Source organism: Blastococcus sp. Marseille-P5729, assembly GCF_900292035.1.
Taxonomy (GTDB): domain Bacteria; phylum Actinomycetota; class Actinomycetes; order Mycobacteriales; family Antricoccaceae; genus Cumulibacter.
Genome location: NZ_OMPO01000003.1, coordinates 226,050 through 281,636, shown reverse-complemented (window position 1 = coordinate 281,636; position 55,587 = coordinate 226,050). Strand labels below are relative to the sequence as shown.

At 68.6% G+C, this 55,587-nt stretch carries 57 protein-coding genes (2 of these 57 running past the window's edge); 32 read left to right on the top strand and 25 right to left on the bottom strand.

Annotated features, from left to right (window positions below; genetic code table 11):
• The 3 genes in view from DAA40_RS14230 to DAA40_RS14220 are tightly spaced (each overlapping or abutting the next) and all read left to right on the top strand, a layout consistent with a single transcriptional unit that may run on beyond the window.
• Positions 1–128 carry the 3' end of a dynamin family protein gene (locus tag DAA40_RS14230; protein ID WP_106850394.1) on the top strand. The gene continues 1,384 nt to the left of window position 1, outside the view, so 128 of the gene's 1,512 nt are visible here — the last part of the coding sequence; its start codon lies off the left edge, out of view; the stop codon is at positions 126–128.
• Entirely contained in the window at positions 125–664 is a 540-nt protein-coding gene (gene grpE / locus DAA40_RS14225; RefSeq protein WP_106850393.1) for a nucleotide exchange factor GrpE, read from the top strand. The genes DAA40_RS14230 and grpE overlap by 4 nt, the downstream gene beginning before the upstream one ends.
• The gene (locus DAA40_RS14220) at positions 664–3,048 is read left to right on the top strand and encodes a dynamin family protein (RefSeq protein ID WP_106850392.1); all 2,385 of its coding nucleotides are present in this window, start codon (positions 664–666) and stop codon (positions 3,046–3,048) included. The genes grpE and DAA40_RS14220 overlap by 1 nt, the downstream gene beginning before the upstream one ends.
• 300 nt (positions 3,049–3,348) lie before the next feature.
• Here DAA40_RS14220 and DAA40_RS14215 read toward each other — a convergent pair whose 3' ends face one another.
• On the bottom strand, positions 3,349–3,792 hold the full coding sequence (locus tag DAA40_RS14215) for a hypothetical protein (protein WP_106850391.1): 444 nt from the start codon (positions 3,790–3,792) through the stop codon (positions 3,349–3,351).
• Positions 3,793–4,056: 264 nt separating this feature from the next.
• Between DAA40_RS14215 and DAA40_RS14210 the strand changes: the two genes are divergently transcribed.
• Positions 4,057–5,889, top strand: a complete 1,833-nt coding sequence (locus DAA40_RS14210; protein ID WP_106850390.1) for a phosphoenolpyruvate carboxykinase (GTP) — start codon at positions 4,057–4,059, stop codon at positions 5,887–5,889.
• 103 nt (positions 5,890–5,992) lie between these two features.
• Here DAA40_RS14210 and DAA40_RS14205 read toward each other — a convergent pair whose 3' ends face one another.
• On the bottom strand, positions 5,993–6,907 hold the full coding sequence (locus tag DAA40_RS14205; protein ID WP_106850389.1) for a proteasome assembly chaperone family protein: 915 nt from the start codon (positions 6,905–6,907) through the stop codon (positions 5,993–5,995).
• Positions 6,908–7,034: 127 nt separating this feature from the next.
• Between DAA40_RS14205 and DAA40_RS14200 the strand changes: the two genes are divergently transcribed.
• Genes DAA40_RS14200 through DAA40_RS14190 form a run of 3 tightly spaced genes read left to right on the top strand, consistent with a single transcriptional unit; the run spans position 7,035 to position 8,778 of the window.
• Entirely contained in the window at positions 7,035–7,367 is a 333-nt protein-coding gene (locus DAA40_RS14200; RefSeq protein WP_106850388.1) for a PadR family transcriptional regulator, read from the top strand.
• A complete protein-coding gene (locus DAA40_RS14195; protein ID WP_106850387.1) occupies positions 7,364–8,188 on the top strand; it encodes an ATP-binding cassette domain-containing protein in 825 nt (274 codons plus the stop codon). Before DAA40_RS14200 ends, DAA40_RS14195 begins: the two co-directional genes overlap by 4 nt.
• Positions 8,185–8,778, top strand: a complete 594-nt coding sequence (locus DAA40_RS14190; protein WP_106850386.1) for a hypothetical protein — start codon at positions 8,185–8,187, stop codon at positions 8,776–8,778. Before DAA40_RS14195 ends, DAA40_RS14190 begins: the two co-directional genes overlap by 4 nt.
• A gap of 82 nt (positions 8,779–8,860) precedes the next feature.
• Here DAA40_RS14190 and DAA40_RS14185 read toward each other — a convergent pair whose 3' ends face one another.
• Positions 8,861–9,766 carry a hypothetical protein gene (locus tag DAA40_RS14185; protein ID WP_106850385.1) on the bottom strand — a complete coding sequence of 302 codons (906 nt, stop codon included), beginning with the start codon at positions 9,764–9,766 and terminating at the stop codon, positions 8,861–8,863.
• 158 nt (positions 9,767–9,924) lie between these two features.
• Between DAA40_RS14185 and DAA40_RS14180 the strand changes: the two genes are divergently transcribed.
• Both DAA40_RS14180 and DAA40_RS14175 read left to right on the top strand, forming a co-directional pair.
• Positions 9,925–11,169: an MFS transporter gene (locus DAA40_RS14180; RefSeq protein ID WP_106850384.1), complete on the top strand. Its 1,245-nt coding sequence runs from the start codon at positions 9,925–9,927 to the stop codon at positions 11,167–11,169.
• 20 nt (positions 11,170–11,189) lie between these two features.
• Entirely contained in the window at positions 11,190–11,495 is a 306-nt protein-coding gene (locus tag DAA40_RS14175) for a thiamine-binding protein (protein ID WP_106850383.1), read from the top strand.
• On the opposite strand, the gene DAA40_RS14170 is transcribed toward DAA40_RS14175, so the two are convergent.
• Entirely contained in the window at positions 11,472–12,689 is a 1,218-nt protein-coding gene (locus DAA40_RS14170; protein WP_106850382.1) for an MFS transporter, read from the bottom strand. The two genes, DAA40_RS14175 and DAA40_RS14170, sit on opposite strands and share 24 nt — an antisense overlap.
• Before the next feature lie 267 nt (positions 12,690–12,956).
• Between DAA40_RS14170 and DAA40_RS14165 the strand changes: the two genes are divergently transcribed.
• A complete protein-coding gene (locus tag DAA40_RS14165; protein ID WP_106850381.1) occupies positions 12,957–13,928 on the top strand; it encodes an asparaginase in 972 nt (323 codons plus the stop codon).
• Positions 13,929–13,967: 39 nt separating this feature from the next.
• On the opposite strand, the gene DAA40_RS14160 is transcribed toward DAA40_RS14165, so the two are convergent.
• Positions 13,968–15,278 carry an acetyl-CoA hydrolase/transferase family protein gene (locus tag DAA40_RS14160; RefSeq protein WP_158716456.1) on the bottom strand — a complete coding sequence of 437 codons (1,311 nt, stop codon included), beginning with the start codon at positions 15,276–15,278 and terminating at the stop codon, positions 13,968–13,970.
• A gap of 100 nt (positions 15,279–15,378) precedes the next feature.
• Here DAA40_RS14160 and DAA40_RS14155 point away from each other — a divergent pair, with 100 nt between their 5' ends.
• From DAA40_RS14155 to DAA40_RS14100, 13 genes are all read left to right on the top strand, one after another.
• Positions 15,379–17,685 carry a xanthine dehydrogenase family protein molybdopterin-binding subunit gene (locus DAA40_RS14155; protein ID WP_106850379.1) on the top strand — a complete coding sequence of 769 codons (2,307 nt, stop codon included), beginning with the start codon at positions 15,379–15,381 and terminating at the stop codon, positions 17,683–17,685.
• A gap of 67 nt (positions 17,686–17,752) precedes the next feature.
• Positions 17,753–18,505 carry a siderophore-interacting protein gene (locus tag DAA40_RS14150; protein WP_158716455.1) on the top strand — a complete coding sequence of 251 codons (753 nt, stop codon included), beginning with the start codon at positions 17,753–17,755 and terminating at the stop codon, positions 18,503–18,505.
• A gap of 204 nt (positions 18,506–18,709) precedes the next feature.
• Complete coding sequence (locus DAA40_RS14145; RefSeq protein WP_106850377.1) at positions 18,710–19,108, top strand: DUF3224 domain-containing protein; 399 nt, start codon at positions 18,710–18,712, stop codon at positions 19,106–19,108.
• A gap of 31 nt (positions 19,109–19,139) precedes the next feature.
• Positions 19,140–20,483, top strand: a complete 1,344-nt coding sequence (gene mgtE, locus DAA40_RS14140) for a magnesium transporter (RefSeq protein WP_106850376.1) — start codon at positions 19,140–19,142, stop codon at positions 20,481–20,483.
• A 102-nt stretch (positions 20,484–20,585) separates the two neighbouring features.
• Positions 20,586–22,226 (top strand): phosphoglucomutase (alpha-D-glucose-1,6-bisphosphate-dependent), encoded by a 1,641-nt coding sequence (gene pgm / locus DAA40_RS14135; protein WP_106850375.1) that lies wholly within the window; start codon positions 20,586–20,588, stop codon positions 22,224–22,226.
• Positions 22,227–22,334: 108 nt separating this feature from the next.
• Positions 22,335–24,554 carry an MMPL family transporter gene (locus DAA40_RS14130; protein ID WP_106850374.1) on the top strand — a complete coding sequence of 740 codons (2,220 nt, stop codon included), beginning with the start codon at positions 22,335–22,337 and terminating at the stop codon, positions 24,552–24,554.
• Between the two features lie 216 nt (positions 24,555–24,770).
• A complete protein-coding gene (locus DAA40_RS14125; RefSeq protein WP_106850373.1) occupies positions 24,771–25,742 on the top strand; it encodes a phosphotriesterase in 972 nt (323 codons plus the stop codon).
• Positions 25,743–25,777: 35 nt separating this feature from the next.
• Positions 25,778–26,920 carry an NDMA-dependent alcohol dehydrogenase gene (locus DAA40_RS14120; RefSeq protein ID WP_106850372.1) on the top strand — a complete coding sequence of 381 codons (1,143 nt, stop codon included), beginning with the start codon at positions 25,778–25,780 and terminating at the stop codon, positions 26,918–26,920.
• Positions 26,921–27,046: 126 nt separating this feature from the next.
• The gene (locus DAA40_RS14115) at positions 27,047–28,186 is read left to right on the top strand and encodes an NDMA-dependent alcohol dehydrogenase (RefSeq protein WP_106850371.1); all 1,140 of its coding nucleotides are present in this window, start codon (positions 27,047–27,049) and stop codon (positions 28,184–28,186) included.
• Positions 28,187–28,460: 274 nt separating this feature from the next.
• Entirely contained in the window at positions 28,461–28,625 is a 165-nt protein-coding gene (locus DAA40_RS16270) for a hypothetical protein (protein ID WP_158716454.1), read from the top strand.
• A gap of 40 nt (positions 28,626–28,665) precedes the next feature.
• Positions 28,666–29,856: a zinc-dependent alcohol dehydrogenase gene (locus tag DAA40_RS14110; protein ID WP_106850370.1), complete on the top strand. Its 1,191-nt coding sequence runs from the start codon at positions 28,666–28,668 to the stop codon at positions 29,854–29,856.
• A gap of 9 nt (positions 29,857–29,865) precedes the next feature.
• Positions 29,866–30,924: an NAD-dependent epimerase/dehydratase family protein gene (locus DAA40_RS14105; RefSeq protein ID WP_106850592.1), complete on the top strand. Its 1,059-nt coding sequence runs from the start codon at positions 29,866–29,868 to the stop codon at positions 30,922–30,924.
• A 60-nt stretch (positions 30,925–30,984) separates the two neighbouring features.
• On the top strand, positions 30,985–31,791 hold the full coding sequence (locus DAA40_RS14100; RefSeq protein ID WP_106850369.1) for an arylamine N-acetyltransferase: 807 nt from the start codon (positions 30,985–30,987) through the stop codon (positions 31,789–31,791).
• Positions 31,792–31,832: 41 nt separating this feature from the next.
• Here DAA40_RS14100 and DAA40_RS14095 read toward each other — a convergent pair whose 3' ends face one another.
• The 10 genes from DAA40_RS14095 to DAA40_RS16265 all read right to left on the bottom strand — a co-directional run bounded on the left by DAA40_RS14095 (position 31,833) and on the right by DAA40_RS16265 (position 39,966).
• A complete protein-coding gene (locus tag DAA40_RS14095) occupies positions 31,833–32,381 on the bottom strand; it encodes a hypothetical protein (RefSeq protein ID WP_106850368.1) in 549 nt (182 codons plus the stop codon).
• Positions 32,382–32,512: 131 nt separating this feature from the next.
• On the bottom strand, positions 32,513–32,884 hold the full coding sequence (gene mnhG, locus DAA40_RS14090; protein ID WP_106850367.1) for a monovalent cation/H(+) antiporter subunit G: 372 nt from the start codon (positions 32,882–32,884) through the stop codon (positions 32,513–32,515).
• Positions 32,881–33,153 carry a monovalent cation/H+ antiporter complex subunit F gene (locus DAA40_RS14085; RefSeq protein ID WP_106850366.1) on the bottom strand — a complete coding sequence of 91 codons (273 nt, stop codon included), beginning with the start codon at positions 33,151–33,153 and terminating at the stop codon, positions 32,881–32,883. The genes mnhG and DAA40_RS14085 overlap by 4 nt, the downstream gene beginning before the upstream one ends.
• Positions 33,150–33,716, bottom strand: a complete 567-nt coding sequence (locus tag DAA40_RS14080) for a Na+/H+ antiporter subunit E (protein ID WP_106850365.1) — start codon at positions 33,714–33,716, stop codon at positions 33,150–33,152. The genes DAA40_RS14085 and DAA40_RS14080 overlap by 4 nt, the downstream gene beginning before the upstream one ends.
• Before the next feature lie 4 nt (positions 33,717–33,720).
• Positions 33,721–35,325, bottom strand: coding sequence for a Na+/H+ antiporter subunit D (locus tag DAA40_RS14075; protein ID WP_106850364.1), 1,605 nt, complete (start codon positions 35,323–35,325; stop codon positions 33,721–33,723).
• A complete protein-coding gene (locus DAA40_RS14070) occupies positions 35,322–35,939 on the bottom strand; it encodes a Na(+)/H(+) antiporter subunit C (RefSeq protein ID WP_199849804.1) in 618 nt (205 codons plus the stop codon). Before DAA40_RS14070 ends, DAA40_RS14075 begins: the two co-directional genes overlap by 4 nt.
• Positions 35,936–38,746 carry a Na+/H+ antiporter subunit A gene (locus DAA40_RS14065; protein ID WP_106850590.1) on the bottom strand — a complete coding sequence of 937 codons (2,811 nt, stop codon included), beginning with the start codon at positions 38,744–38,746 and terminating at the stop codon, positions 35,936–35,938. The genes DAA40_RS14070 and DAA40_RS14065 overlap by 4 nt, the downstream gene beginning before the upstream one ends.
• A 105-nt stretch (positions 38,747–38,851) precedes the next feature.
• Positions 38,852–39,313 carry a low molecular weight protein-tyrosine-phosphatase gene (locus DAA40_RS14060; RefSeq protein ID WP_106850363.1) on the bottom strand — a complete coding sequence of 154 codons (462 nt, stop codon included), beginning with the start codon at positions 39,311–39,313 and terminating at the stop codon, positions 38,852–38,854.
• Positions 39,314–39,342: 29 nt separating this feature from the next.
• Positions 39,343–39,786 carry a universal stress protein gene (locus DAA40_RS14055; protein WP_106850362.1) on the bottom strand — a complete coding sequence of 148 codons (444 nt, stop codon included), beginning with the start codon at positions 39,784–39,786 and terminating at the stop codon, positions 39,343–39,345.
• A 33-nt stretch (positions 39,787–39,819) separates the two neighbouring features.
• Positions 39,820–39,966 carry a hypothetical protein gene (locus DAA40_RS16265; protein ID WP_158716453.1) on the bottom strand — a complete coding sequence of 49 codons (147 nt, stop codon included), beginning with the start codon at positions 39,964–39,966 and terminating at the stop codon, positions 39,820–39,822.
• 95 nt (positions 39,967–40,061) lie between these two features.
• Between DAA40_RS16265 and DAA40_RS14050 the strand changes: the two genes are divergently transcribed.
• From DAA40_RS14050 to DAA40_RS14025, 6 genes are all read left to right on the top strand, one after another.
• Entirely contained in the window at positions 40,062–41,456 is a 1,395-nt protein-coding gene (locus tag DAA40_RS14050; RefSeq protein ID WP_106850361.1) for a threonine/serine exporter ThrE family protein, read from the top strand.
• 37 nt (positions 41,457–41,493) lie between these two features.
• Entirely contained in the window at positions 41,494–42,768 is a 1,275-nt protein-coding gene (ilvA, locus tag DAA40_RS14045) for a threonine ammonia-lyase IlvA (RefSeq protein WP_106850360.1), read from the top strand.
• A 34-nt stretch (positions 42,769–42,802) separates the two neighbouring features.
• Positions 42,803–43,084 carry a GNAT family N-acetyltransferase gene (locus tag DAA40_RS14040; protein WP_106850359.1) on the top strand — a complete coding sequence of 94 codons (282 nt, stop codon included), beginning with the start codon at positions 42,803–42,805 and terminating at the stop codon, positions 43,082–43,084.
• Positions 43,085–43,106: 22 nt separating this feature from the next.
• Complete coding sequence (locus DAA40_RS14035) at positions 43,107–43,388, top strand: GNAT family N-acetyltransferase (RefSeq protein ID WP_106850358.1); 282 nt, start codon at positions 43,107–43,109, stop codon at positions 43,386–43,388.
• 190 nt (positions 43,389–43,578) lie between these two features.
• Entirely contained in the window at positions 43,579–44,610 is a 1,032-nt protein-coding gene (mtnA, locus tag DAA40_RS14030; RefSeq protein ID WP_106850357.1) for an S-methyl-5-thioribose-1-phosphate isomerase, read from the top strand.
• A complete protein-coding gene (locus DAA40_RS14025; protein WP_106850356.1) occupies positions 44,610–45,251 on the top strand; it encodes a class II aldolase/adducin family protein in 642 nt (213 codons plus the stop codon). The genes mtnA and DAA40_RS14025 overlap by 1 nt, the downstream gene beginning before the upstream one ends.
• A 42-nt stretch (positions 45,252–45,293) precedes the next feature.
• On the opposite strand, the gene DAA40_RS14020 is transcribed toward DAA40_RS14025, so the two are convergent.
• The gene (locus DAA40_RS14020) at positions 45,294–47,102 is read right to left on the bottom strand and encodes a penicillin-binding transpeptidase domain-containing protein (protein WP_199849802.1); all 1,809 of its coding nucleotides are present in this window, start codon (positions 47,100–47,102) and stop codon (positions 45,294–45,296) included.
• Positions 47,103–47,310: 208 nt separating this feature from the next.
• Here DAA40_RS14020 and DAA40_RS14015 point away from each other — a divergent pair, with 208 nt between their 5' ends.
• The gene (locus DAA40_RS14015) at positions 47,311–48,114 is read left to right on the top strand and encodes a GAF and ANTAR domain-containing protein (RefSeq protein ID WP_199849801.1); all 804 of its coding nucleotides are present in this window, start codon (positions 47,311–47,313) and stop codon (positions 48,112–48,114) included.
• Positions 48,115–48,149: 35 nt separating this feature from the next.
• On the opposite strand, the gene DAA40_RS14010 is transcribed toward DAA40_RS14015, so the two are convergent.
• The 8 genes from DAA40_RS14010 to DAA40_RS13975 form a co-directional block, all read right to left on the bottom strand.
• Positions 48,150–48,977, bottom strand: coding sequence for a sigma-70 family RNA polymerase sigma factor (locus DAA40_RS14010; RefSeq protein ID WP_158716452.1), 828 nt, complete (start codon positions 48,975–48,977; stop codon positions 48,150–48,152).
• Between the two features lie 103 nt (positions 48,978–49,080).
• Positions 49,081–49,836 (bottom strand): fructosamine kinase family protein, encoded by a 756-nt coding sequence (locus DAA40_RS14005; protein WP_106850353.1) that lies wholly within the window; start codon positions 49,834–49,836, stop codon positions 49,081–49,083.
• A gap of 80 nt (positions 49,837–49,916) precedes the next feature.
• Entirely contained in the window at positions 49,917–51,311 is a 1,395-nt protein-coding gene (gene dnaB / locus DAA40_RS14000) for a replicative DNA helicase (RefSeq protein ID WP_106850352.1), read from the bottom strand.
• A gap of 562 nt (positions 51,312–51,873) precedes the next feature.
• Positions 51,874–52,332, bottom strand: coding sequence for a 50S ribosomal protein L9 (gene rplI, locus DAA40_RS13995; RefSeq protein WP_234356392.1), 459 nt, complete (start codon positions 52,330–52,332; stop codon positions 51,874–51,876).
• Between the two features lie 14 nt (positions 52,333–52,346).
• The gene (gene rpsR / locus DAA40_RS13990) at positions 52,347–52,583 is read right to left on the bottom strand and encodes a 30S ribosomal protein S18 (protein ID WP_106850351.1); all 237 of its coding nucleotides are present in this window, start codon (positions 52,581–52,583) and stop codon (positions 52,347–52,349) included.
• 51 nt (positions 52,584–52,634) lie between these two features.
• A complete protein-coding gene (locus tag DAA40_RS13985) occupies positions 52,635–53,129 on the bottom strand; it encodes a single-stranded DNA-binding protein (RefSeq protein WP_106850350.1) in 495 nt (164 codons plus the stop codon).
• A gap of 126 nt (positions 53,130–53,255) precedes the next feature.
• A complete protein-coding gene (rpsF, locus tag DAA40_RS13980) occupies positions 53,256–53,546 on the bottom strand; it encodes a 30S ribosomal protein S6 (protein WP_106850349.1) in 291 nt (96 codons plus the stop codon).
• Between the two features lie 200 nt (positions 53,547–53,746).
• A complete protein-coding gene (locus DAA40_RS13975) occupies positions 53,747–54,499 on the bottom strand; it encodes an enoyl-CoA hydratase-related protein (protein WP_199849800.1) in 753 nt (250 codons plus the stop codon).
• Between the two features lie 199 nt (positions 54,500–54,698).
• Here DAA40_RS13975 and DAA40_RS13970 point away from each other — a divergent pair, with 199 nt between their 5' ends.
• Both DAA40_RS13970 and DAA40_RS13965 read left to right on the top strand, forming a co-directional pair.
• Complete coding sequence (locus tag DAA40_RS13970) at positions 54,699–54,884, top strand: Rv0909 family putative TA system antitoxin (protein ID WP_106850347.1); 186 nt, start codon at positions 54,699–54,701, stop codon at positions 54,882–54,884.
• An 86-nt stretch (positions 54,885–54,970) separates the two neighbouring features.
• Positions 54,971–55,201: a hypothetical protein gene (locus tag DAA40_RS13965; RefSeq protein WP_106850346.1), complete on the top strand. Its 231-nt coding sequence runs from the start codon at positions 54,971–54,973 to the stop codon at positions 55,199–55,201.
• Between the two features lie 108 nt (positions 55,202–55,309).
• On the opposite strand, the gene DAA40_RS13960 is transcribed toward DAA40_RS13965, so the two are convergent.
• On the bottom strand, positions 55,310–55,587 hold the 3' end of the coding sequence (locus DAA40_RS13960; protein WP_234356391.1) for an LLM class flavin-dependent oxidoreductase. The gene runs 499 nt beyond the window's last position; only the last 278 of its 777 coding nucleotides appear in the window; the start codon falls outside the window, past its right edge; it ends in the stop codon at positions 55,310–55,312.

The following is a 55,587-nucleotide window of genomic DNA, read 5'->3' as shown; positions in this document are numbered from 1 at the left end:
GGTGGCGCAGCTTCGCCACCTTCGGCTCCACGCCGGCCCAAAGCCGGATCGGACACACGATTCACCGTTCGTACTTCATGCTCTGGCAGCAGCTGCGAGCTCTCGACACGGGAGGAGCACCCTCATGACCAGCCGCGACGACCAGCAGAGCACCGTCGGCGCCGAGGCGGACGACGCGCTCGATCACGCCTTGCGGGAGCGTCCCGTCGACGAGGAGACCGACTACGAGTACGACGACGCGGCGGACGACGGCTCTGACCAGATCCACCCGGTCAGTGACCAACAGGCAACGGACGGCGACGACGGCGAGGACTACGTCCTGTATTCCGAGGTCCGCCCGCACCTCGAGGCACTGGTGGCGCTGCAGAACGAGCGCGACAAGATGATCGACCTGTTGCTGTACGCGCGCGATCGGGTGTCCTCTCCGGCGGTCGCCTCGCGCATGGATGACAACCTGGCCCAGCTCGGCATCCAGGTGATCGTGCCGCAGGTCGGCGACCGCTTCGACGCGCAGCGGCACGAGGCCTCCGCGACCGTCTTCACCGAGGACGCCGACCAGCACGGCACCATCGCCGAGATCGAGCTGGCCGGGTACAGCGATGGCGACCGGATGGTGCGCCACCCGATTGTGACCGTCTACACCACGGACCGCGGCGGGTCCTGATGACGCAACCTCAGCAGCGCGGCGGTGCCCCGGCCAAGCGCATCACGCTATCCCAGCTGGCCCGGCAGACCGCCGATCGCGGTCTGGCGGGGCTCGACAAGCACGACCCGGAGATGGCCTCGCGGTTGTCCCGGATGCGCGCCACTCGGCCCGACAAGCCGACCGTGGTCGTGGTGGGCGAGGCCAAGCGCGGCAAGTCGAGCCTGACCAATGCCCTCATCAACGTGTCAGGCCTGTCCCCGGTAGATGCCCGCGTCGCGACCAGCACCTACATCATGTTCCGGCGCGGACCCAAGACCGCCGCACGAGCTCTGCTGCCCGGTCAGCAGGAGCCGGTCGACGTCCCACTCGACTCGATGCGGGACTGGGCCACGGACCTCGGCAATCGCGGGCAGTACGCCCCACCTCGGCTGATCGAGGTCGAGTGCGACTCGCCGTTGCTGGGCAAGCTGAACATCGTCGATACTCCTGGGGTCGGCGGCCTGGATGCCACCCACGCGGAGATCGCGCTACGGGCGGTCGGCCGCGCCACGGCGCTGCTGTTCGTGTGTGACGCCTCGGCGCCGTTCACCAAGCCCGAGCTGGACTTCCTCGACAAGGCATCGAAGAACATCGATCTCGTCATCTTCGCGGTGACCAAGACCGATGCCTATCGCGGCTGGCGGCAGATCGTCGAGGACAACCGCAAGCTGCTACGAGAGCACGCGCCGCGATTCGCCGACAGCGTCATGCTCCCGGTCTCGGCCAAGCTCTTCGAGCAGGCCGCACTGATGGGGCCCAGCGACCTCGGACAGGCGCTACGCAAGGAATCGAATGTCACCCAGCTGCAGATTGCGCTCCAGCAGCAGGTGGCGGTCAAGGCCTCGGCGCTGCACGAGGCGAACCTGCTGCGCACCATGCGCTCGCAGCTCGAAGGGCTGCTGACCAGCCTCGAGGACAGCCGGCGCGCCTGCCAGCCGGACCTCGAGTACGCCAATCGTCTCAAGGAGAACCGCGACCGACTGCTGCAGGCGCGCAAGGCCGACTCCCGCGCGTGGCAGCTGCGGCTGCGTTCGCTGTTGTCACGAGCCCGCCTCGACACGATGGCCGACATCCAGTCCGAGAACCGGAAGTTCCTCGCCTACTGGCGGCGGCAGATCGAGGAGGTGGACAAGGGTCATCTCGCGCACATCGGGCCGCAGCTCGACATGGCGCTGAAGGCCTCGTCGATGCAGATCTTCGACCGGCAGCAGGCGCGCATGCGCGGCGTCTCGCGGTCGGTGCTGCAGTCGATGTTCGCGCAGAACGAGCTGGCCGAGGTGTACGCCGCGCTCCAGCGGCCCCGGCAGGTGGCGAGCGCCGCCGGGCCCGCGAAGCGGCAGTCCTCCGCCGACGAGAAGGTGCTGACGAACATCAGCATGATGTCGGGCATCTCGATCACCAGCATCACCGGCTCGACGCTGACCTACGCGACCGGCGCGGCCATCGTCGCGTGGCCGATCGCGGTCGCGGTGGGGCTGAGCGTGGCGGGCTGGATCGTCTGGGCACGCCGCACCGCCTCGGACCGCAACCAGCTCAAGGTCTGGCTGAACGAGACCCTCGGCGAGACGCGTGCTCGTCTCGAGGCCGACGCATCCGCGTACTTCATCGAAGCCGAGCACGAGCTGACTCTCGCGCTGGACCGTGCGCTGGTGCGCCGGATCGAGACCCTCGACGGGCATATCAAGCAGATCGACCAATCACTGAAGGTCGATCGCGGCGAGCGCGAGCGTCGGGCCGCCGAGATCACCAAGCAGATCGCCGCCGTCCGGGACGTCGTCGGCACCATCGACCAGTTGCTGCCGCGGCTGCGCAACGCCGTCGTCCAGCGCCGCGACCCGAACCGCCCCCCGGCGCCGCCGCGCCCCGAGGGAGCGCCCCAGGACCAGGCAGCCCGGCCGGCCGAGTCCCGGCCGTTGCCCCCGGTCCCGCAGCAGGTCCCGGCCCGGCAACCCGCACCGCCGGCCGATCAGGCGCCCCCGCCGGCGGCCCGGCAACCCGCACCGTCGGCCGATCAGGCGCCCCCGCCAGCGGCCCGGCAGCCGGCACCGTCCGCCGATCAGGCAGCCCCGGCGAAGCCGGCCCGCGCCCCGCAGTCGGTCGCCGAGATGGCCCGGGCGGCGTCTGCCCGCCTGGCGGCCAGGCGAGCCGCCGAGCGCGACCCCGGCTCCGGCACACCCGCCACGGACCCGCCACCTGATCCCGAGCCGGGCCCAGCACCTGGCGCTCCGGCCGTGCCGGCGACGCCCGCTGGGCCATCGGCGCCGCGGAGCTCCCCGCCCACCTCTGCCCAGTTCGGGGCGGGGCCCGCGACGAGTATGCCGGTGCAGTTCGGGAAATTTCCCGATGATCCGCCGTCCGAGTAGCTAGCCGCGGGTCACTCGGGGATGCATGTGCTCATGAGCACACCGCACCCCGGCCCGGGCGTGAGGACCCGCCGCGCGTCATCGGGCGCTATGTCCGCGACGGGGCGCTGACGCCGCTCGCACCGGCCCGGCGGTGTGAGCGGTCGTGATTCGAGCCGGAGACGGCTAGTTGTGGCGTGGCCCGGTCGCTTCAGCCGCTCGTCGATCAGCAGCGATCGATACACGCTTGTCGATGAGCGCCGCAGGCGCGCAGAGACGACGCAGGACGGAAGTGTCGGCAGGCCACGGTCGGCCGGTCCACTAGAAGTCGTCGACGGGGTTTCGCTTGGCGGAGTCCTCGAGCAGGTTGAAGCCCAGCCACCCCGCCGATGCCAGCAGCGCGGCGATCAGCAGCACCGAGCCGAGCGCGCTGTCGACGTACAGCGCCGTGAGCGCCAGCGGAAGGTTCAGCAGGGCCGCAAGCCAGGGCGCCGACAGGCTGCCCAGGTGCCCGATGACGGTCATCGCGATGGCGAGCAGCGCGACGAAGAACGGCACCCAGAACAGGTAGTAGGTGTTGACGATGAAGTGCGAGCGCGCGGAGATGGCCAGGAGCGCGAACACCACCGCGGACAGCGCCTGAGTAGCGCCGACCGTGTAGAGCGCGCGCTGGGTGGCGATTCCGTGCTGGTCGCTGCTGGGCAGCGCAGGCCAGTGCGGGTGGGGTACGCCAAGACGTCGGCTGAGCGGACGCATCGAAACCATGGGGTGACCTTCGAGCCGGGGAAGAGCAAGGATCGGTGCGTTGAGCCTACGACGGCTGTCCCAATAATCACAATCGTTTCACAAGCACCAATAGTCACAATCGCAACACGGCGGGGTCCTTCCGTAACCCGCGCATCACGGCGGCGTGCCTCGTGTTACCACGATGTGAGCACTTTCGCGGTCCTTGTGGATATCCATCACATGCCCCAGGGCATATGGTGGATAGACCAGGTGTCACTCAAGTAGATCGCAAGGAGCACCCCCGTGACTTCGACAGAGTTCCCCGCCCTCCAGGACGCCCCGACCAAGCACAAGGAACTCCTTGCCTGGGTCGCCGAGGTCGCCGAGATCACCCAGCCGAAGGACATCCGCTGGGTCGATGGCTCCGACGCGGAGTGGAAGCAGATGACCGACGAGCTCGTCGAGGCAGGCACCATCGTCCAGCTGAACGAAGAGAAGCGCCCAAACTCGTTCTGGGCGATGTCCGACCCGAGCGATGTTGCACGCGTCGAGGACCAGACCTTCATCTGCTCCGAGAAGGAGGAGGATGCCGGCCCGACCAACAACTGGATGGACCCGGCCAAGATGAAGGAGACCATGACCGGTCTCTACACCGGCTCGATGAAGGGCCGCACGATGTACGTCGTGCCCTTCTGCATGGGCCCGATCGACGCCGACGACCCGAAGTTCGGGGTCGAGGTCACCGACTCCGAGTACGTCGTCATCTCCATGCGCATCATGTGCCGCACCGGCCAGAACGTGCTGGATGCCATGGGCGAGGACAAGCCGTTCGTCAAGTGCCTGCACTCCGTCGGCGCGCCCCTTGAGGAGGGCGAGCAGGACGTCCCGTGGCCCTGCAACACCACCAAGTACATCAGCCACTTCCCGGAGACCCGCGAGATCTGGTCCTACGGCTCGGGGTACGGCGGAAACGCACTGCTGGGCAAGAAGTGCTACGCGCTGCGCATCGGCTCGGTCCTCGGCCGGGACGAAGGCTGGATGGCCGAGCACATGCTGATCCTCAAGCTGACCTCCCCCGAGGGCAAGGTGCACTACATCACCGGCGCCTTCCCGTCCGCCTGCGGCAAGACCAACCTGGCGATGCTCGAGCCGACCGTCGAGGGCTGGAAGGTCGAGACCCTGGGCGATGACATCGCCTGGCTGCGCTTCGGCAAGGACGGCCGCCTCTATGCGATCAACCCGGAGTTCGGGTTCTTCGGCGTCGCCCCCGGCACCTCGTACCAGACCAACCCCAACGCGATGCGCACAATGGACGCCGGCAACTCCCTGTTCACCAACGTGGCACGCACCGACGACGGTGACGTGTGGTGGGAGGGCATGACCGAGGAGAAGCCCGCACACCTGATCGACTGGCACGGCAACGACTGGACGCCGGAGTCCGACCAGCTCTCCTCGCACCCGAACAGCCGCTTCTGCACCCCGATCGAGCAGTGCCCCGTGCTCGCTGAGGAGTACAACAGCGAGCCCAACGGCGTGCCCATCTCGGCGATCATCTTCGGTGGACGCCGCAAGACCACGATCCCGCTGGTGACCGAGTCCCGCGACTGGCAGCACGGCGTGTTCATGGGCGCGACCACCTCGTCGGAGACCACCGCCGCCGCGACCGGCGCCGTGGGCGTCGTCCGCCGCGATCCGATGGCGATGCTGCCGTTCATCGGCTACAACGCCGGTGACTACATCAACCACTGGATCGAGATGGGCAAGAAGTCCGACGCGGAGAAGATGCCGCGGATCTTCTACGTCAACTGGTTCCGCCGCGACGACGACGGCTCGTTCCTGTGGCCGGGCTTCGGCGACAACAGCCGCGTGCTCAAGTGGATCATCGAGCGTCTTGAGGGCAAGGCTGACGCCGTCGACACCGCGATCGGCCTCGTGCCGGCCCAGGGCGCGCTCGACACCGAGGGCCTGAACATCAGCGACGAGCAGCTCGCCAAGGCGTCGGCGGTCAACGTCGACGAGTGGAAGCAGGAGCTCCCGCTGATCGAGGAGTGGTTCCAGACGCTCGGCGATCGCCTGCCGTCGTCGATGAACGATGAGCTGAACACGCTCAAGACCAATCTGGAGAACGCAGAATAGCCTCTGGCACCTGGTTAGCCAGAAAACATTGGCGCCAATGACCCCGTCACCCGGGGGCATTGGCGCCAATGTCCCTTTTCAGCCGATGTATCGCGGGACGCGACTACTGCTCGTCGTCCCCCAGCCCGCGGAGGAAGGCCTCTGCCTCGGCGCCGATCTCGTCCGCGGTGGGCAACTCGGCCTCGGCGGCGGCCGTCAGGCCGCGGCGCTGCACCTGGCCGTACTGCGCGTCGTACTGCTGCTCGAGCGCGGCGACGACCTGAGCGACATCCTCTCGGTCGGCCAGCTCGGAGCGCAGCGACTCGGCGGCCTTCGCCGCGCCCATCTCGAGCTCGGCCCGCTCCAGCCGCAGCCCGGTGCTGGCCGCGATGCGCTCCAGCGCCACGAGTGAGGCGCCGGGCTGGGCGAGCTGCGCGAGGTAGTGCGGCACGTGGACGGCGTACCCCACGACATTGCGTCCGGCCTCCCCGAACCGCAGCTCGAGCAGCGCCTCGATGCTTCCGGGCACGAGCAGCTTGCCGAAGGGGCTCGCCGACTCACCCACCAGCGCCGGGTTGGTGCCGTGCACCGTGACGCCGATCGGCCGGGTGTGCGGCACGCCCATGGGCACGCCGTGCGCCAGCACCGTCAGGTCGACGCCGAGGGCGACGACGATCTCGCGGACCGCGTCGACGACACGCTCCCACTGATAGTCCGGCTCGACGCCGGTCAGCATCAGGAACGGGGTGCCGTCGAGATCGAGGACGCGGTGCAGCTCGATCGTCGGGACGTCGTACGACGTGTAGCGGTCGGACTCGAAGCCCATCATCGGGCGGCGGCTGCGATAGTCGACCAGCTGGTCGGCATCGAAGGTGGCGATCAGCTGGTGCTCGTGATGGGCGAGGATGTGCGCGGCCAGCAGCGCCTGCGTGTGGCCGGCGTCGACGAACCCGCCGAGCGAGACGAGCATGACCGACGCGCGAGCGTCATCGGTCGTGATGCCCTCGCGATAGGCGTACAGATCGTTCGAGTTGTGCATATGTGGTTACCTCTTGCTGCGCTGAGTTCTTGTTGACCGTTCAACCGCTCGATGGCTGCCACTATTCCGAGTCGATGACCCACGGGTCAGTTGTCAGATAATCTGATTACCAGATAGCCTGACAACCATGAGCGAGTACACGCGACCTTGGCTGCACGGCCTGCTCGAGCTGTGCCTGCTCGGCCTGCTGGCGCAGCACCGCGACTACGGCCTGGGCCTGACCAGCCGACTGGAAGAGGCGGGCCTGGGCGTCATCCCCGGCGGAACCCTGTATCCGGCTCTCCTCCGGCTCGAGACAACCGGGCTGGTAGCCACCAGCCGAGAGGCGTCGACCTCGGGACCGCCGCGCAAGTACTTCGAGCTCACCGACGCCGGCCGTACGGCGCTCGAGGCTCGGCGGGCCGAGTGGAGCACGTTCAGTGGCCGCATCGACTCTCTGCTCGCCGGGAGCCACACATGACCGGGGGGTGGCCGATGACGCTGCAACGTGCCTTGGTGGAGCGAGGCGTCCGGCCGCAGCGGGCCGCCGAGCTCGCCCAAGATGCGGTGGCTGAGGCAGCCGAGCACCGCACTGCGCCGGACGAGCTGTTCGGGCCGGCTACGGCGTACGCCGACGAGGTCGCGCGGGCGCTGCGGACGTCCGCCGCGCCTCCGCTGGACCGGCCGGATGTGGCACCGGTCGCGCTCCGGCTCCAGGAGGTGACCAAGCGCTACCGCCGACGGACGGTGCTTCGTGGGGTGAGCCTGGAGCTGCACGCGGGCGAGGCGATGGCCGTCGTGGGTTCCAACGGGTCGGGCAAGTCCACCCTGTTGCAGATCTGCGCCGGTATCAGTCGCGCGAGCTCGGGCACCGTCGAGCGGACACCGAACGTAGGCCTGGCCCCGCAGTCCGGTGGCACCGCCGAGCACCTCACCGCGGATGAGCACTTCGCGCTGTTCGGTGCCGCTGCACCTGGTCGGCGTAGCCGCAGCATCTCGACCGGCCAGCAGCTGTGTGCGGCACTGGGCTGGCGGCCGCGGCGCGGGCAACCGGCCGGCCAGCTCAGCGGCGGTACCCGGCAGAAGCTCAACGTCGTACTGGGCGAGCTGAACCGCCCAGATCTCCTGCTGCTCGACGAGCCCTACCAGGGCTTCGACCAGGGCAGCTATCTGGACCTGTGGGAGCAGATCGACCGGTGGCGCGAGACCGGCACCGCGGTCCTGCTGGTCACGCACCTGCTCAGCGAGCTGCATCGCGTCGACCGAGTCATCGAGCTCGAACCAGCCTCGGAGGAATCGTGAACCAGGTCCGGGCCGTCACTCGCGCGGCGCTGCGCGAGCTCACCCATCGGCGCGCCGCCCTCGTCGTCGTAGCACTGCTGCCGCTAGCCTTCTACCTCGCACGCCATGAGCTGCCAGGACAATCGGTTCGGATGCTCGTGCTCGGTCTCGGGTGGGCGGTGGCCACGTTGGCCCTGTTCGGCACGGTCGGCTCACTCGGGCTGGATCGCCGGCTGCGCATCGCCGGCTACCCCATGCGCGCCCTGGTGATCGGGCGGCTCGTCGCGATGATTCTCGCCGGGCTCGGGCTGTCGGCCGGATACCTATTGCTCGTGACCGTCGACCAGGACCTGCAACGCACCTGGGCGGTCGGGTTGATGATGCTGTGCGCGATCACTGTCGCAGCCCCACTCGGTATGGCCGTCGGACTCCTGCTGAAACGCGAGCTGGAGGGCGCACTCGGGCTGCTGACCGTGCTGGCGACACAGATGATCGCCGACCCCGACGGGACGCTCGCGAAGTTCCTGCCCTTCTGGTCAGTCCGTCAGCTCGCGACGTACGCGATCGAGGAGACCGGCACCAGCTACGTGACCAGCGGGCTGGTCACGTAGCTGAGCGTCACGCTGCTGCTGGCGCTGTCGTTCGCGCTGTCGTTCGCGCGGCTGCGGATCTACCCGCCGAACCGTGTCCTGGTCAGCCGCTAGGGGATCCGCTGCCGGAGGACCCGCCTCCAGCGGGCCCTCCGCTGGAGGACGCCGAGCAGGAGGTCTGCTCAAGGCCTTCGCTGGCGCTCCCGGCGTACGCGGTGAACTGCACACCCTGCAGCTCCGCGCCGGCCGTACAGGCCTCCTCGATCGACGGGTACGGACCCATCGCGAGCACCACGTCGTCGCGCGTATCGGTGTCGGCGATGCAGCCGGGCGGGATCGTCGACAGCTGGCTGCCGGGGAACTGCGACTCGACAGCTCCTGGGTCGGCCAGCATCTGCTCAGCACTGAGACCGGTCTCGATCGTGATGTAGCTGTTGCCCATGCACAGCAGCTGCGGAAGCGAGTTCACGTCGACCGGCGTCGACGCGGCGGACGTCGAGGCGGCGGCACTGGTGGAGGACGCGGCACTCTGCTCCTGATCGTCGTCGTCCCCGGTGGCCAGGCTGATCACGAGCCAGGCGATCAGCGCGATGATGATCGTGCTGGCCAGCCAGATCATCCACGCCGGCAGCCGGAAGGACGACCCTTCTGCGGCGTGGCGGCGGCGTGCGGGCGTGCTCGCGGGCGCCCCGGAGGCAGTGCGGGCATCGGAGGCCTCGAGACGCTCAGCGCCCTCGGCCGAGGACGTCGGCCGGGTGGCCGGCTCGATGGTCGCGTCGGTCTTGGCCAGCAGCGGATCGTCCGCGTCGACCGCGCCGCCGAATCCGGCGTCGCTGCTCTCCGGAGCGTCCACCGGGGCCGGGTCGAGCGCGGCCGATTCCTCAGCGGCCGGAGGCCGGCTCTGCTCCGGCTCGTCGTCCGGCGCAGCATGCCGCCCGCCCTGTCGCGGGGTGCTCGGTGCCGACGGCGCCTCGGGATCGATCTCGCCTGGATCGCGTGGTGCAGTCATCGGTGCTGGCCTCCCGGAACGCCGCTGAATTGGCTTCGCCTCAAAGTACCGCGAGATCCCCGCCCGACCCCGAGGCCAACCCCGCCCGGGGCTCGAGGCCGACGCCCGCCTGGGCCCCCGTCGGCGCGCATCCGCTAGCGTGGTCGTGTGGTGATCGCGTGCTAGGGCCTTATCGCGAGGTTCTGCGCACCCCGCACACCCCTTCGATGGAGCTGTTCGGCTTCGTCGGTCGCCTGCCACTGTCGATGATCGGCCTCGGGTCGGTGCTGCTCATCGTCGGCGCCTATCCCGACGGCTCCTACGGCCTGGGCGGTACGGTCGCCGCCGTGGGCGCAGTCGCTACCGCCATCCTCGGGCCGATCCTCGGCCGGCTGGCCGACCGGTACGGCCAGCGCAAGGTGCTGATCCCCGTCGTGATCATGTTCGCCGCCGGCGCAGCGATGTTCATCATCGCCGTCCGCAGCCACGCCGCGCCGTGGGTGCTGTATGTCGCGGGAGCGATCGCCGGAGGGTTCATCCCTCCCGTCGGCTCGATGCTGCGTGCCCGGTGGGCCTACCTCCTGGAGGGCTCCAGCCGGCTGCCCACCGCCCTGGCGATGGAGTCAGTGATCGAGGAGCTGTGCTTCATCCTCGGCCCGGTGCTCGTGACCGTCCTCTCGACCGCCGGCCACGCGACTCTCGGGATGATCGTCGCTGCGGGCTTCGCGGTCGTCGGCAGCCTGATGCTCGCCACCCAGGCGCGCACCGAGCCGCCGCCCGGTCACGGCGGTGAGGTCCCTCGCGGCGCGCGATCCCCGATCCGCATCCCCGGTCTGATGATCCTCTGCGTGGTGGGCATGGCGATGGGCGTCATCCTCGGCACCTTCGAGCTGGTGCTTACCGCGTTCTCCGAGCAGCAAGGACGGCCGGCGATGGCGGGCGTGCTCATCGCAGCCCTTGCGGTCGGCTCCATGCTCTCGGGCATCGTGTGGGGCACCATCGACTGGATCGCCCCGCTGAACCGGCGGCTGGCGCTGCTGCTGTCGGCGCTCACGATCGCCACCCTCCCGGCGCTGGTCATCACGAACGTCTGGGTGATGGCGGTGATCGTCGCGGTACTGGGCATCGCGGTCTCGCCGACGCTCATCACGACCTTCACGATCTGCGAGAACATCGTGCCTCGCGAGCAGGCCAACGAGGGCTTCACCTGGATCGGCACCATGATCGCGCTCGGCGTCGCCGTCGGCACGTCCTTGTCGGGCATCACCACCGACAGGTACACGGCGAACCTCGCCTTCGGGGTCGCCACGGTCGCGGCGCTGCTAGCCGCGGCGGTCGTGTGGCTCGGACGCCGTCAGCTGCAGGCTCGTGGCCGACATCTCACCGCCGACTCGTCGTACGGTTACCCGGAGCTGAACGTCTAACGCATCTGAGGAGTCCCTGGATGATCGTCGCATTCTCACTGTCCCCCGTGTCCACCAGTGACGACGGGTCGGTCACCGAGGCCGTCGCCGAGGCCGTGCGGGTAGTCCGCGAGAGCGGGCTCCCGTGCGAGACCAATGCCATGTTCACCAATATCGAGGGGGAATGGGACGAGGTGATGGCGGTCGTCAAGCAGGCCGTCGACGTGGTCGCGGCGTCCTCCCCACGGGTGGGCCTGGTGCTCAAGGCAGACATCCGCCCGGGCCACACGGGCCAGCTGACGGCGAAGGTCGAGCGGGTCGAGTCAGCCCTCCGCGACCGCGGCTGACTCCGCGCGCTGCACCACCCGGCGTCCGGGGCCCAGCAGCACCAGTCCCAGGATGAACGCCACGATCGCGTGGATCATCACCGTCGAGCCCTCCTCCAGCGTCTGCTTGCCCCAGATCAGCGAGAAGATCGTCGGGACCATGAACCCGAAGTAGACGACGACGTAGAACATCGACACGAGCGCCCCGCGGCGGTCCGGAGGAGCGACCAGGTCGGCCACCATGAGCCCACCGGTCATTGCGAGTCCGCCGGAGAAGCCGATCAGCAAGGACGCCGGGATCAGCCACGGCCACCCGTCCGGCTGTACCGCGAAATAGCCGCACAGGCAGCCGATGGCGCACAGGAATCCGGACAGCCAGCCACAGGCCTTGGGTCCCCACCGTCGCGCGTAGATCGCGGCGTACGCCGCCGTGCCCTGCACGAAGAACATCGACAAACCGGCGAGCGCGTAGATCATGCCCACCCCGGTCTCGGCGATCTGCAGCGGGAAGATGGTCAGCGCGAGCATCGCCGGCGTGTAGGTCAGCAGCGCGATCGGCAGCAGGTACGCGAAGAACCCGGCAACCGACTCCCTCGGGACGCCGACCCGGATCTTGCCGTACCGGCGCTCGGTCACCGTCTCGGGCACCGAGCGCAGCAGAATCAGGGCGATGGCCAGCAGCACCGCCGGCACCAGCATGGGCAGGATCTTCGGCCAGGGTGCCCACTGCACCAATATGCCGGTGGTCAGCGGACCGCTGGCGAAGCCGAAGGCCATCACGCCGCTGGCGATCATCGCGGCCCGCTTCGCGTGCGTCGGGCCGGCCAGCTCCCGCAGCCAGACCGCGCCGACGGTGAAGCAGGCGCCGGCAGTGAGGCCCTGCAGCAACCGGGCGACGATCAGCGCGGCCTCGCCGAAGGCAGCCGCGCTCTCCAGTGCCAGCACCGCGCACAGCACCAGGACGACGGAGGGATAGACCACCGCCTTGCGGCCGATACGATCCGAGTGCGCCCCGCCCAGCAGCAGCGCCGGCACGAGCCCCAGCGCGTAGATGGCGAAGAACGCGGTGAGAATCGTGCCGGACAGTTTCAAGTCGTGCGTGTAGTACAGCAGCAGCGGGGACACCGCTTGGGACGACATGGCCACGGCGAAGAGCGAGAACGCGAGCTTGACGATGGCGCTCCTCAGGCGCGGCTCTTCGGTGACCGATGTCATACGCCGAGGCTAGTGGATCCACCCGTCACCGCGCGGAGGCGACCTGACATAGTCGAATGACCGATTATTCTGCGGCCATTCCCCGATCCAGGCGAATATCTGCAGGTAGCGGCGTAAATCACGGCGTGGGAATGCTGGTCACGGCCACCCAAGGTTCCCTATTCTGATCAGGCATTCGAATGCAGCCTCTCGGGCGCTACACCCCGGACCCCCGCCGCTGGTGTCTCGTCGCCCGAGAGGCGTTCGAATCTCTGCCACAGTTGAACGATGCAGCCACCACGCGTCCACGTCATCTCGCTCGGCGGCACGATCGCCTCCACGTCCGACACAGGTTCCGGCTCTCCAGTCACACCGGCCATCACCGGCGCCCGACTGGTCGCCGCCGTACCGCAGCTGGGCGAGATTGCCGAGATCAGCACCGCGCAGCTGGCCCAGGTGGGCTCCTCCAGCCTCACCGTCGACATCGTCGTCGAGGTCGCGCGGGCCGGCATGGCAGCACTCGCGGACGGCGCCCGCGGCGTCGTGGTCACCCAGGGCACCGACACGTTGGAGGAGACCGCGTACCTGCTGTCGGTGCTCAACCGCGCTGAGCGACCGTTCGTCGTCACCGGGGCGATGCGCAACCCGACGCTGCCGGGCGCCGACGGCCCGGCGAATCTCCATGCCGCGGTCCTGGCCGCGGCGGACGACGACTGCGGCGGGGTCCGTGCGCTGGTGGCCTTCAACGACCAGCTGCACGACCCGCTGTGGGTGCACAAGGCGCACGTCACCAGCACTGCGACCTTCACCTCGGGGCCGCAGGCCGGACCGCTGGGCTGGGTGCTGGAGGGACACCTCCGGCTCGACTACCGGCCGCAGACCAGCCCGTTGCTGCCGCTCCCGAGTGGCCCGGTGCCGCCGGTGGCGCTGGTGCCGGCGACGCTCGGTGAGGACCTGCGGCTACTGGAGTCGCTGCCCGATCTCGGGTACGCGGGAGCGGTGATCGACGGGGTCGGTGGCGGCCACGTGCACGAGGATGCCGTCGACCGGATCGCGGACCTGACGGCGCGGATGCCGGTCGTCCTGGCATCACGCACCGGCTCGGGACACATGCTTAGCAGCACCTACGGGTACCCAGGCAGCGAGACGGATCTGCTCAAGCGCGGGCTGCTGAGCGCGGGCCCGCTCTCCGGCCGGAAGGCACGCCTGCTGCTGGCCGTGCTGCTGGCCAACGAAGCGGTCGGCGACTGGCCGTACTGAGCCGTGCTGCGACGTCTGGGCCTCGCCGGAGGGCGGCGGCTATGCGGGGGCCTGTCGCGACGACTCGCGGACGGCGCGCTCGAGCCCCTCGCGATGGTCGGGGTGCGCGATCGCGATCAGCCGTGCCGGGCGCTCGGGCAGCGGGACGCCACGCAGGTCGGCTACGCCGTACTCGGTGACGAACAGATCGGCATCGGCGCGCGGCGTGGTGACAACGCCGTCGACCAGCCGCGGGACGATCCGGGAGACCGCGCCCCTGGCCGCCGCGGATGGGAAGGCGATGACCGACCGGCCGCGCTCGGAGGACATCGCCGCCCGCACGAACTCCAGCTGCCCGCCGATCCCGCCGACATACGAGCCGTTCATCATCTCGGCGTTGACCTGCCCGCTCAGGTCGACCTCGATCGCCGAGTTGATCGCCCAGAAGTCATCGAAGGTGCTCAGCGCGCGCGGCCCGTGGGTGTGATCCAGCGAGCGGACGGCGAGCGCCGGGTTGTCCTCGGCCCACTGCGCCAGCCGGTCGGAGCCGAAGACCAGCCCGGTGACCGATACGCCGGTGTCGATCGGCTTGTGCGCATTGGTGATCACGCCGGCTTCGATCATGTCGAGCACCGCGTCGGTCATCATGCCCGAGTGCAGCCCCAGACCGCTCTTGTCCCGCAGCGCGGGAGCCATCGCCTCCGGCACCGCGCCGATCCCGAGCTGGATCGTGGCGCGGTCGGGAACGCGTTCTGCGATCAGCTCAGCGATGGTCTCGGCGTCCGCGCTCTGCTTGGCCGGCGGCCACTGCATCAGCGGCTCGTCGCTGCGGACGATGACGTCCAGATCGCTCCAGGCGAGCTGGGTGTCGCCTCGGGTGAACGGCACGCGGGGGTTGATCTCGCCGATGACGACCCGGGCGCCCCGGATCGCCTCCTGCAGCATGTCGCCGACCAGGCCCGTTGAGCAGATGCCCCCGCGCGGCTCGCTCAGCTGGACCAGGACGACGTCGAAGCGCAGCCTGCCCTGACGGATCAGGCCGGTCACGCTCCCGAGCCGGATCGGCAGGACGTCGACCGCGCCGGCCCTGGTCAGCCGGGCAGTCTCGCCCAGGCCACCGAGGCCGAAGAAACGGAGATAATCGGTCTGCTCGGCAGTGAAGGTGTCGCCGCGCGTCACGCCGAGGAAGGCGTTCAGCCGGTCGCCGCGCCCGACGATCTGCGTGCGCTGCTGCACCAGCGCACGGGTCAGCGTGACCGGCTCGGCGGTCCCCTGCCCCCACACCAGCGTGTCGCCGGCGCGCACGTACTGGGTCAGATCGAGTAAACCGGCGCCCACCTCGATCGGCTCACCGGTGCGGTCTCGCAGCATCTCGTGCCTCCTGGGTCGGGCTTCGTGGCGTCGAGCGTATCGAGTCGTTAGTACCGGCAAGTTTGTTGAAGGCGGTCGGGAAATGGGAAAGGATGACGGCGTGAGCATCCTCGGTACGCGCGTGCTGCGCACGGAAGACCCTCGTCTGCTAACCGGGCGGTCGACGTACACCGCGGACCTCACGGACGAGCGGCTGACCGGGGCCGCCCATGCCTGTTTCGTCCGCTCCACGATCGCGCACGGCGAGATCCGGGGTATCGACACGACCGCGGCCCGCGCGATGCCGGGGGTGGTCGCGGTGTACACCGCCAAAGAGCTCCCGATGCTCCCGATCCCGCCGACAATGCGGCCTTTCGAGCGCAACATGAACCGCTTCCCGCTGGCGACCGATCGGGTGCGGTTCGTCGGCGAGCCGGTCGCAGTCGTGCTCGCCGCGACTGCGGCTGAGGCGATGGACGCCGCCGACCTGGTCGACGTCGAGATCGACTGGCTGGAGCCGATCGTCGACGTCCGGGCGTCCCGGGACGGCACCGACTATCTGTACCCCGAGGCCGGCACCAATGTCACCGTGGCGCACGGCTTCGAGACCGAGCGCGACCCGGGGATGTTCGACGGCTGCGAGGTCGTGATCGAGCAGGAGCTGGTCAACCAGCGGCTGGCCGTCGTCCCGCTCGAGGGCCACGCCGGCGCCTGCGTGTGGGACGCCGAGGGCCGGCTGACCGCCTGGACCTCCAACCAGGGCGCGCAAGCGGCGCAGACCGAGCTGGCGATGATGCTGGGCGTCGACAAGCAGCAGGTGCGGATCATCACGCCGGACGTCGGCGGCGCGTTCGGCGCGAAGTTCCGCTGCGAGCCCGAGCACGCGGTCATCGCATCGGCGGCCCGGCTGCTCGACCGGCCGGTGGTGTGGGTCGAGGAACGCAACGAGAACCTGCTCGGCATGGTGCACGGGCGGGCCCAGGTGCAGACGGTCAGGATCGGTGGGACCCGCGAGGGGAAGATCCTCGCCTACGCGCTCGACATCCTCCAGGACGCCGGCGCCTACCCGCGGATGGGCGCCATGCTGCCGATGCAGACCCGAAGGATGGCCCCGGGCTGCTACGACATCCCGGCGGTCAGCGCCCGCGCGGAGTCAGTGGTCACCAACACCTCCCCGGTGGGCGCCTATCGGGGCGCCGGCCGCCCCGAGGCGGCGGCCGCGATCGAGCGGGCGGTCGACATGTTCGCCGCCGAGATCGGCATCGATCCTGCGAAGGTGCGCCGGCTGAACTTCATCCGGCCTGAGCAGTTCCCGTTCGAGACGAAGGCCGGCGCAACCTACGACTCCGGCGACTACGAGGCGGCCCTGGAGAAGGTGCTGGACCTCGCATCCTACGAGCGGCTGCGCGCCGAGCAGCAGCAGCGGCGAGAGGCCGGGAGCGTCGTCCAGCTCGGCATCGGGCTGGCCACCTACGTCGAGATCACGATGGGCGGGGACCGCGAGAACGCGACGGTCGAGCTGCACCCGGACGGCTCGGTGACCGTGCTGACCGGTTCCTCACCGCACGGCCAGGGGCACGCGACCTCGTTCGCGATGATCGTCTGCGACCAGCTCGGGGTGCCGGTCGAGCGGATCACCGTCGTCCACGGTGACACCGACCTGATCCCGGTCGGGGGTGGCACCGGTGGCTCGCGGTCGCTGCAGCTGGGCGGGAGCGCCGTACGCGCGGCCACCCTGGAGCTCATCGAGCAGATCAAGAAGCGCGCCGCTGAGCTGTTCGAGGCCGACCCGGCCGATATCGACCTCGACACCACGCGGCAGATCGTCTCGGTGCGCGGCGCGGGATCCAGCGCGTCTGTCGCGGTGTCCGCGCTGGCCGAGGAGGAGGCCTTGTCGGCGTACTCCGTCTGGAACGGCGTGGGCCCCACCTTTCCGTTCGGCGCCCAGCTCGCCGTCGTCGAGGTCGACACCGAGACCGGTGAGACGCGGTTGCGCGACATCTTCTCCTGCGACGACGCCGGCCGGATCCTGAACCCGATGATCTTCGACGGGCAGCGGCACGGCGGCATCGCGCAGGGCGTCTCGCAGGCGCTGTACGAGCAGTTCGTGTACGACGAGGACGGCAACCCCCTCACCGCGACGCTGATGGACTACGTGTTGCCCGCGGCCGCCGACCTCCCCGCCTTCACGCTCACGACGCAGGAGACCGAGACGCCGTACAACCCCCTCGGGGCCAAGGGCATCGGCGAGGCAGGGACCATCGGCGCCACCCCCGCGGTGCAGAACGCCGTCGTCGACGCGCTCGCCCCGTTCGGCGTCCGGCACGTCGACATGCCGTTGACGCCCGAGCGCGTCTGGCGGGCGATCCACGAGGCGCCCACGCGGCGCAGATCGCTCTCGGTCCTGGACGAGTACACCGTCGACTGACCACCTGCGGTGGGTTATGCCTCGCTCGAGCGAGGCATAACCCACCGCAGGTGGGAGAATGCCGCGCATGGACCGCACCACCACGACCTACTTCGCCGACGTCGTCGGCAACGATCTGCTCACCCCGCACCTGCGCCGCATCGTCCTGAACGCGCCCAGCTGGTCGAGCTCCGGCATCGCCGACGAATGGGTGCGGCTGTTCTTCCCCACTGCAGCAGGTGAACCGGCCGTGCTGCCGGTCAGCCAAGGGAAGGGCTGGTCGTTTCCGGACGACGTTCCGCGCGAGGGTCGGTGGTACTCGATCCGGTCCATCGACGGCGATCGATTGACGATCGACATCGTCGTCCACGAGTCGGGGGTCGCGGCGCAGTGGGCCGAATCCGTCGAGCCCGGCGCACGGATCGCGATCACTGGGCCGGACGGCCGGTACGGCGCCGACGAGCCGACCGACTGGGAGCTCATCGCCGCCGACATGACCGGATTGCCCGCCGCGCTGCGGATCCTCGCCGAGCTGCCCGCCGGACGCCGCGCCGTCGCCGTGCTCGAGGTCCAGACCCCCGACGACGAGCAACCGGTCGTCAGCGACGGCGAGGTCAGTGTCACGTGGGTGCACAACCCCAACCACGGTCACGCTCCCAGCCTGCTGCCGGAGGCCGTACGTGCCGCCGCGTGGCTCGACGGCAGGCCGTACGTCTGGATGAGCGCGGAGGCTGCCGCCACCCGCGAGATCCGCTCGTTCGTGCGCCGCGAGAAGAAGGTGCCCAACGGATGCGCCGACGTCGTCGGCTACTGGAGCATCAAGCGCAATACCGCCCGCTGACCCGGCCGGGGGGTCCAGCCGCGACCTCTACGACCTGCGCGAGATCGACCGCGAGCGCAGCTGGATCGTCGTCGTGCGGCCGGACCAGTACGTCGCGACCATCCTGCCCCTCGACGCCCACCACGAGCTGGCCGACTTCATCAGCCCGATCATGATGTCGTGATAGTTCAAGACCCCGCCCCCACGGGGATCTAGGCTTGAGGCATGAACGAGCTCCAGCATCAGGCCCGCGCCCGATTCGAGATCCAGATGAGCCCTTCGGACGGGGTCGTCGGCGGCACTGACCGGTTCGACTTCACGAAGAAGTGGACCGGCGCGATGGCCGGCTCGGGTGAGGGCGTCATGCTCTCGGCGGGCGACCCAGGCAGCGGAACCGCCGGCTACGTGGCGATCGAGCGGTTCGACGGCTCGCTCGACGGGCGGTACGGTGAGTTCGCGCTCCAGCAGTTCGGCACGATGACCGGCGGGCACCAGCAGCTCCGGTACGAGATCGTCCCCGGGTCAGGCATCGGCGAGTTGCACGGCATCACCGGCGTGGTGCACCTCGAGGTCGACGCGTCCGGAAACCACGAGGTCCTGCTGCGCTACGCGCTGCCGCACTAGCCGCTCGCGGTACTGGTGCGAAAGTCGCTCGATGATGACCGAAATCTGGGACGAGGCTGAGCTGCAGCGGGTGCTCAGTGACCACGATCTGCTGCGCGCCGGGAAGATCGTCGCTACGGCATCCGCACAGCAGATCGACGACTTCCTCGATCGGACGCCGTCCGCCAAGCAAGCGATCGTCTTCCGGCTGCTGTCGAAGGATCGGGCGCTCGAGGTGTTCGAGATGATGGGCTCCGGCGCCCAGGCCCAGCTGGTGAGCCGGCTGCAGGACGACGAGGTCGCCGCTGTCTTCACCGACATGGACCCCGACGACCGAGTCGGACTGCTCGATGAGCTGCCAGCCAAGGTGAGCACGCGCCTCATGCAGGGGCTCAGCCCCGCCGAACGACGCCTGACCGCGGTGGTGCTTGGCTATCCCGAGGGATCGGTCGGCCGTCGAATGAGCCCCGAGGTGGTGCCGATCCGGGGCGACAGCACAGTCGAGGACGCGCTCGCGCGGATCCAGGCGCGGGCTGACGCGGCCGAGACGATCTACACGCTGCCGGTCGTCGATGACCACCGTCGCGTCACCGGCGTAGTGGGACTGCGCCGCCTAATGACCGCCGAGCCCGGCACGCACGTCGCCGAGCTCTCCCGCGTGGCCGAGCGAGCGTATGCGACCGAGCCGGTCGAGGACGCTGCCCGCCGGTGCGCTGCTGCCAAGCGACTCGCGCTCCCGGTCGTCGACTCCGAGGGTCTCCTGGTGGGGGTGTTCACCGTCGACGACGCGTTGAGCGTCCTCGAGGCGGCGGACTCCGAGGATCAGGCTCGCCAAGGCGGTTCGGAACCGCTGCGCCGTCCGTACCTGGCGACCACCGTGGGGTCCATCGTCCGCAAGCGGGTGGTGTGGCTGCTCGTGCTTGCCGTCGGCGCCGCGCTCACCGTCCAGGTGCTCGAGGTCTTCGAAGCCACGCTCAGCGAGATGGTGGTGCTCTCGGTGTTCGTCCCCCTGCTGATCGGCACCGGTGGGAACCCCGGCAACCAAGCCGCTACCACGGTCACCCGAGCGCTCGCGCTCGGCGAGGTCAGGCCGTCCGACGTCCTGCGGATCATGGGGCGCGAGCTCGCGGTGGGCACCTGCCTCGGCCTGATCCTCGGCGGTCTCGCCTTCGGGGTGGTCTCGCTGGCGTACGGGATCGATCTGGGCGGCGTGATCGGCCTGACCATGCTGCTGATCTGCATGCTGGCGGCGACCGCAGGCGGCGTGATCCCGCTGGTCGCCCGGCTGCTGCGCGCCGACCCGGCCGTGTTCTCCAACCCCTTCATCAGCACGCTGCTGGATGCCAGCGGCCTGATCATCTACTTCCTGATCGCCCGGGCGCTGCTCGGGCTGTAGGCACCTGCCTGCACCGCCCGGATCCCCACGAGCACCCCGACTTGCACCGGCGAAAGACGCTTGGGAAGGATGAGAAGGAGTCCACTTCGGGAGGTTGAGGGCATGGCCAACGATCCGCGCGCCGGCAAGAAGGCCGCAAAGAAGGATCTCGTCGACATCGACGAGCTCATCAGCGCCTACTACGAGCGGCAACCGGACATCAGCGAGCCGGGCCAGAAGGTCTCCTTCGGCACCAGCGGACACCGCGGATCGTCCCTGAAGACTTCCTTCAACGACGCCCACATCGCCGCCACCGCGCAGGCCATCTGCGAATACCGACAGAAGGAAGGCATCACCGGCCCGTTGTTCATGGGCAAGGACACCCACGCGTTGTCCGGCCCCGCCAAGCAGACCGCGCTTGAGGTGTTCGCCGCGAACAACGTCAAGGTGCTGGTCGACTCGCGCGGCGGCTACACGCCCACCCCGGCCGTCTCGCACGCGATCCTCACCTACAACTCGTCGGGTCGCACCGACCGCGCGGACGGCGTCGTCGTCACGCCGTCGCACAATCCGCCGAGCGACGGTGGATTCAAGTACAACCCGCCGGACGGCGGGCCCGCTGGCTCGGAGATCACCAGCCGCATCCAGGACCGCGCCAACGAGCTCATCGCGACCGGCCTCGGCGGCGTCAAGCGCGTGCCGATCGACGCGGCCCGCTCGGCGTCCACCACCGGCGTGTACGACTACCTCGGCAAGTACGTCGACGACCTCGGCTCGGTCATCAACATGACGGTGATCAAGGACGCCGGCGTACGCATCGGCGCCGACCCGATGGGCGGTGCCTCGGTGGCCTACTGGAGCGAGATCGCCTCGCACTACGGACTCGACCTCACCGTCGTCAACGACACGGTCGATCCGCAGTGGGGCTTCATGAGCCTCGACTGGGACGGCAAGATCCGGATGGACTGCTCCTCGCCGTACGCGATGGCCTCGCTGGTCAGCAGGCGCAAGAAGTTCGACATCTCGACCGGCAATGACGCGGACGCCGACCGGCACGGCATCGTCACGCCGGACGCCGGGCTGATGAATCCGAACCACTATCTCGCGGTGGCGATCAAGTACCTGTTCGAGAACCGCCCGGACTGGCCGCGCACGGCAGCGGTCGGCAAGACCCTCGTCTCGTCGTCCATGATCGATCGCGTCGCCGAGGCCCTCGGTCGGCGGCTGGTGGAGGTGCCGGTCGGCTTCAAGTGGTTCGTGCCCGGGCTGCTCGACGGCTCCATCGGCTTCGGTGGTGAGGAGTCGGCGGGTGCCTCATTCCTGCGCCGGGGCGGCAAGGCGTGGACGACCGACAAGGACGGGATCATCCTGTGCCTGCTCGCCTCGGAGATCAAGGCGGTGACCGGCAAGTCGCCGTCCGAGCTGTACACCGAGCTGACCGAGCAGTACGGCGCTCCGGCGTACGCCCGCATCGATGCTGCCGCGTCACCGGAGCAGAAGGCGAAGCTGAGCAAGCTCAACCCCGGCGCGGTGGCGGCCACCGAGCTCGCGGGCGAGCCGATCATCGCCAAGCTGACCGATGCGCCGGGCAACAAGGCGCCGATCGGTGGGCTGAAGGTCGCTACCGAGCACAACTGGTTCGCGGCCCGGCCTTCGGGGACCGAGGACGTGTACAAGATCTACGCGGAGTCCTTCAAGGGTGAGCCCACCCTGAAGAAAGTGCAGGCGGAGGCGAAGAAGGTCGTCGACGACGCCATCGGCTGACCCTCAACCCCGCCGTCCCCACAAAATGGCGGTCGGCAGATGCGGGGGAGCTGCCGTCAACCTTTAGGCTGATTCGCCGATTCGCGCATCTCGACGACAATCGAGATCATGCCTGCCAACCGCGTCGAGTCGCGCGTCGACCACGAGTCCACCTCCAAGCCTCGACGCTTCGGACCGGCGATGCTGATCGCGCTGGTGATCGCCGCCTGGATGGCCATCGCAGGGACTGGCGGCCCGATCATCGGCAAGCTGTCGCAAGTCTCGAAGAACGACGCTTCCACATTTCTTCCCGAATCGGCCGAGTCGGTGCAGGCGAACGAGAAGCTGCGGGAGCTCGACGATTCCGGCGCGCTGCCTGCGCTGATCACCCTGCAGGGCGGCGGCGTCTTCGAGAAGGCCTTCGGCGGCGGGACGGCGGGCGGGCCGCCGACGGAACAGTCACCCGGCGGCCCACCGACCGACGGCTCGCCTGGCGGACCCCCCGGTGCGGCGTACGCCGACGGCATCATCAGCCAGATCACCGTCGACGGCACTCCCCTGGCCGACCTGCTCGCAGCCAACCAGCCCGCCCTCGCCATTCCCGCGAACGACGCCAGCGGCGTGCTGCTCGTGGTTCCGCTGGATGCGACGAAGATGGCCGAGGTGACGGCCGATGACGATCGGTTCATCGCGCTCACCGTCGATGCACTACGCGATCAGCTGCCCGAGGCCAGCGGTGCCGAGACGATCTACGTGACTGGCCCGGCCGGCTATTCAGCCGACCTCGGCGCTGCCTTCGGCGGGATCGACGGGATCCTGCTGGTGGTCACCCTGAGCGTCGTGCTGCTGATCCTGCTGATCGTCTATCGCTCGCTGGTGCTGCCGTTCATGGTGCTGCTGTCCTCGGTGTCCGGCCTGGCGCTTGCCGGCCTGCTCGTCTACTGGTTGGCCAAGGAGGACATCATCGTCCTCAACGGTCAGTCCCAAGGCATCCTGTCGATCCTGGTGATCGGCGCAGCCACCGACTACAGCCTGCTGCTGGTCTCTCGCTATCGCGAGGAGCTCGAGAGACACGACCGGCCGCTGGATGCCATGAAGGTCGCCTGGCGCGCGTGCGTCGAGCCGATCCTCGCCTCTGCCGGCACTGTCATCGCCGGTCTGCTGTGCCTGCTGCTGTCCGACCTGAACTCCAACAGCGGCCTCGGGCCGGTCGGCTCGATCGGCATTGCGGCCTCCGTCACCGTCTCATTGACCTTGCTGCCCGCGCTGCTGCTGCTCGGCCGGTGGGTGTTCTGGCCGCGGATCCCCAAGGAGGGCGAGCACCGTACCGAGGCGCACGGCATCTGGCGACGCATCGCCGCATTCGTCGAGCGTCGTCCCCGCCAGGTCTGGATGGTCGTAGCGGCCGTACTCATCGCCTTCTGCTTCGCGATTCCATCGTTCAAGGCCGACGGGACGACGGACGCCGAGATCTTCTTGACCCAGGTCGACGCGGTCGACGGGCAGCAGGTGCTCGACGAGAGCTTCGATGCGGGCGCCGCTGACCCGCTTCGGGTCGTCATCGACGCCCAGCAGGCCGAGCAGCTGGTCACCGACCTGCAGGCGACGGACGGCGTCTCCTCCGCCTCCGTCAGCGAGGGCCAGACCTCCGACGGGATGACCGAGGTCGTGGTGGTCCCCGAGGACCCCGATGAGTCGCAGCAACTCGTCGAGCCGGTCCGCGACGTCGCCCACGCGCTTGATGATGACTCGCTCGTCGGCGGTGAGCCGGCCGTCAAGTACGACACCAAGGAGACCTCGCAACGCGACCTAGTGGTCATCATCCCGATCGTGCTGGTCGTCGTCCTGGCCATTCTGATGATGCTGCTGCGCGCCGTCGTGGCGCCGCTGATGCTCATCGTCGCCACGGTGATCTCGTTCGGAACGGCGCTGGGTGTGTCGGCGCTGGTGTTCAACCACCTGTTCGACTTCCCTGGCGCCGATCCCTCGGTCCCACTGATCGGCTTCATCTTCCTGGTCGCGCTCGGCGTGGACTACTCGATCTTCCTGATGACCAGGGCGCGGGAAGAGGTCGCCAAGCTCGGCCCGAAGGACGGCGTGACGCGGGCGCTGACGGTCACCGGCGGCGTCATCACCAGCGCCGGCGTGGTGCTGGCCGCCACCTTCGCGACGCTCGGCGTGGTGCCATTGCTGTTCCTGGTGCAGCTGGCGTTCATCGTGGCCTTCGGCGTCCTGCTTGACACTCTCATCGTCCGGACCCTGCTGGTGCCCGCAATGGCGATCGACGCCGGCCGCTGGACCTGGTGGCCGTCGCGCCTGTACCGCGCGCCGAGGCCGGCAGGACAGTGACGGTCGGCGAACCCCTCAGCTGGTAATCCGGGGGCTGGTCATTCCAGCAGCCGCCACCCCGATGTACGCGCTGATCGTGGCTCGTTGGTGCCATGGCCGAGCGATCATCCCGACGCAGGTGAGGTCTGCGTGACGGACCACCCATTCGGTCTTCCGAATGTGTTGGCGGTCACCTAAGGTGACAGTTGATTCTGATGTCATCTAGCCGGGAGCACCATGCCGAAGCAGATCTCCACCGTCCGAGGAATGGTCGACGTCGACTCCCTCGGCACCACGCTGATGCACGAGCACGTCTTCATCGTCGACCCCGACATTCTCCGCAACTACGGCGGGCACTGGGAGGAGGACAAGCGGATCGCCGACGCGGTCGAGAAGCTCAAGGCGGCCAAGGCCGCAGGCATCGACACCATCGTCGACCCCACCGTCGTCGGTCTCGGCCGCTATCTGCCCTGGGTGCAGCGGGTCAACGAGCAGGTCGACATCAACATCATCCCGGCGACCGGCTTGTACTCCTTCGGTGAGATCCGGACCTTCTTCGAGTACCGCGGGCCCGGCGAGCTGATCGACATGCCCGAGCCGATGACCGAGCTGTTCGTGCGCGACATCAAGGAGGGCATCGCGGGGACCGGCGTCAAGGCCGCCTTCCTCAAGCACGTCATCGAGGCCACCGGCCTGACCCACGGCCAGACCCGCATCGCGACCGCGGTCTGTGAGGCGCACCAGGAGACCGGCGTCCCGATCACCGTGCACACCAACTCCGAGCACGAGATGGGCCGGGTGGCGATCGAGTTCTACGAGAAGCACAACGTCGACCTGACCAAGGTCGTTATCGGGCACGCCGGTGACTCCAACGACCTGGACTACCTGCGGTTCATCGCTGACAAGGGCTGCATCATCGGGCACGACCGGTTCGGCTTGGACATCTTCAACACCACCGACCAGCGCGTCGCCAGCATCGCCACCCTCTGCAAGGAGGGGTACGCCGACCGGATCGCGCTTGCCCACGACGTGTCCTGCTACATCGACTACTTCCCCGGCGACCAGCAGCAGGCCATCGGCCAGGTCGTGCCCAACTGGCATCTGCTGCACATCACCAACGACGTGCTGCCCGCGCTGCGCGAGCAGGGCGTCACCGACGACCAGATTCACCAGATGATGGTCGAGACCCCGAAGCGCTACTTCAGCTAGATCTGAATCTCACAAGGAAAGTAGGTATATCAACCATGAAGGTCAACGCTGCCGTACTCACCTCCGCCGAGTCGAACGAGTGGACCGTCCAGGAGATCGAGGTCGGCGACCCAGTGGCCGGCGAGGTACAGGTCAAGCTGACCGTCTCGGGCCTGTGTCACTCCGACGAGCACCTGCTCACCGGGGCAACGCCGATCCCGTTCTACCCCGTCCTGGGCGGGCATGAGGGTGCGGGCGTCGTCACCAAGGTCGGCGACGGCGTCACGAACCTGAAGGAGGGCGACCACGTCGTCCTCGCCTTCATCCCCGCGTGCGGCAAGTGCCGACCCTGCTCGAAGGGGCTGCAGAACCTGTGCGACCTCGGGGCCGGGCTGCTCACCGGTGAGGCCATCGCCGACGGCACCCACCGGTACAAGACGAACGACGGGCAGCCCATCATGCCCATGTGCCTGCTGGGCACCTTCTCGCCGTACGTCACCGTGCACGAGGCCTCGGTCATCAAGATCGAGGACGACGTCCCGCTCGACAAGGCCGCGCTGCTGGGCTGCGGCGTCTCGACCGGCTGGGGCTCGGCCACCGAGATCGGCGGCACCAAGGCCGGCGACACCGTCGTCGTCATGGGCTGCGGGGGTGTCGGCATGAACGCCGTCCAGGGCGCTGCCGCCGCGGGCGCCCGGTACGTCGTGGCCGTCGACCCGGTCGAGTCCAAGCGCGAGAAGGCGATGGAGCTCGGCGCGACCCACGCCTTCGCCTCGATGGAGGAGGCAATGCAGCCGGTCGCGGACATGACCTGGGGCACGATGGCCGACGTCACCATCGAGACAGTGGGCGACGTGCAGGGTGAGGACATCAAGGCGTGCGCCGATATGACCGGCAAGGGCGGCACGATCGTCGTCACCGGCATGGGCGACGCCGCCAAGAACGACGTCCAGCTGAACCTGTTCGAGCTCACCCTCCTGCAGAAGCGAGTGCAGGGCGCGATCTTCGGCGGGGCCAGCCCGCGCAAGCAGATCCCGCACCTGCTGAACATGTACCGCAGCGGCCAGCTCAAGCTCGACGAACTGATCACCAAGGAGTACAAGCTCTCGGAAATCAACCAGGGCTACCAGGACATGCGCGACGGCAAGAACGTCCGCGGCATCATCCGCTACACCGACGAGGACTACGCCGGCGTATAGACCCGATTTCGGAACGTAGTGCTCGCTGAGCGAGCACTACGTTCCGAAATCAAGTGGCGGCCGGGCCCTCGTAGGTGCGCGCACCCTCTATGCTCTCTATAGAAAACGGTGCGATAGGAGCTCGGCATGAAGGTACAGGCGGCGGTCCTCGGCGGGATTGGCCAGGACTGGGAGATTCGCGAGATCGAGGTCGGCGACCCAGTCGCGAACGAGGTGCAGGTCAAGCTCACCGCCTCGGGACTGTGCCATTCCGACGAGCATGTCCGCACGGGCTCTAGCCCCGTACCGTTCTTTCCGGTCGTCGGAGGTCACGAGGGCGCCGGCGTGATCACCAAGGTCGGTCCGGGCGTGGTCGGACTCGAGGAGGGCGACCACGTCGTCCTGTCGTTCATCCCGGCCTGTGGCAAATGCCGGATGTGCGCCAAAGGTCTACAGAATCTGTGCGATCTGGGCGCCGGTCTGGTCAAGGGCAAGGCGATCTCCGACAAGACCTTCCGCTACACGATCGACGGTGAGCCCGCGATCCCGTTCTGCCTGCTGGGCACGTTCTCGCCGTACGTCACTGTGCACGAGGCCTCGGTGGTCAAGATCGAGAAGGACATCCCGCTCGACAAGGCCGCGCTGCTGGGCTGCGGCGTCTCTACCGGCTGGGGCTCGGCCACCGAGATCGGCGGCACCAAGGCCGGCGACACCGTCGTCGTCATGGGCTGCGGCGGCATCGGCATCAACGCCGTCCAGGGCGCAGCCGCCGCCGGCGCGCGGTTCGTCGTCGCCGTCGACCCGGTCGACTTCAAGCGCGAGAAGGCGATGGAGCTCGGCGCCACCCATGCCTATGCCTCGATTGAGGAGGCGATGGGCCCGGTCGGCGAGATGACCTGGGGCACCCTCGCCGATGTCACGGTGATCGCGGTCGGGGAGATCAGCGGCGAGCACATCCAGCCCGCCTGCCAGATCACCGGCAAGGGCGGCACCGTGGTGGTCACCGGCATGGGCGACTTCCGCGACGGCGAGGTCAAGCTCAACCTGTTCGAGCTGACCCTCCTGCAGAAGAACCTGCAGGGCGCGATCTTCGGCGGCATCGGGCCGCGTCAGCAGATCCCGCAGCTGCTGAACATGTACCGCGCCGGCCTGCTGAAGCTCGACGAGCTCGTCACCACCGAGTACTCGCTCGCCGAGATCAACCAGGGCTACCAGGACATGAACGACGGGAAGAACATTCGCGGCATCATCCGCTACACCGACGAGGACTATGCCGGCGCCAAGTAGCGAGTCGAGGGGTGACGAGCGGGCTTAGTGCCTTGAGCTCGTCGCCTGCCCGGCCGCCCAAGCGACCGCCACTGGTTGCTGCCCGGGTTTCCACCCGCGTAGGGTGGGGGGAACACGCGCTCCAGTCACCGGGTGCCCCACCGCGCGGCATCGGCCGCGCCCACCGCAATCGGAGAGCACGTCACTGACCGCAACGACTTGCGCGACTCGCTCGAGGACGGCGCCTCGGCCCTCTCGCTCACCGTCGACTACGTGTCGCCGGCCGCGAAGGGCGATGAGATCAGCGCCCGCGGCGAGCTCCCGCAAGAACGGCGGCAAGATCATCATCGTCGGGGCGGGCGTCGTCCGCGCCGAGGACGACAAAAGCGATCACCCGTGCCGTCGCGACTTTCTCCTGAGCTCTCCCGCATCACCGCAGTCCAGCTACACCTCTGGCTAAGCCACATGCCGGGATAAACCACCACCGACAAGGATCACCCATGCGAGCAGTCACCTGGCAGAAGAAGGGCACCGTCGAGGTCAGCGAGGTAGCCGACCCCGTCGTCCAGAAGCCCACCGACGCGATCGTCCGCGTCACCTCCACCGCGCTCTGCGGCTCGGACCTGCACCTCTACAGCGTCCTTGGCCCCTTCCTGAGCAAGGGCGACATCCTCGGCCACGAGGCCATGGGCATCGTCGAGGAGGTCGGCAGCGCAGTCACCCACGTGCAACCGGGCGACCGCGTCGTCGTACCGTTCAACATCTCCTGCGGCCACTGCCGCATGTGCCGAATGGATCTGCAGTCGCAGTGCGAGACCACCCAGCAGACCGAGCAGGACAAGGGCGCGGCGCTGCTCGGCTTTACCAAGCTCTACGGCTCGGTGCCCGGCGGTCAGGCCGAGCGGCTACGGGTGCCGCACGCTGACTACGGCCTGGTGAAGGTCCCCGAGTCCGGCGCGGATGAGCACTACCTCTACCTGTCCGACATCCTCCCCACGGCATGGCAGGGCGTGAAGTACGCCGGCATCGAGGAGGGCAGCACCGCTGTCATCGTCGGCCTCGGTCCCGTGGGCCAGCTCGCCGCCGCGTGCGCCCAGCACCTCGGGGCGTCGAAGGTGATCGGCCTGGATCTCGTGCCGGAGCGGCTTGCTCGCGCCAAGCAGCGCGGCGTCACCACGATCGACATCACTACCGTCAAGGACGTCGAGAAGTCGGTGCGTGAGCTGACCGACGGTCTCGGCGCCGACGGCGTCGTCGACGCGGTCGGGATGGAGGCGCACGGCAACCCGATCGCAGGCCTGGCGACCTCGGCGACCAGCAGCCTGCCCGGTCCGATCGCCCGTGCCGCCATCGAGCGCGCCGGCATCGATCGGCTGGCAGCACTGCACACCGCTATCACCTGCGCCCGCCGCGGCGGCACGGTCTCCATCAGCGGCGTCTACGGCGGCATGGCCGACCCGATGCCGATGATGACGATGTTCGACCGGCAGCTCACGCTACGGATGGGTCAGTGCAACGTGCGCCGGTGGACCGACGAGCTCCGCGGCCTGCTGGACGGCGGTGCGGATCCCTTCGGTGTGGACGATCTGGCCACCCACCGCGTACCGCTGAGCGAGGCGCCGGCGGCGTACGAGATGTTCCAGAAGAAGCAGGACGGTTGCATCAAGGTCATCCTGGACCCAGCCGGATAGGTGGAGAAGATGAAAGTCGCAGTCGTAGGCGCCACGGGAAACGTCGGCACCGCAGTACTGCGCGCGCTGCGCGACAGCGACGAAGCCGCGCAGATCGTGGGGATCGCGCGTCGGCTCCCCGAGCCGGCCGCGCAGCCATACGACGTCGCGGAGTGGCACTCGGTCGATCTGGCCGACCCCGCGTCGTCCGAGGCGTTGGAAACCGCGTTCAACGGCGCGGAAGCGGTGATCCACCTGGCGTGGCTGATCCAGCCGAACCGCCAGCGCGAGCTCATGCGCACTGTCAACGTCGATGGCACCGGCCGGGTGCTGGAGGCCGCGGCACGAGCCGGCGTACGACGCATCGTCGTGGCGTCATCGGTCGGCGCCTACTCGCCCTCGCGGGACAGCGAGCCGCACGACGAGTGGTGGCCGGTGCAAGGCATCGAGACCTCCCATTACAGCGTCGACAAGGCGGCGCAGGAGCAGCTGCTGCAGAGCTTCCAGCAGCGCCACCCCGACATCGACGTCGCCTGGCTGCGGACGGCGCTGGTGTTCCAGCGTGGCGCCGGCGCGGAGATCCAGCGGCTGTTCCTGGGCCCGCTCGCGCCGACCCGGCTGCTGGGGCGAGTGCGCATCCCGCTGCTCCCGCTGCCCCAGGGCGTCCGGCTGCAGGTCGTGCACGCGGACGACGCCGCGCAGGCCTACCTGCTGGCCGCTGTCCGCGGCTCCTCCGGCGCATTCAACATCGCGGCGGACGACGTCCTGGTCGCCAAGGACCTCGCGGCCGCGGTCCGCGGCATGAAGGTGATCGAGGTCCGTCCGGCCGTGCTGCGCGCTGCCATGTCCGCGGCCTACCGGGCCCGTGCGATCCCCGCCGACGCCGGGTGGCTCGACATGGGCATGCAGGTGCCGGTGATGGACACCTCGCGCGCCAAGCGCGAGCTCGGCTGGAAGCCACGGCACTCCGCCCGGCATGCTCTCGACGAGCTGATCGTCGGGCTGCGCGAGCAGCTGGGCACCGGATCGCCCGCACTGCGTGGAAACGACACGTCGATGCCGACCACCAGGCCGGACCCAGCCGACTAGCAGCGCCCACGTGGGCACCGCCACCGCTGGTGGTCATCAGCCATCGTGGAGACTGGAGGCATGAAGTCCGCCGACGTCGTGAGCCGCTACCTGGCCCGCCTCGATCTCGCCGAGGCTCCCCCGATCACCCCCAAGGGTCTGCGGGCCATTCACGAGGCACATCTGTTCAGCGTGCCCTTCGAGAACCTCTCGATCAACCTCAAGGAGAAGGTGCCGCTCACCCACCGCGCGTTCGCGGAGAAGATCGCGCTGAGTCGCCGGGGCGGCATCTGCTACGAGCTCAACGGTGCCCTGTACTGGCTGCTGAAGCGGCTGGGGTTCGACGTCACCCTGGCATCCAGCCGCGTGTGGGTGGACGGCGGCCTCACCCACCCTGGCGACCACATGGTCGTGCTGGTGAACTTCGACAGCCGGAAGGGTGACGTGTGGATCGCCGACGTCGGATTCGGCGCCCACGCGATGAAGCCGCTGAAGCTGACCAAGGCCGGTTCCCAGCACGACGCGACCGGCGACTATACGGTCCGCCCGGCCGGCACCGGCTGCCACGACGTCCTGCGCGGGGACGTGCCGATCTACCGGATCGAACCTGGTATCCGCTCGCTCACGGACTTCCGCGCCGTCTACTGGTGGCAGCAGACCTCACCAGACAGCCGGAACACCCAACGCACCATGTGCTCGCTGCCGACCGCGAACGGGCGGGTGACGATCAGCAACAACGAGCTCACCCGGACCAAGAAGGACTCACGGCGGGTGGAGCTGATGGACGACAAAGCGACACTGTCGGCCTACCGGGAGTACTTCGGCATCGAGCTGGACGACGTACCCCGTCCCCGATTCCCGTTGCTGTGGAGCGACGCGCGTTCCTGAGCCCGCAAGCCCGGCATGCTAATCGCCGCAGGACGACATCACTAGGCGGCGGCGAGGACCTCGGCCGGTTCGGGCGCGAGGATCGCCGGCTGGTCCCTACGGCGTACGGCGCGGCTGCGCGAGGTGTATCGGCGACGCAGCAGCCGCACGTATCCGGACCACCGCGCGGGGCGCCTGACCTGCCCGCCGACCTCCCGCGTCAGGTTGTCCAGCAGATCCTGCAGAAGCGCGTCGTGCAGCCAGCGGGTGGCCAGCATCCACGCGATACGGCTACCGAGCGCGGGACGCGCTTCCAGCACGTGGCGTACGACGCAGGCCAGGCCGTCGGGCTGCACCTCGAACCGGTGTGTCCCGTGTAGGACGGGTCGCTCGAAACGGAAGACGATCGCCTGGTCGCTGACCTCCTCGACGACGTACCGGATGGGGCCGTGCCCGCCGCGCGAGCCGGGGCGCAGGCCGTCGGAGAGCCGCAGCGCCGGCCACCGGTCCGAGGGCCAGATCTGGTCGGCCGGCGTACCGAGAGCATCGAGCGCCCGCCGAACATCGCAGGCGCGCACCGGAAGGCGCCTGCAGTGCACGTTGCTGATCATTGCTGTCTCCCTCTGTCTTCTACGCCACCCAGCCTCCCGGTCGCGGCACGGGAGCGAATCCCCCGAAGGGCTGATCTCGACGTAGTACCTAGGGACGAGACCGAAGACCGGATCGGTTCCGGGCGCCGCGCTCAGTGGTGCAGCGGGTGATCGGGCGGCGTCTCGCGCAACGCCTCGTCCAGCTCGTCGGTGTCGTAATCGCTCGGCTTGACCAGACCAGCCCGGTAGGCGGCGCGGCTGAGCATGTGCGCGGATACCGGCGCTGTGAGCGCCTGCGCGACCGCTACCAGGACGAGGGTGCCGAACGCGCTCCAGGTGCGCAACGTCAGCGCCAGGCCACTGAGGATGAGGAACAGGCCGAGGGTCTGCGGCTTGGTGGCGGCGTGCATCCGCATGAACAGGTTCTCGAACCGGGCCAGGCCGATGGACGCGATCAGCGTGAGGGAGGCGCCGGCGAGGGTGGCGATCGCGCCCAGGACGTCGAGAAGAGTGCCCCAGCTCATCGTTGCTCGCGCCCCTCTCGGATGACGAGGAAGCGCGCGACGGACACCGCGCCGACGAAGCCGACGAGCGCCAGCACGAGCAGGATCGGAAGCGCCGAGCCCGACCCCGAGGCGGTGATCGTGACCGCGATGCCGCAGATCACCACGACGACGATGATGTCGTTGGCGAGGATGCGGTCGACGTTCGAGGGGCCGACGACGATCCTCCAGACGGCGATCAGCCCCGCGATGACCAGCATGCTGATCGCGATCATGTAGACGACGCTCATTGCGACTTGGCCTCCTCGATCAGCGCTATCTCGTGGCGGGTGCCGATTGCCTTGACCAGCCGCTCCTCGATGTCGAGGACCCGCGCGCGGCAGGCCTCGACGCCCTCGGAACCGGGGGTGTCCACGTCGTGCACGTACAGGATTCCCGCGGCGCGGCGCACCTCGACCACGACGGAGCCGGGAACCAGCGCCACGAGCGCGCCGACCAACGTGATGTAGAGGTCGGATCGGGTGCGCAGCTGTACCTCGACGATCGAGCCGCGCGGGGCCGGGCGGGGGCGGATCGCGAGCCAGGAGACGTGGACGGCAGCCTTGACCAAATCCCACATGAAGCGCAGCAACAGCGCGATCATCGCCAGCGGCCGCGGCCGGCCGTGGTACTCGATCGACGGCAGCGGGAAGATGAGCGTCGCGGCCAGCCCGACCAGGAAGCCGTTGGCGAGGTTGCCCCAGGACAGCTTGTCCCACATCAGGCACCACGCGATGGTGATGATCCCGATGGCGCGAGGCTGCCACCCGCCGCGGCGGACCAGCCGCGTGGGGAGTCGTTCGACGTTCGTCATGCCGCTAGCCTCTCGATCCGCGAATCGCCTCGAGGTACGGCGTGGTGAGCATCATGTCGCGTGCGGCGTCGTCGGTGTAGGCGAACAGCGGGCCGGCGAGCAGGGTGATGGCGAGGCTGACGGCCACCATCGCTCCGGTCGCCAGCAGCATCGAGGGCGGCAGCGCCTTGCTGCGAGGCTCGTCGGAGTCGTCGGTCTCGTCGTCGAGGTCGAACTCGAGTTCCTGCCCCTCGCGGCGCGCGGCCTGGCGCGGGTCCAGATCGGGCCGCCGGTTCATGGTCTGCGCGACCACCTCGCTCGGCGTTCGCCAGAACGCCTGCGACCACACCTTCGCCATCGCGTACAGCGTCAGCAGACTGGTCAGCAGCGAACCTGCGACCAGCACATAGGCCATCGGCGTCCCGGGGGCGACCCCCGCCTGCAGCAGGCCGACCTTGGCGATGAAGCCCGAGAGCGGCGGGATGCCGCCCAGGGTCATCGCGGCGGGGGAGAACAGCACGCCGAGCACCGGGGAGACTGCCGCCAGCCCGCCGAGGGTGCCGAGGGAGGTGGTGCCGCTCATCCGGTCGATGAGCCCCGTGGCCAGGAACAGCGCGGTCTGGATGGTGATGTGATGGGCGACGTAGAAGACCGCCCCCGACAGCCCCGCCTCGCTGGCGAGGGCCACTCCGAAGATCATGTAGCCGATGTGGCTCACGAGGGTGAACGACAGAATCCTCTTGATGCCGGTCTGCGCGACGGCGCCGAGGATGCCGACCAGCATGGTCAGCAGCGCCACCCACATCAGTAGCCCCTGCAGCGGCGAGTCGGGGAAGAGAATCGTCTGGGTACGGATGATCGCGTAGACGCCGACCTTCGTCAGCAGGCCCGCGAAGACCGCGGTGACGGGTGCGGGTGCGGTCGGATAGCTGTCGGGCAGCCACGCGGACATCGGGAAGACCGCGGCCTTGATGCCGAAGACGGTCAGCAGCAGCACCTGAACAGTGATCGCCGCCGCCGGCGCGACCTCGGCGAAGCGGGCGTTGAGCTGGGCCAGGTTCACGGTGCCGGTCAACGCGTAGGTGGCGGCGATCGCCACGAGGAACAGGAAGGACGAGACGATGCTGACCACCACATAGGTGGTCCCGGCACGGATGCGCGGGCCGGTGCCGCTGAGGGTCAGCAGCACATAGGACGCGAACAGCAGGATCTCGAAGCCGACGAACAGGTTGAAAAGATCGCCGGCGAGGAAGGCGTTGGCGACGCCGGCCGACAGCACCAGATAGGTCGGGAAGAAGACCGTCAGCGGGGTGTCGCCGCTACCGTCGGCGATGCCCTGCCCGATTGAGAAGACCAGCACGATGAGCGTGACGATGCACGAGACGAACAGCACCAGGGCCGCGAGCCGGTCGGCCACGAGTGCGATCCCCAGATCCTGCCAGCCGCCCAGCCAGATCGCGATCGGGCCCTCGGTGTGCGTGATGTAGATGAGCCCGCCGGCGACGGCGAGGGTGAGCGCCAGGATCCCCACGCTGATCGCTCGCTGCAGCATCACCGAGTGACGGAAGATCAGGGTGAGCGCTGCGCCGAGCAACGGCAGCAGCACCGGGAGGGGAATCAGCCAGCTCATCGCTTCCCCCCTTCGTCGCCCGGGGATGGCTCGCCGTCCGGGGACAGCTCGTCGACGACCGTGCCTTCGTGCGGCGCGGTCACCTCGTGGACGGCGAGGTCCGTCCGCTCGGCGCCTTGCGCCTCGGCGGCGGCCTCCTCAGAGAGGTCGGCCTCGTCCGGATCCTCCTCGGCGCTCGTGGTCGAGGTGGTGTCCTCCGCGTCGTAGGTCTCCGAGACCTCGTCGCGTTCGGCCATGCGCTGGATGAGGGCGTCCTCGGCGTCGTCCGGGACGTCGTCGCTGCCGGTCAGCTGCCACTGACGGTAGGCCAGCGCCATCATGAACGCGACCGTCGCCAGGGAGATCACGATCGCGGTCAGCACGAAGGCCTGCGGGAGGGCGTCGCTCATCTCGTCCGCCGGTCGCTCGCCGATCAACGGCGCCCCGCGCGCCCGGCCGCTGACGACCATGTACAGCAGCGAGACGCCATTGCTCATCAGGACGATGCCCAGCAGCACGCGGGTGAGGGCCCGCTCGAGCAGCAGATACACGCCGCACCCGACGAGCACCGAGGCGACGACGATGAGCGTCACGTTGGGGCTGATGCCGGCCTGCCCGGCGGCGAGGATGCTCACTGCGTGGCCTCCTCGAGCTGGCGGTCGATCCCGTTGCCGAGGCTGCGGCCGATGTCGAGCATGAGCCCCACCACGATCAGGTAGACGCCGATGTCGAAGACGACCGCGGTGACGATCTTGACATCACCCCAGATCGGCATCCAGAACTCGAAGACGGCGGACTCGAGGATCGTGCGGCCGAAGGCGAGGGGAGCCAGCGCCGACAGGATCGCGATGCTCAGGCCGATTCCGACCAGCAGACCGGCGTCGATGGGCGCTGCCTCGTCGAGTTCGTGCCGCCCACCTGCGAGATAGCGCACCATCAGCGCTAGACCGGCCACCAGCCCACCGGCGAATCCGCCGCCGGGCTGGTTGTGCCCGACGAACAACAGGTACAGCGACAACGCGATCATCACGTGGAACAGCAAGCGGGTGACGACCTCGAACATCACCGATCGTCGCTCCGGCCGTTGCGAGAGGTTCGCCCCGAGCAGCCCGGACCACCCTTCGCTGCCTCCGGGACTGAGGCGATCGAGCCTGGCGTTCCGGGTGCGCACAAACACCAGGCTGGCCACACCGGTCGCGGCCACGACAAGCACCGACACCTCGCCGAGGGTGTCCCAAGCGCGGATGTCGACCAGGGTCACGTTGACGACGTTCTCGCCGTAGCCGAACGCGTAGGCGGCCTCGGCGAAGGTGCTGGAGATCGGCTCGTGCTCGCGCGCTCCGGCAGCGATGAAGGTGACCAGCCCGACGGTGGACCCGACTGCGATGGCCAGCACGAGCCGCCAGTACCGGCTGGCGCGCAGCGGACGGCGCCGGAAGTTCGCCGGGAGCCGCCGCAGCACGAGCACGAACACGACGATCGAGACGGTCTCCACCAGCATCTGGGTGATCGCGATGTCGGGCGCGCCGTGCAGCAGGAACATCAACGCCAGCCCGTAGCCGGTCAACCCGACGAGGACGACGGTCGAGAGGCGTTTGCGAGCCTGGGTGGCGGCGATCGCAGCGGCGATCATCAGCACGCCCACCGCCACCTGGGCGGGGTTGTCCCAGAGGCGAGGCGCAGCGCCCGGCAGGGCGAGGATGGCAGCGGTGCCGCTGAGACCAACGACTACCAGCAGGATCGTGGCGAGATAGATCGGCAGCGAGCCACGCTGGCTGATCGCGGTGACCTCGACGGCGAACCGCTCGACCGCGCGGATGACCGCGTTGTAGCCGCGCTCGCCGTCGACCACTGCAGGAACCCGCTGCTGGGCGCCAGCGATCGCCGACCTGCGCCAGAACAGCAGCAGGCCGATCACGAGGGACAGCACGGACATGCCGAGGGCGAGGGTGAACCCGTGCCAGAGCGACAGCGTCGGCAGGTACTCGCCGGGCGGCAGCGCGTCGGACACGACCGTCTCGGCGTACGGCTTGATCAGCGCGGTGAGCGGCCCGCCGAGGAATCCGACGACCAAGCTGAGCGCGGCCAGGAGCACCGGCGCGGCGACGAACGGGATGGGCGGTGACGGGCAGTCGATCGGATCCACTCCTGGCTTGCTCGCGAAGGCCCCCCACAGAAAGCGCGCGGTATAGGCGACAGTCAGCGCCGACCCGACGACCAGGACGACGGCGAGGGTCCAGCCGCCGATGGCGCCGAGCGGACCTTCGACGGCCTTCACGACGGAGTCGAAGGCTGCTTCCTTGGCCACGAACCCGGCCAGCGGGGCGACGCCGGCCATCGACAGGCCGGCGAGCAGCGCGGCAGCGGCGACGACCGGCATCAGCCGTAGGACCCCGGAGAGCTCGCGCAGGTCACGGGTGCCCGTGGTGCGGTCGATGATGCCGACGGTGAGGAAGAGGGTGCTTTTGAACAATGCGTGCGAGACGACGAGCGCGACCGCTGAGAGCGCTGCCGCGCCGGTGCCGACCCCGGCCATCGCGGTGAGGAATCCGAGCTGGCTGACGGTGCCGTAGGCCAGCAGCAGTTTGATGTCGTGCTGCCGCAGCGCGCGCCATCCACCCACCAGCATCGTGAACGCACCAACGGCGACGGTCACCGGCCGCCAGCCGGGCGAGTCGCCGAATACCGGCGCCATGACGGCAACGAGGTAGATGCCGGCCTTCACCATCGCCGCCGCGTGCAGGTAGGCGCTGACCGGAGTGGGGGCCGCCATCGCGCCCGGAAGCCAGAAGTGGAAGGGGACCTGCGCGGACTTCGTGAGGGCGCCGACGAGCAGCAGCAGACCCGCGACGGTGATCGTGGTCGTGGAGGGCAGCTGCCCCGAGACGACCTCGCTGATCCGGTAGCTGGCGGTCTCGCCGATGACGATGATGCCGCCGAGCATCGACAGCCCGCCGAGCGTCGTGACCAGTAGCGCCTGCATGGCGGCGCGGCGGTTGACCGCGCGGACCGGGTTGTGCCCGACGAGCAGGTAGGAGAAGACCGTGGTCAGCTCCCAGAAGACGTACAGCATGACCAGGTCGTCGCTGAGCACCAGCCCCAGCATGGCACCGGCGAACATGGTGAAGACCGCGCCGAAGCGCCACAGGGTGACATCGCCCTTCCTGAAGTACCAGCCGCAGTAGAACAGGATCAGCGCGCCGACGCCGGTGACCAGCATCGCGAGTACCCACTGCAGGCTGCCCATCCGCAGCGCCAGGTCGACCCCGAGAGACGGGATCCAGGAAACCACCTCGGAGACCGCACCACCGGAGCGGATGGTCGGGGCCTGCGCCGCGATCCACCCGAAGGAGCCCGCCGGCACCAAGGCCAGCAACAGGAAGGCGCGCCGTCCCAAGAAATGGGTCAGCAGCGGGGTCAATGATCCTGCTACTAGGTGCATCAGCAGCAGGATCGACAAACTGGTCCCCTAGAATATTGCGGCGGTGGGTGCAAGTATACCTGCGTCTCGTATCGCTCGCCGCGACCTGACAGCCCGGCCGCGGGGTCACAACCGCCTGATTGCCTCGGCGAGCCCGGGCATCGCCCGCTCGATGGTGGCGAGAGTGCTCTGGAAGCCGTCCTGATCGCCATACCACGGGTCGGGCACGCCCGCGCCGGGCTCGGACTCCGGGTCGTAGTCGGTGAGCAGGACGACGTTGGCGTTGTCGGCACCGGTCATGCACCGCATCTTGTCCACATGGATCTGTTCCATGGCGACCACGAGATCCGCCTGCGCAATCTCCTCGGCGGTGATCTGGTGTGCCGCGTGGCCGTCGGTGCGGTAGCCCGCTCCGGTGAGGCTCTGCACCGCCCGGGGGTCGATCGGCGCGCCGATCTCCTCACGGCTCGTCGCGGCGCTCGTCAGGTGCGCCTCGATGCCATGCTCGCGCAGGTATCGCTCCGCGACCCGCTCGGCCATCGGTGAGCGGCAGATGTTCCCCCAACAGACGAATACGACCTTCTTCATGCCGTCATTCTGGCAGGGACTGCGTGCCGCTAGCGGCGGTCTTCCTTATGGTGCCGGGTCACAACGACGGGGCAGGACGCGTGCGACACGACGTGCTGGCTGACCGAGCCGAGCACCAGCCCGGCGAAGCCGCCGTGGCCGCGCGAGCCGACGACGACCAGGTCGGCGCTCTTCGACGCCTCGGTCATCACGTACGACGGATGTCCCTGGTCGACGATCTTCTCGACGCCGCCGGCCTGGTCGCCCAGCGCCTCATCGAGTGCCTCGTCGAGGGCCTGCTGGGCGTTCTGGCGCCAGTCGACGGCGTCCTCACCGCCGAAGGCCACGCCGTACGACGCGGGAATGGTCCAGGCGGTCACGGCGACCAGGGTGCTGCCGGTGAGCTTCGCCTGACCTGCGGCCCATCTGATCGCATCGATGGACGCTGGGGAGCCGTCTACTCCTACGATGATCCGACCCTTGGGCTGATTCATGACAACCTCCGCTCGACGCCTTCTCCTCTCACCTTAGACCTCCGGGTCTGGCGCGGGACGCTTCGCGGTCAGGGTGTGCACGACCGCCCGGATGACGATCTCGTCGCGTTGGTTGCGCAGCTCCAGCAGCTCGCTGACCGTTCCCTGCGGACGGCTGGCGGATTCGGCGAGCGCGGTCACCGTGGCCCGGCCGCGCAGCCGGTCTCCGGCCTTGACCGGCCCACCCTATCGCCGCAGCGCCCAGGGGACGCCGCACGTGGTGCAGAGTGGGAGGAGTGAACAGCAAGCGATGGCTGAGCCTGGCTGCCGGGATCGTCCGCCCGCGCGCCGGGGCATCCGAGGCCCCACCGTCACCGGCGGAGGACGATGCTCACGAACGCGCATTCACCCGCCGCGTCGTGGACCTGGCGATGCGGGTCGCGGAGATGATGCTGACCGTCGGCGCATCGGTGAACGATGTGACCCTGGCCGCGTTGCGGATCGTCAAGTCGTACGACGTCACGCCGGTGCATGTGGACGTCACCTACACCTCGATCACGGTGTCCTACGGTCGCGGCCCGGACGACGATCCGTTGACCGTGACCCGTGTGGTCCGGGGGCGCACGATGGACTCGACCCGGCTGCAGCGGCTGGTCGAGCTCACCGGCGCGATCGAGGACGGTCTGCCGATCGATCGGGCGCGCAGCCAGTTCGCCGAGATCAGCACGGCCCCGCATCCCTACCGGCGCGCACTGATCGTGCTCGCGAACGGCGGCATCGCTGCCGGGGTCGCGATCGTCATGGGGGCCTCGGCGATCATCACCGCGTCGGCGCTGCTAGCGGCGATGCTGATCACCCTCACCCATCAGGAGCTCGGCAAACGACTGCTGCCGACCTTCTTCGCCCAGGCCCTCGGCGCGCTCATCGTGACCGCGGTCGCCATCGTCCTGAACGCGCTGCAGAGCGAGCTCGGCTGGATCGGCGAGGTCCGCCCCTCGATCATCGTCACCGCGGGGATCATCGTGATGCTCGCGGGCACGTCGTTCGTCGGTTCGGCACAGGACGCCATCGACGGCTATTACGTCACCGCCGGCGCGCGGGGGTTCGAGGTGATGCTGCTGACCCTCGGCATCGTCATCGGCATCACCATAGGGCTGCAGCTCGGCTCCCGCCTCGGCTACGGCATGCTGCTCCCGGCGTCCGCCCCGGACAACGGACCGCTTGCGCAGCAGCTGGTCGGGGTGATCATCGGCGGCGCGTACGCCCTGTCGACCTACGCCAGCCCGCGCGCCATCGCACTCGCCTGCGGCATGGGACTCATCGGCTACTCCGCCTACCTGGCGGGCATCTGGGCGCAGCTCGGCCCGGCGGCCTCGACCGGCATCGGAGCCCTGACGAGCAGCTTCCTCGCCGTCCTGATCGCCAACAAGCTGCGGGTGCCGGCCCTGACGCTGACCACTGCGGCCATCGTTCCGCTGGTTCCCGGCGCGGCGATCTTCCGAGGCCTGCTGCAGCTCACGGAGGCCAACGGGTCGACCGCGGCGATGATGAACGGGACGGGCATCCTGCTCGGCGCGGCCGGCGTGGCGGTCGCGATCGCGGCGGGAGTCTCGCTGGGCGCGTTCTTCGGCCGTCCGACCCGCGACACCATCGCGACCGCCGCGCGGCGGATGCGCCGCGACAGCACCTGAGCCATCCGATGCCCGCGGGAGCCGTAGCATCGTCGAAGTGACCGATGCCCCCACTCCGCACCCCGTCGCGGCGCCACCGACCGCCGCCGACGTGGCGTACGCTGCCGCCCGGCTACGCACCGTCGTCCGCCAGACTGCGCTCGACCCCAGTGAGCGGCTCAGCCAGAATGCCGGGCTCCCCGTGCTGCTCAAACGGGAGGACACCCAGGTGTGCCGTTCGTACAAGGTCCGCGGTGCGTACAACTTCATCTCGTCGATCGCCAGCGACCAGCGTCAGAACGGCATCGTGTGCGCCAGCGCCGGCAACCACGCGCAGGGGGTCGCGTTCGCGTGCCGGAGGCTGGGCATCCGCGGCAAGGTGTTCCTGCCGACCACCACGCCGCGGCAGAAGCGGCAGCGCATCAAGGAAATCGGCGGTGAATGGCTCACGCCGGTCATCACCGGCGGTTCGTACGACGAGGCCAGCCGCGCCGCGTTCGCGGACTCCGCACAGACCGGCGCGTTGTTCGTGCACCCCTTCGACGCAGCCCTCACAATCGCCGGTCAGGGCAGCGTGGGCGTCGAGATCCCCGAGGCGATGCCGGGCGGCGACACCGTTCTGGTGCCGGTCGGCGGCGGCGGCCTGCTGGCCGGGATCTGCCTATGGATCAGGGAGAACAAGCCCGACACCCGGATCGTCGGCGTCGAGCCGGAGGGTGCTGCCAGCATGCAGGCGGCGCTCGACGCGGGGCTTCCCGTCGTCCTGCCCGATCTCGACACGTTCGTCGACGGAGCGGCGGTGGCGCGTGTCGGTGACCTGTCGTATGAGCTGGTGCGCAACCTCGTCGACCAGGTGATCTCGGTGCCTGAGGGAGCGGTGTGCACGGAGATGCTGGAGCTCTACCAGAACGAGGGCATCATCGCCGAGCCCGCCGGGGCCCTGGCCTCGGCCGCGCTGCGCGGCTACCTCGACCACGAGCCGGACGGGCCGGTCGTCTGCGTGGTCTCCGGCGGCAACAACGACGTCTCGCGGTACGCCGAGATCCTGGAGCGGTCGCTGATCCACGAGGGCTTGCGTCACTACTTCTTGGTGACCTTTCCGCAGGAGCCTGGTGCGCTACGCGGCTTTCTCGCCGACGTCCTCGGCGAGGGCGAGGACATCGTGCTGTTCGAGTACGTGAAGAAGAACAACCGTGAGACCGGACCCGCCCTCGTAGGCATCGAGCTGGATGACGCGGCGAAGCTCCCGTCCCTGCTGGAGCGGATCGAGCAGAGCCCGCTGAGCATCGAGCGGATCGAGCCGGGCTCGCCACTGTCCGGATTCCTCTTGTAGGCGACGTCCCGCGCGACCGGCTAGCGTGGCGGACATGGATGTCACCGTGCGCAAGAACGAGCAAGAGGGTCGCTACGAGGGGATCACCGCCGACGGTGACGTGGCCGGCTACGCGGACTACCACCTCTCCGGAGACCGGGTGGTCTTCCCGCATACCGTCACCCACCCTCAGTACCGCGAGCAGGGCGTGGCCGCGCAAGTGGTGCGCGCCGCGCTCGACGATGCGCGCGATCGGGGGCTGAAGGTGGTGCCGAGCTGCTGGTATGTCGCCGGGTTCATCCGGGACAACCCGGAGTACGCCGACCTCGTCCGGTAGCTTTCTGCCTATCCTGGGGCGCATGGAGTTCACTGTCAGCTTCAACGAGCAAGCCAATCGATTCGAAGCGGTCACCGACGACGGCACCCTCGCTGGCTTCACCGAGTATCACGTGGAGGGTGAAACGGTCGTCATGCCACACACCGTGACCGAGGACGGCTTCGAGGGCCAGGGGGTCGGGTCGAAGGTCGTCAAAGCGGCGCTGGAGGCGGCTCGCGGAGACGGCAAGAAGGTCGATCCGAAGTGCCCCTTCGTCGCCAGCTACATCGAGCGCCACCAGGAGTACGCCGACCTCGTCGCCTAAGCCCGCTCCCGCCGGCCCCTCCGTCGCCGCCGCTCAGCACAAGCGACCAGCGCACCCGACGCTGGGCAAATCTGCAAGACCCAAGCCCGGGGCAGGCGAACCGCACCCAGCGACGTGCTGTCGGTCAGTACGGCGTTCGGGGTCGTTAGTCTGAGGCGACTGCTGAACGGTGTGGGACGGAGGGCAGGACGTGCGTCCGATTGACTGGGTCGATCAGGCCGGCGACCAGCCTGGCTACCTGAGGCTGCTGGACCAGACGCTGCTGCCGCTCCAGACCATGATGCTGGAGATCCGCACTGTGGACCGCCTCGTCGAGGCGATCTCCCGACTCGCCGTCCGAGGGGCGCCAGCCCTCGGCGTGGCGGGCGCGTTCGGCGTGGCGCTGGCCATGCAGACCCTCCCGTCGTCTGAGGTGCCAGGCGCCGTCCGGCGGATCCGCGACGCCCGCCCGACGGCCGTGAACCTGGCGTGGGGCGCCGATCTCGCCGCCGCCGAGATCCCACACGGCTTCGACGCCGTCCTCGACGTCGCCAAGCAGGTCAGGGACGACGACATCGCCGCCTCGAAGCGGATGGCGCGCATCGGAGCCGACGAACTCTATCGCGAGCTGGGTGAGACCGCGAAGCAGAACGGTTTGCGGCTGATGACGATCTGCAACACCGGTGCACTGGCCGCAGTAGAGCGCGGCACCGCCCTCGGGGTCATCGAGGAGGTCCACCGCGACGGCCACCTCCAACGCGCGCTCGCGTGCGAGACCCGCCCGCTGCTGCAGGGCGCCCGGCTGACCGCCTGGGAGTTGCAGCAGATGGGCGCGCCATTCGACCTGCTCGCCGACTCGGCAGCGGCGTCCACGATGCGGCGAGGTCAGGCGGACGCGGTGCTGACCGGAGCAGACCGCGTTGCGGCCAACGGCGACAGCGCCAACAAGATCGGCACCCTCGCCCTCGCGCTCGCCGCACGGTACGCCAGGATCCCCTTCTACATCGTGGCTCCCGAGACGACGATCGATCGGCGGACGGCGTCCGGCGACGACATCGAGATCGAGGACCGCGGCAGCGCGGAGGTCTGCGAGCTGCAGGGTGTGCGGATCGCCCCGGCCGGCACGACCGCACTCAATCCCGCTTTCGACGTCACCCCGGCCGATCTGATCACCGCGATCATCACCGATCGACGCGTCATCCGCCCCTCGGCCGGTGAGCGCCCCGACGACGAGACCAGCTGATGAGCGCGCCCAGGTTCCAGTCGGTGGACGCCGCGATCGACGATATGTCTCGATTCGGGGCGCAGGCGGTCATCCACGGCCTGGCGCTCGCCAGCGGCGGGAACCTCTCGGCGCGCGGGCCGAGCAGCCGCGAGGTCGTCGTCACCGGCAAGGGGGCCTTCCTCGACCAGCTGGCGGCCGACGACTTCGTGCGCATGAGCCTGGACGGCGGCGCGCTGGGCGGCGGCACACCTTCGTCCGAGTGGAGGCTGCACCAGCGCACCTACCTCGCCCGACCGGACGTGAACGCCATCGTGCACCTGCACCCGGAGCACACGGTGCTGCTCGACGCCCTGGGCAAGCCGATCAGGCTGCTGACCCTCGACCACGTCGCGTACGTCGGTCGGATCCGCAGGATCCCCTTCTATCCCAACGGATCCGACCAGCTGGCCGATGCGGCGGCCCAGGCCGCCGTCGATTGCGACTGCGTCGTCCTGAGTCACCACGGCTGCTCGACGATGTCGGCCACCGTCACCGACGCCTTCCGGAAGGCCGTCAATCTCGAGAGCGCCGCTCGCGCCACCTACCGGATGCTGCTGCTCGGCGATGAGACCACCGAGTTCCCCCGCGAAAAGCGACCCCTCGCCGTCCACCAGGACTGACCCCAGCTGCCCGCCAGCGTCCCTTGCCGACCGGTACGGCGGCTACTGGGGGATGTAGTCTTCGGCGGCGCGCAGGAAGTCACCCGCCACGCTCACCGCGGGCTGGGACGAGCCTCCGCCGACTACCAGGACGGCGAAGGCCATGTCCTGGTAGTACCCGATGAACCAGCCATGCGACTGCGTGCCGTCACCGAACTGCGCGGTGCCTGTCTTGCCGTGCCCCCCGCCGATGTCGCTCAGCGCGGTCGCCGTCCCGGACGTGACGGTCTCGGCCATCATCTCCTGCATCGCCGCGATCACCTCCGGGGACGGCGACCCGGGATCCTGATCGGCCTTGGTCTCCGTACCGGTGACCAGTACCGGCTTCGGCGTGCTGCCGCTGGCGATCGTGGCCGCGATGAGGGCCATGCCGAACGGGGAGGCGACGACCTTGCCCTGCCCGATCGAGTCCTCGACCATCTGGGCGTCGCTCTCTGCGGGAGGAACCTTGCCGGTGATGGTCGTCATCCCCTCGACGATGTAGTCGATGCCGAGGCCGAGGCGCAGCGCCTGCTGGGTGAGCGCATCGGCCGGCAGCTCGACCGCGAGCGCGGCGATCGTCGTGTTGCAAGAGTTGGCGAACGCCGTGTGCAGCGGCACCGAGCCCAGGTCGAACTGCTCGTCATTCGGGATCGTGCGTCCCTTGATCGTTGCCGTGCCCGGGCAGGGCAGCACCGTCTCGGGCGTTGCCGTGCCGGCCGCCAGCACAGCCGACGTGCTGACCACCTTGAAGGTCGAGCCCGGCGGGGAGAGGCCGGTCAGCGCGATCGGGCCCTCCGCGTCGGCCGGCGCGTTCTGTGCGACCGCGAGTACGCCGCCGGTGGGGGGCTGCAGGGCGACCACGACGGCCTGCCCTTGGGTCTGGTCCACGGCCGCCTGGGCGGCGGCCTGCAGGGTCGAGTCGAAGGTGGTTGGGATCGTCGTAACCGGTGTGGCCGGCACGTCCAGTACTGTCTCGACGACCTCGTTGGCCTGGTTCTGGATCTGCACGCTCCACCCGGTCGCCTGCCGGGACGCCGCCTCCCAGGTCGTGCTGAGCCCGGACAGCGCCTGCGAGCGCAACGACTTAGACGCGGTCAGCAACCTCGCCTGCTTGTTGTGGCTGAGCCCGGCCAGCTCGGGGATCTGGACCTGCGCGGCGTCCTCCTGCCGCAGGGCGACGAGGGTGTACGGCTCGGTGGCGCCGCTGAGCTCAGTCAAGATCGACTCGGCCGTGAGCGTCGGCACCACGCCGCTCAGCGCGTTCGCGAGCGCCTGGGCGGTCCCAGCGGGATCGCTCACCGCCGCAGGGTCGATCCTCACCACCGTGACGAGCTGCTCGCTGAGCACAGGCTGACCGTTGCGGTCGAGCACGACCGGCTTGTTGCCGGGCGCCTGGACGATCTGCAGGTGCGTGTCGCCGGTGAGCTTGGGGTGGATGACCGACGGGGCCCAGTCGATCTTCCAGGCGTCCTGGTCGTCGGTCACCAGCGGCGCGGTGACCTGGTAGTCGATGTCGCGCCCGAGCACCTGCAGGCCCACGTCGTACGTCGCGGTGCCCTCGGCGACTGACGCGTCGGCATCGGTCAACGTGTACTCGATGTCGGGACCTTGCAGCTGACCGCTGAGAAAGTTCAGGTCGGCCTGCGCCTGGTCGGGCTCGGTGGTGTACGACGCGGCCTCGTCGTAGTCCCCCGAGCTGACGGCGTTCGCGAACTTCTGCGCGACGTCCTCCGCCTCATCGCGCTCTTCCTTGGCACGATCACATGCAGCCGCCAGCAGGACGAGGACGGCGACGAGGGCGACGAGTAGTCGGCCAGATCGGTGGCGCAAGATGACTCCTTCGACGAGTGGCCGGGAGGACCGGAGCGCTCGGAGCGCTGCAAGCCGAACGGCCGGCCCACCGTACACTAAGCGCTCGGCGGGCGACGCCGCTGTGCGAGCCACTACTAGGATGATGATCGAATTCTGAAGCAAACCGGAACCCAATAGTCCCCCGGCTCGACCCTCGGGCCGCCGAAGCACCCCAGAGGACCTCACAGTGAGCGCTTCAGAGACCACCTCGATCCCGCAGTTCGAGCCGCGCAGCCTCGAGCGAAAGATCGGCAAGGAATTGCGGGACACCGAGCCTGGCAAGGTCTTCCAACGCCTTGCCGAGCTCATCTACGCGGATTCCGATCCCGGGGCGATCCACCTCGCGCTTGCCAACGCGGCGGTCGATCTGATCGACGGCTGCGATCACGCCTCGATCATGGTCGCAGCGAACGGTCGCTTTCGCACCGTCGCCGCCACCGATCAGGTCGCCGCGCATGTGGACATGCTCGAGCGCGAGGTCGGCTCGGGCCCGTGCGTCGATGCCATCGTCGAGGACAACTTCCAGGTCGACCCCAACATCGAGGACAAGTGCCAGTGGCCCGATCTGGCCAAACGACTCCTCGACGAGACGCCGGTACGCGGCATGATCGGCTACCGGATCCTCGCCGACAACCGGAAGGTCGGGGCGCTGAACGTCTTCTCCGACACGGCGGATGCGCTCACCGAGCAGTCCGCCGATCAGGGCGCCGTGGTCGCCTCGTTCGCATCCGTGTCGTTCATGATGCTCAGCGCCAAGGAGCAGGCCGAGACGATGAGCCGCGGCCTGGACAGCAACCGCGAGATCGGCAAGGCGATCGGCCTGCTGATGGCCGCGCACCGGTTCACCGAGGACGAGGCCTTCGAGCTGCTGCGCACCACCTCGCAGAATCTCAACATGAAGATCTCCGCGGTCGCGCGCAAGGTCGTCGAAGGCCAGCAGTCGCAGTACGCACGCGGTGAGCGGGACGCAAAGCCCTCAAGCGCCCTGTAGTCGTTCGGCGACATACCCGGACCTTGCGCCGCGGACTATGCGCTGCGGCGTTCCGCCAGGTCGTCGTCAGCGACCGTCCGGAGTCGATCGAGGCTCTTGCGCAGCAGGCGGGAGACCTGCATCTGCGACACGCCGATCCGATCGGCGATCTGCTGCTGCGTCAGGTTCTCGTAGAACCGCAGCCGCAGCAACTCTTGCTCGTCGTCACTCAGCGTCTGGATCATCGCCCGCACCGACATGCCGACCGTCAGTTGGTCGATGTCGCCCGTGCGGGGGTCGCCGACCAGGCTGACGGCCGACGGTGTGCCGTTCTCGGTGGCGGCCTCAAGCGAGACGAGCCGGTAGCGCGCACCGGCCTGCTGTGCCTCGCGTACCGCCTCGACCGTCATCTCAAGATGCTCGGCGATCTGCTCGGCGGACGGCGTGCTGCCGTGCTCCTGCTCGAGGTCGGCCGCGGCCTTGCGGACCCGCGGTACGTCCTCCTGCAGCCTGCGCGGAGGGCGAATGGTCCAGGCCTGATCGCGGAAGTACCGGCGCAGCTCGCCCAGGATCGTGGGCGTGGCGAAGGTGGAGAAGCGCGCGCCGTTGTCGGGCTCGTACCGCTGCACGGCAAGTACCAACCCGGTGTAGGCGACCTGCACGAGGTCATCCAGTGGTTCGCCGCGGCCTTGGTAGCGGCGCGCGAGTGCGCGCGCCAAGCCCAGTGATTGGGCTACCGCGGCTTCCTGCAACCTGCGTCGCCGTACGGGGGTGGCGCCGCACGCCTCGGCGAGCAGCGACTCGATGGACGACCGGGCCGACGGTGAATCGGCCGGAAGCTCGGTGGACGGATGGGGGGACGTGACTCGATGCGTCAGGCTCATCGCCATGACCTCTCTGTCGCGTGAGGTAGGCCGAGGGCTACGCCTACCTCAGAACGCTATTCACCTAGGGCCCGGCTCGCAACCGATTCTCGAGAACCGCGGTTTAGACGCGGCCAACAAAGGGCAAAATCGCGCGTTCGAGCATCGCGAGATAACCGGAACCAAACAAGGCGACGTGCGCCAGCAGCGCAAACACCTGGTGAACGGCGACGCGGTCCTGCCATCCATCGGCCAGCGGCCGCTGTTCGTCGTACGCCGCGACGATGCGCTCCAGGTGCGGCGCGCCGAACAGCGCGAGCATGGCCAAGTCGGCCTCGCGGTGGCCGCCGTGCGCCGCTGGATCGATGAGCGTGGCGCCGTCCGCCGTCCACATCAGGTTGCCCGACCATAGATCGCCGTGAATCCTCGCCGGCGGCTCTCCGGTGTCCAGCTCGCCGGTGCCGATGAGTGCGGTGAGCTCGCGAAGCGAGCTGCGTACGCCGTTCGGGAGCGGGGTGCGCTCGGCGAGCGGCTCGATCATGGTGTGCGCGTAGTGCTCACTCCATGTGGCGTACGGCGCGAGGGGCAACTCGAAGACGTCGTCGGCCGGACCGAAGTAACCCGGTCCGCTCCATCCCGGCGGGGGTGCGCCGTACGCCGGCGCTCCGAGGTCATGAGTCTGGGCGAGGCGGCGGCCGAACTCCTCCGCGGCCTCCGGCGTCGGCGCGACCGCGCCCAGCTCGACGAGGTCCAGATGACCCTCCCCGACATCGAGGACATCGACGACCGGTGTCGGTCCCTCGGCCAGCCAGCGCAGACCTGCCGCCTCCCAGGCGAAGTAGCGCGGCGGGGTGCTGCCCGACTTGCGGAAGATGCCCATGACCCGACCGTACGGGCCTGGGGGCCGGGCCGTCGGTGCCGGTTGCGTTTTCGGGCGACGGCGCGCCACGCTGAGCCGCCCTAGTCCATACCCGCATCGGCGAAGCGGCTGAACTTGCCCTGAAAGATGGTCAGCGCCTCTCCAGTCGGTCCGTTACGGTGCTTGGCGACGATCAGGTCGGCTTCCCCCACGCGGTCGGTGTCGGACTCGTAGACCTCCGGCCGGTTGATCAGTATCGCGACATCGCAGTCTTGCTCGATCGCACCCGACTCGCGCAGGTCGGACAGCATGGGCTTCTTGTCGGTGCGCGTCTCGGGCCCACGGTTGAGCTGCGAGATCGCGATCACCGGAACCTCGAGCTCCTTGGCAAGCAGCTTCAGCGCACGGGAAAATTCCGACACCTCCTGCTGACGGGACTCGACGCGCTTGCCTGAGGTCATCAGCTGCAGGTAGTCGACGACGATCAAGCTGAGGTCGTGACGCTGCTTCAGGCGCCGTGCCTTGGCGCGGATCTCCATCATCGACATGTTCGGCGAGTCATCGATGAACAGCGGCTTGTCAGCGATCTCCGAGCTCTTCAAAACCAGCTTGCTCCACTCGTCGTCGTTGAGATCACCCGAGCGGATTCGGTTCAGTGGGATGGACGCCTCCGCGGAGAACATCCGCATCGCGATCTCGGACTTGCTCATCTCGAGCGAGAAGATCACCGAGGCCTTGTTGTGGCGTAATGAGCAGGACCGCACGAAATCCAGCGCCAGGGTGGACTTGCCCATGCCGGGGCGGGCAGCGACCACGATCATCTGCCCTGGAAACAGGCCATTGATGATCTCATCGAGGGAGTGGAATCCGGTGGGGACGCCGGCCAGCTCGCCATGCGCCCCGATCATCTCGATCTCGCTGATCACCGGCTCGATCAGCTCACCGAGGACGACGTAGTCCTCGCTGGTGCGGCGTTCGGTGACGTCGTAGATCGCTGCCTGCGCACGGTCGACGACCTCATCGACCTCGCCAGGGGTGTCCAGGTCGCCGCTGGCCGCCCCATAGCCCATCTGCACGATCCGGGTGCCGGCGTCCACCAGCCGACGCAGCACCGCCTTCTCGGCGACGATGTTGGCGTAGTAGCCGGCGTTGGCGGCCGTCGGCACGAGGTTGATCAGGGTGTGCAGGTAGGCCGCGCCACCGATGCGCAGCAGCTGGCCGCGCTTGGTCAGCTCGTCTCCGACGGTCAGGATGTCGGCCGGCTCACCGCGGCCGTAGAGATCGAGGATCGCCTCGTGGATCAGTTGGTGCGCCGGCCGGTAGTAGTCATCGGTCTGCAAGGCCTCGACGACATCGGCGATGGCGTCCTTCGAGAGCATCATGCCGCCGAGGACGGACTGCTCTGCCGGGACGTCCTGGGGAGGCTGCCGGTCGATCTCACTGCGCGTTGGCTCGTCGTAGTCCGGTGGGGTCTCGAGCAACTTTTCTCCCCTCATCTCGGTGCGTGGCCGAGGACCGGTCTCGCGATGGCGTGGCATTGGCCCATGCTTCCCGGAGCCTCAGACAAAAAGCGGTTGAGCGGTACCCACGGGCTGGACGACGACACGATAGGACCGCCGCGCGCCGGCTTTCAACTCTCGATGTGTACGGACCTGTGGATTGTTTGTGGAGGAGTCCCGAGGGCGTGTGGACGACGCGCCGAGAGCTTGTGAGTGCGGCTGTGCACAAGCCTGTGGGTTTCGCAGAATATCGCTGCTGACCTGGCCTTTTCTGGTTCACATCCTGTGGATAAGAATTTCTCCGGAGACTCTTACCACTGAGTAGCTTCGGCGTATACACCGTGGTATCGGCGCGCCGCAAGACCATTTGGACCCGACTTTTGCCCAGGTTATCCACATGGACAACGCGCCCTTCACACGCGTCCCAGCGCCTCGCGTCGGCCGCCGACGACGACGAAGAGGGGTTATCGGCACCAAGCGGGGATTTATCCCCTCTCGATGCCGACAACCCCTCTTGGACGCCGGCCTAAGCCGGCAGGTGTGCGGTGTGCTCCGTCGGCTAGCTCGCGGCGACGACCTCGATCTTGAACGAGCCGGTGACCTCGTCGTGGATCTTGACGTTGACGTCGTGGGTGCCGGTCGACTTGATCTGCGAGGGCAGCTCGACGCGGCGCTTGTCCAGCTCCGGGCCGCCTGCGGCCTTGACGGCCTCGACGATGTCACCGGAGGTGACCGAGCCGAACAGGCGGCCGTCGGAGCCGGCGCGGGCTGCGTGCTTGACGCTCAGGCCCTCCAGCTGCGAGGCGATCTGCTTGGCGTGGTCGAGGTCGCGGGCGCCGCGGACCTCACGGGCGCGCTTGATCTGGGCGATCTGCTTCTCGCCGCCCTTGGTGGCGACCATCGCGTAGCCGCGCGGGATCAGGTAATTGCGGCCGTAACCGCTCTTGACCTCGACGACATCGCCGGGGGCACCGAGACCGGTGACCTCCTGGGTGAGGATCAGCTTCATGTTCGACATGGTGTGGCTTCTCCTTAGCGAGCGGTGCTCGTGTAGGGCAGCAGGGCCATCTCGCGGGCGTTCTTGATCGCCCTGGCGAGCTGGCGCTGCTGCTGCGAGGTCACTCCGGTGACGCGGCGGGCACGGATCTTGCCGCGGTCGGAGATGTACTTGCGAAGCATCGCGGTGTCCTTGTAATCGATGTACTCGATCTCAGCCGCGAACAGCGGATTGGGCTTCTTCTTCGGCTTGCGAATCACTGGCTTTGCCATGGGTTGCTCCTGATGATCTAAAGGAAGGGTGCGGCATGCGCCGCGACATGGTTAGAAAGGCGGCTCGTCGCTGAATCCACCACCGCCGCCGGACGCCGGCGCGGAACCCCACGGATCCTCGGTGGCCTGGCCACCGCCACCGAAACCACCGCCACCGCCGTAGCCGCCGCCACCGGAGCCACGCGAGGCGCGGGTTACCTTGGCGGTCGCATAACGCAGGGACGGACCGATCTCGTCGACCTCGAGCTCGACCACGGTGCGCTTCTCGCCTTCCTTGGTCTCGTACGAGCGCTGCTTGAGCCGCCCGGTGACAACGACCCGGGCGCCCTTGGTGAGCGACTCGGCAACGTTCTCGGCCGCCTGCCGCCAGATCGAGCAGCGCAGGAACAGCGCCTCGCCGTCCTTCCACTCGTTGGTCTGGCGGTCGAAGGTGCGCGGCGTCGATGCGACGGTGAAGTTGGCTACCGCCGCACCCGAGGGGGTGAAGCGCAACTCGGGATCGGCGGTCAGGTTGCCAACCACGGTGATGACGGTCTCGCCGGCCATGAGGGGTCCTCTCGAAGTTCCGTTCGCGATGTAGGGGTTCAGTCTCGTCGGCGTCCGCCGCCCTGGGAAGAGCCAGCCCGGGGGCTGTGCACATCCCGGCACCGGTGGAAAACTGACGACGGGCTGTTATCGGATGTCGGGACGGATGACCTTGGTACGCAGGATCGACTCGTTCAGGTTCAGCTGACGGTCGAGCTCGGCGACGGTCGCGGGCTCGCAATGCATGTCGATGACGGCGTAGATGCCTTCGGCATGCTTGTTGATCTCGTAGGTCAGGCGGCGACGTCCCCACACGTCGACGTTATCGACGGTGCCGCCGTCCTTCTTCACGATCGACAGGAACTGTTCGAGCGAGGGATTGATCGTGCGCTCGTCAAGCTGCGGGTCGAGGATGACCATCATTTCGTAATGACGCACTAGTAAACCCACCTCCTCTGGACTGAACGGTTGCGGGCCTTCCGCAACAGGAGGGTCTAGCGTCTGGCGTTCGCCGGTCGGGCGAGGCCGGGTGCCGCACCATGAGGAAAACAGTGCGACGTATAAGACTAACCCGGCGGCTAGCCGAGCGCGAGCGAAGGTGACCGTGATCGCCCGCTGGCGGCTGGCGTCGGCCCGGATCAGCGGCCGGTCCAGCGCGGCGTCCGCTTCTGAAAGAACGCCGCGATACCCTCCTGCCGGTCCTCGGAGTCGTAGACCGTCGTCCGGGCCTGGTCGGTGAGGGCGAACCCGTGCTCGTCGCCGGATCCGACGTACTCGTGAATGACGCCGAGCGCGAGCCGCACCGCGAGCGGACCGTTGGCGCAAATCGTCTCGGCCATCGCGACTGCGTCATCCAGCGCCTGGCCGGGCTCGCTGACTCTGTTGACCAAGCCGTAGGACGCCGCCTGCTGGGCGGTGATCGGCTCACCGGTCAGCGCCAGCTGGGTCGCGATGTTCAATGGAAGCGCACGGGGACCCCGGAACAGCCCCGCGCACGTCGGGATCAGCCCGCGCTTGACCTCGGGCAGCCCGAGGACAGCCTCGCGGTCCGCGACGATGAGATCGCACGCCAAGGCGATCTCCAGGCCGCCGCCGAGCGCGGGCCCCTGCACGGCCGCGATCAATGGCGTCCGGCGCGTGCGGCGGATGATTCCGTACTCGCCGCCACGGTCGGTCACGTAGTCGCCGCCCGCGTTCAGGTCGCTGCCGGCGCTGAACACGGGCCCGGCACCGGTCAGCACGCCGCACCATAGATCATCGTCGTCATCGAGGAAGTTCAATGCCTGATCAAGCTCGTCGGCCAGCGCGCGATCGACGGCGTTGCGCTTCTCGGGGCGGTTGATGGTGATGATCAGCATGTGCTCGCGGCGTTCGTTCTGGACCAGGCTCATGCGCGTCATACTAGGCGCCGCGGCCGCCGTCGCGAGGACGATGACGAGGCGGAGCGAAGCGCACACGAGCGCCCGTGTGAAGCGCGGATGAGGCCGGGCGAATCAGTTCCGCGAATTGCTGCGCGAACGGCCCGGCTCTCGATAGGAAGGACCACAGGCGCCGTCCGGCGCCGGCTTTTCAGCGCAGAGAGGAACTGTCATGGGTATTGGAGACATGGTCAACAAGGGCAAGGACGCCCTCTCGAACGTGACGGGCGACGAGCAGAAGACCGATGCCGCGCTCGACAAGGGTCAGGACTTCGCGAACGATCGCTTCTCCGGCCACGACGACAAGCTCCAGAAGGGGCGCGACGCCCTGGACGACCGCCTTGGCGACAAGAACTAGATCCACCTAGGCTGGACAGTCATCGCCGCCCGAGGCCCTGGGGGTCTCGGGCGGCTTGCCTATCCGACGAGTGCGAGGAGCACCCGATGAGCGAGCAGGACCAGACCATTCCGGCCAATCCCAGCGACGTTCCGGGGCAGGACGGCACCGGACGGGTACCCGGTCAGGGACTCCCCGGTGGGGTGTCCGAGGCCGCCGCCCGCCCGGGCGAGCGACAAGCGGATCAGTCCGTGTCCGACGCGCCGGCCCCGCCGCGGGGCGAGAACCCCGAGGAGACCGACTCGGTCGGCGTCCCTGCGCCTGGCGCCGACTCCTAGCGAGCGCCATGCGTCGGCGTCCGAGCTCCCCGCCGCGACCGGGGGCCGCACAGCCGTCGGCGACCGCTCGGTGGGTGCGCCTGTGCTGGATCAGCAGATGACTGGTAGTCAGCGCCAGCCGAGGGCCGGCGCGACGTGGGTGAGGACCGACTCGATGACGTGGGCGTTGTAGTCGACGCCGAGCTGGTTGGGCACCGTCAGCAGCAGGGTGTCGGCGGCGGCGATCGCTTCGTCCTCGCGCAGCTGCTCGATCAACGCGTCCGGCTCGCCGGCATAGCTCTTGCCGAAGCGCGCCCGCCCGCCCTCGAGGTTGCCCACCTGGTCGCGGCTGCGGGTCTCGAGGCCGAAGTAGGCGCGGTCCTCGTCGCTGACCAGCGGGAAGATGC

Excerpts from the sequence above, each read along its gene's own strand:
- grpE (WP_106850393.1), top strand. The coding sequence starts at position 125 with ATGACCAGCCGCGACGACCAGCAGAGCACCGTCGGCGCCGAGGCGGAC.
- DAA40_RS14220 (WP_106850392.1), top strand. The coding sequence starts at position 664 with ATGACGCAACCTCAGCAGCGCGGCGGTGCCCCGGCCAAGCGCATCACG.
- DAA40_RS14215 (WP_106850391.1), bottom strand. The coding sequence starts at position 3,792 with ATGGTTTCGATGCGTCCGCTCAGCCGACGTCTTGGCGTACCCCACCCG.
- DAA40_RS14205 (WP_106850389.1), bottom strand. The coding sequence starts at position 6,907 with ATGCACAACTCGAACGATCTGTACGCCTATCGCGAGGGCATCACGACC.
- DAA40_RS14200 (WP_106850388.1), top strand. The coding sequence starts at position 7,035 with ATGAGCGAGTACACGCGACCTTGGCTGCACGGCCTGCTCGAGCTGTGC.
- DAA40_RS14195 (WP_106850387.1), top strand. The coding sequence starts at position 7,364 with ATGACCGGGGGGTGGCCGATGACGCTGCAACGTGCCTTGGTGGAGCGA.
- DAA40_RS14185 (WP_106850385.1), bottom strand. The coding sequence starts at position 9,766 with ATGACTGCACCACGCGATCCAGGCGAGATCGATCCCGAGGCGCCGTCG.
- DAA40_RS14175 (WP_106850383.1), top strand. The coding sequence starts at position 11,190 with ATGATCGTCGCATTCTCACTGTCCCCCGTGTCCACCAGTGACGACGGG.
- DAA40_RS14170 (WP_106850382.1), bottom strand. The coding sequence starts at position 12,689 with ATGACATCGGTCACCGAAGAGCCGCGCCTGAGGAGCGCCATCGTCAAG.
- DAA40_RS14165 (WP_106850381.1), top strand. The coding sequence starts at position 12,957 with ATGCAGCCACCACGCGTCCACGTCATCTCGCTCGGCGGCACGATCGCC.
- DAA40_RS14160 (WP_158716456.1), bottom strand. The coding sequence starts at position 15,278 with ATGCTGCGAGACCGCACCGGTGAGCCGATCGAGGTGGGCGCCGGTTTA.
- DAA40_RS14150 (WP_158716455.1), top strand. The coding sequence starts at position 17,753 with ATGGACCGCACCACCACGACCTACTTCGCCGACGTCGTCGGCAACGAT.
- DAA40_RS14145 (WP_106850377.1), top strand. The coding sequence starts at position 18,710 with ATGAACGAGCTCCAGCATCAGGCCCGCGCCCGATTCGAGATCCAGATG.
- mgtE (WP_106850376.1), top strand. The coding sequence starts at position 19,140 with ATGATGACCGAAATCTGGGACGAGGCTGAGCTGCAGCGGGTGCTCAGT.
- pgm (WP_106850375.1), top strand. The coding sequence starts at position 20,586 with ATGGCCAACGATCCGCGCGCCGGCAAGAAGGCCGCAAAGAAGGATCTC.
- DAA40_RS14130 (WP_106850374.1), top strand. The coding sequence starts at position 22,335 with ATGCCTGCCAACCGCGTCGAGTCGCGCGTCGACCACGAGTCCACCTCC.
- DAA40_RS14125 (WP_106850373.1), top strand. The coding sequence starts at position 24,771 with ATGCCGAAGCAGATCTCCACCGTCCGAGGAATGGTCGACGTCGACTCC.
- DAA40_RS14120 (WP_106850372.1), top strand. The coding sequence starts at position 25,778 with ATGAAGGTCAACGCTGCCGTACTCACCTCCGCCGAGTCGAACGAGTGG.
- DAA40_RS14115 (WP_106850371.1), top strand. The coding sequence starts at position 27,047 with ATGAAGGTACAGGCGGCGGTCCTCGGCGGGATTGGCCAGGACTGGGAG.
- DAA40_RS16270 (WP_158716454.1), top strand. The coding sequence starts at position 28,461 with ATGAGATCAGCGCCCGCGGCGAGCTCCCGCAAGAACGGCGGCAAGATC.
- DAA40_RS14110 (WP_106850370.1), top strand. The coding sequence starts at position 28,666 with ATGCGAGCAGTCACCTGGCAGAAGAAGGGCACCGTCGAGGTCAGCGAG.
- DAA40_RS14105 (WP_106850592.1), top strand. The coding sequence starts at position 29,866 with ATGAAAGTCGCAGTCGTAGGCGCCACGGGAAACGTCGGCACCGCAGTA.
- DAA40_RS14100 (WP_106850369.1), top strand. The coding sequence starts at position 30,985 with ATGAAGTCCGCCGACGTCGTGAGCCGCTACCTGGCCCGCCTCGATCTC.
- DAA40_RS14095 (WP_106850368.1), bottom strand. The coding sequence starts at position 32,381 with ATGATCAGCAACGTGCACTGCAGGCGCCTTCCGGTGCGCGCCTGCGAT.
- mnhG (WP_106850367.1), bottom strand. The coding sequence starts at position 32,884 with ATGAGCTGGGGCACTCTTCTCGACGTCCTGGGCGCGATCGCCACCCTC.
- DAA40_RS14085 (WP_106850366.1), bottom strand. The coding sequence starts at position 33,153 with ATGAGCGTCGTCTACATGATCGCGATCAGCATGCTGGTCATCGCGGGG.
- DAA40_RS14080 (WP_106850365.1), bottom strand. The coding sequence starts at position 33,716 with ATGACGAACGTCGAACGACTCCCCACGCGGCTGGTCCGCCGCGGCGGG.
- DAA40_RS14075 (WP_106850364.1), bottom strand. The coding sequence starts at position 35,325 with ATGAGCTGGCTGATTCCCCTCCCGGTGCTGCTGCCGTTGCTCGGCGCA.
- DAA40_RS14065 (WP_106850590.1), bottom strand. The coding sequence starts at position 38,746 with ATGCACCTAGTAGCAGGATCATTGACCCCGCTGCTGACCCATTTCTTG.
- DAA40_RS14060 (WP_106850363.1), bottom strand. The coding sequence starts at position 39,313 with ATGAAGAAGGTCGTATTCGTCTGTTGGGGGAACATCTGCCGCTCACCG.
- DAA40_RS14055 (WP_106850362.1), bottom strand. The coding sequence starts at position 39,786 with ATGAATCAGCCCAAGGGTCGGATCATCGTAGGAGTAGACGGCTCCCCA.
- DAA40_RS14040 (WP_106850359.1), top strand. The coding sequence starts at position 42,803 with ATGGATGTCACCGTGCGCAAGAACGAGCAAGAGGGTCGCTACGAGGGG.
- DAA40_RS14035 (WP_106850358.1), top strand. The coding sequence starts at position 43,107 with ATGGAGTTCACTGTCAGCTTCAACGAGCAAGCCAATCGATTCGAAGCG.
- DAA40_RS14025 (WP_106850356.1), top strand. The coding sequence starts at position 44,610 with ATGAGCGCGCCCAGGTTCCAGTCGGTGGACGCCGCGATCGACGATATG.
- DAA40_RS14010 (WP_158716452.1), bottom strand. The coding sequence starts at position 48,977 with ATGAGCCTGACGCATCGAGTCACGTCCCCCCATCCGTCCACCGAGCTT.
- DAA40_RS14005 (WP_106850353.1), bottom strand. The coding sequence starts at position 49,836 with ATGGGCATCTTCCGCAAGTCGGGCAGCACCCCGCCGCGCTACTTCGCC.
- dnaB (WP_106850352.1), bottom strand. The coding sequence starts at position 51,311 with ATGAGGGGAGAAAAGTTGCTCGAGACCCCACCGGACTACGACGAGCCA.
- rplI (WP_234356392.1), bottom strand. The coding sequence starts at position 52,332 with ATGTCGAACATGAAGCTGATCCTCACCCAGGAGGTCACCGGTCTCGGT.
- rpsR (WP_106850351.1), bottom strand. The coding sequence starts at position 52,583 with ATGGCAAAGCCAGTGATTCGCAAGCCGAAGAAGAAGCCCAATCCGCTG.
- DAA40_RS13985 (WP_106850350.1), bottom strand. The coding sequence starts at position 53,129 with ATGGCCGGCGAGACCGTCATCACCGTGGTTGGCAACCTGACCGCCGAT.
- DAA40_RS13975 (WP_199849800.1), bottom strand. The coding sequence starts at position 54,499 with ATGAGCCTGGTCCAGAACGAACGCCGCGAGCACATGCTGATCATCACC.
- DAA40_RS13970 (WP_106850347.1), top strand. The coding sequence starts at position 54,699 with ATGGGTATTGGAGACATGGTCAACAAGGGCAAGGACGCCCTCTCGAAC.
- DAA40_RS13965 (WP_106850346.1), top strand. The coding sequence starts at position 54,971 with ATGAGCGAGCAGGACCAGACCATTCCGGCCAATCCCAGCGACGTTCCG.